Raw genomic sequence first — 57671 nt, forward strand, 5'->3', positions numbered from 1 at the left:
AAAGAAAGGGGTTCTCTCAATGGCAACTTTACACGAAAATCGTCTACTTTTCAATTCAAATGTTACAGTATCTCACTCTGGTGGAAATTTGTCCTCAGATTCCGGCTTAATATTAGCAAAAGAGTTCATGAACAAATTTGAGTTTAGCCAAATCTTATGTAAAAACATCCAGATTCAAGATGACCGACTGTATCATGTTCATGAAAATGAATCTATTCTGGAACAAATCATCTTGCAGTTGATTGCAGGCTATCCTACAGATTCTTCAGCCAATATATTAGCAACGGATCCTATCTTTCAAGCTGTTTTAAGCAAAAAGCGGTTGGCTTCACAGTCATCCATTTCTCGCTTTTGGGATCGGATGTCAACAGAAAATATCGTCCAACTACAAAAGGTTAACCAGATTTTGATTGATAAAGCACGTACGATTCGAAATACGAACGAAATGATTTTCGATTTAGATTCTACTCACAGTGATACCTTTGGAAACCAAGAAATGACCGATTATAATGCGCATTACCAGACAACCGGTTATCATCCACTCGTTGCCTTAGATGGTCTTACCGGAGACTTTCTTAAAGCAGAACTTCGTTCTGGAAATGTCTACACCTCAAAAGGCGTCGCAGCATTTACTCGTCCATTATTTGAGCATTATCACTCTGTGACACCAGTAAGCACTATTATGGTACGTGCAGATAGTGGATTCGCAATGCCTGATTTGTATGAACTTTGTGAAGAGTACGATAGTTTGTATACTATCCGTTTGAAATCCAATCGTAATCTGTACAGAATCGCTGAGCAATTCGTTACCATTAAGGATCATCACGATTGGAGTAAGAAAGAAGTTCATTACTATAACGCCACTTATCAAGCAAAGTCGTGGGGAAAATCCAGAAGGATCTGCATAAAATCAACCAGAGAAGCTAGTGAATTGCTTTTTAGACATGAATTCATCATTACCAATTTTTCAAAAGACGTCTCTCCAGAAATGGTTTTCCAAACGTATTCAAAAAGAGGAACGATGGAAAATTACATTAAGGAAGCAAAAAACGGCTTTTACTTGGATAAAACAGATAGCCCACGTTTTATAGAAAATCATGCTCGTATGATCGTAAGCCTATTGGCTTACAATATCGTGAACTTCATGCGAACATTGTGTTTTACCAATGAAACGAAAGGGTATCAGGTTTCTACTATTCGCTTATTTCTCTTTAAAATTGCTGGAAAGATAGTTCATTCCGGAAGAAGACAATACTTGAAATTAAGTAGTTACCATGTTTACCAGAAGTTATTTTATCGGATTCTACAAAACATTCAGGTACTGCAGTGTTAGTTGCGTTTATTGCGCCATTCAAAAAAATTCGTTAACCATTCGATAGGATGAGTGCGCCCAAAATGAGGTCTTTCTTGAACTTAATCAGTTAGCAAAAATAAATTAAACCCTTTAGAAAAATATTTTTGAGAAAAAGAACCATTGAGCATAAAACTAAACAGATAATTATAAAATTTGGTAGTTTATAAAAAGTATGAATTATTCAGGAATATTTCTTCAATATTTAATTGTCTTTTTTTCATACTATTTATGTAAAATTCACATTATCTCCATCACTTTTCTTAAAGGAAGAATTATATGAAAGTGTTACTCAAATTTCTTATAATGAAGTTTGGTATTCTACCATATCCTTTGTGAAAATCAGCTAAGCGCTTTACCTAATAGAGCCTACTGAAATTCAGCAGGCTCTATTAACCACTTATTTAATTTAAAATTTCCAACAAATTTTTCTGCAAACCTAAAGTAATTTCTCAATGGTTGAGACAATCTTTTCTGGCGATGTAGCTGAAGCAAAGCGTTTGACGACATTGCCATTACGATCGACCACAAATTTCGTAAAGTTCCATTTAATCGCTTCGCCTAAACCTTTTTGCTGACTTTTTAAAAATTGGTATAATGGCGCCGCATCCTCACCATTCACCTTAATTTTTGCAAAAGTTTTAAACGTTGTGTGATAGCGCAACTGACAAAATGATTGAATTTCTTCATTGCTACCAGGAGCTTGATTGCCAAATTGATTACAGGGAAAATCCAATATTTCCAGTCCTTCTTTTTGAAACTCTTGGTATAAATTTTCTAGTCCTTCATATTGTGGTGTAAATCCGCAACCTGTTGCAGTATTGACAATCAGCAATACTTTTCCTTTATAGTCTTTCATTGAAATTGATTTGCCGCCGACATCTTTCACTGTGTAATCATAAATTGCTTCCATACTCTATCTCTCCTTTATAAGTAGGATATTTCAATTAGTATACGTTAACTTTTTTTCTTTGAATATTTTTTTGTTTAAGACAAATGCAATTTAAATATTTCGTAGTTTTTCTATTTGTATTTTCCCTAAAATTCAATTTAATAGGTGATTGGCTTATCTTTATTCTTCCCACACATAGTAAAAAGTAAAACAGACCTAGCTCTAAAAGAAGTTGTCCCATATGCTGAATAATTCAGCGCAACTCTTTTAGTAAACTAGGTCTTTTTTGCTTAATTTTTATTGCAATCTATTTAAAACGTTACGCTTGCTGCCATTTTTTAATATAAGCAGTCGCCGTGTTCTGCACTTGTTCATAATCATTTTCTGACACGCCTTTAAAAAGATTTCCTCCAACACCAACTAATGCGGCTCCTGCTTCTTTCCAAGTCAATAAATTTTCTAAATTGATGCCCCCTGTAGGCATAATACTAATTTGCGGCAATGGTGCTTTCACACTTTTGATTAGACTCGGTTCAAAATTATTTGCGGGAAATAGTTTCACAATTTCAACCCCACTTATCATCGCCTGTTGCATTTCGGTTATAGTCATACAGCCAGGTAAATAAGGTACTTGATATAAGTTACATACTTGTGCTGTTTCCAAATTAAAACTAGGACTGACAATAAATTCTGCGCCTGACATAATTGCAAACCGTGCTGTGATGGCATCTAAAACGGTTCCTGCTCCTACTACTACCTCACTTGATGAGGAATACATTTTTTTTAATCGGGTAATTACAGAAGCTGCATTGGGAACAGAAAAAGTGATTTCAAGTCCTAAAATACAACCATCTACTACTGCTTGTGCTGCTTTTAAAGCATGTGTTTCTGTTTGTTCACGAACCACGGCAACAATCCCTGCTTTTTCCAACCGTGCTAAAACGTCTCCTTTTTTCATAGCCATCCCCTACTCTACGTTTACATGTTCATGTAACGCATCTTCGTTAGAAGTTTGATCCCGTGCGGCTAATTTCAATGTCAAAGCATCTAAGGTAATATGAACAGTCTGATCAAAAAGACTTGAAAGTAATTGAACGGATTGAATACCGGCACCCGTTTTTGTCGCACCAGGAACAACAATGACTTTATCTGCTAATTGGGCTAATGGGGATTGCGAATCACTTGTTAAAACAACAATATCTAACCCTAATTTTTTTGCTGCTTGTGTGTCCGCTACAATGCCTTTAGTTGTACCTGATCCAGAAATAGCGACCCAAGTATCACCTTTTTGAATAGAAGGAGTAATGGTTTCTCCCATCACGAAATCAGTATAGCCAATATGCATCAACCGCATCGCAAAACCTTTGGCTTGAAAACCACTGCGTCCGGCGCCAATTACAAAAATCCGTTTATCCTTTTTAAATAATGGCAAAGCTTGATCGAGTTGTGTTTCATCGACTAACGCCATCACTTGATTAATTTCGGTCATAATTGTTTCAATTGTTTTCATAATGAATTGCCTCCATAAATTCTTCTACTGCTTTTACTGGATCTTGCGCTTTGCTAATTTTAGAGCCGACGATAATAATTTCCAGTATGCCTTGTGCGGCTAATTTTTTTGCCTGCATTAAATCAATGCCTCCAGCAATTGCCAAACGTTTAATTGTCGGAAACTTTTCATGAAATGCCGCCACGCTTGCTACTGCATCCATTTTATCTTTACGATCAATTGAATGATGTAAAGCATAAATCGCTTCTGGAAAATCTTTTATGATGGCAATTTTTTCATCACTTACTTCCAATAAATCAATCATCATGGTTTTGTTTTCTTTTTGTGCTACCTCATAACAAGCTGATAATGTGTCATAAGATGCCGCACCCATGACGGTAACAATATCGCCGCCATGCAAAAAAGCTTGTGTAAATTCATAAGCGCCTTCATCAATCGTTTTACTATCAACCAATAAAGTCGTATGGTCCAATTTTTCTTTTAATCTTTGTATTGCAGTATTCCCGTAATCCTTTACTAGCGATGTGCCCATTTCTAAAATATCTGTTTTACCGTTTAACTGTTCTGCTAAAGCTTCAGCTTCTGACAAGGGGACACGATCAATTGCCGTTTGTAACTTCATTTATTTCACCTTCTGATTTTGTAAAAATGCCGCTAATTGTTCTGGTGTTGGATAACCATCATTGTCACCAGGGGATTGAACAGCCATAGCTCCAATCGCATTAGCCCGAACCACGGCTTCTTCTAATTCTTTTCCTTCAATTAACGCAGTAATCAAGCCAACCGCAAAACCATCACCGGCACCGACGGTATCAACTACTTCTGCCACTTTAAAGCCAGGAACTGTATAACTTGATCCATCTTTTTGTTTCACAAAAGCGCCTTCTGTTCCTAATTTTACAATAACTGTTTTAGTTGCAGAACCATTATTCAAATAAAAGTCCGCAATAGCCTCAGGATCACGGCTGCCCATCAAAATTTCGCCTTCATTAATTCCTGGTAAAACAATTTCTGCATGAGAAGCTAAATCGTTAATCGTTTCTACCATTTCTTCTGTGCTTGCCCATAATTGGGGACGTAAGTTGGGGTCAAAAGTGGTCCGAATTTGATTTTTTTCCAGCAATTCAATCAAATAGCGAAATGCGCTTTGTGCGGCCGGTGAAATTGCTGGAAAGATTCCGGATAAATGGGCCATTTTAACTTCAGAAAAATCGATCTTATCTAAAATTTCTTTTTCAAAGTGAGCTGCAGCTGATCCTTTACGGAAATAAAAAATACTTGGATCACCATCGCTTACTCTATCTTTTAATTGAAAAGCTGTCCAAAAATCTGCTGTTTCAGAGATATAGTCAGTACCAATTTTATTTTCATGTAGCCGGTCAATAATAAATTCACCGAAAGGATCTTTACCTACTTGGGTAATGTATTCACTACTATGACCCAAACGGGAAACTCCCACGGCCACGTTAACCTCAGCGCCAGCCAAAAATTTTTGAAAATGAAGCGCATCTTTTAAAGATTTATCTACTTCTTCTGATCCAAATAATGCAATTGGTTCACCAATTGTTAAAAATTCACTCATGTTCATTTCCTCTTTTCTTTTAAAGTAAAATATAGGCAGCAATTAAATTCAAAACAGTTGCAGCCCACGCCCATGGCAGACCTGTTAATAAAAATGTTTTCGTATCAAGCCCGGCATATTGTACCGACCATAGATTCCAAGATTGGGTAATACATGCGGATACTCCCATCATAGAAGGCACTACAAGTAATCCATATAAAAAGTATTGATCAAACATTCCTGTTCCCACTAGAATTGCAGCTGTAGCAGCCCCTGCCCCATAAAGCATCAATGGGCCGCGGAAATATGAAAGGGGTGCGATAATCGCTACAATTACAATCAATGCCAGCTTATTATCAGGAATGATTTGTTGAAAGACTGTCGTAAAGCCCGACATCGCGTGCACAGCGGCTGATTGGAACATAGTTAAAACAAACAGCATAATTAATAATCCCGCGATATCGCTGATTGCATGTTTTGCCGTTTCGTTCATCATCATGACAAACTTTGTATATTTCTTCATATTGCCCGTTGCAGCAAATGCAATAATTGTTGAAAGTAATAATGCTGGTACCGCATCCCATTTCGCAAAGATACTTAATGCGACTGGTAATACAGGTAAAATATAGGTCCAAATTGGAACTTCAACAATTTCTTCTTCTGTCTGGCTTTCAACAATTTCAGGTTTTCCATTTCGGATTTTTTTGGCATTAAATAAGATAAATAAAACCAAAATTACCATCTGAATTCCCATTGCTATAAAACCAAACCGTTGGTAGTGTGGTCCCCAAGCAACTTTAGGAAAGAAAACTTGAAATTGAACAAATAAGACATTATTGACATACATAGCAGCACCAATTGCAATCGTAAAGACTGAAACAGCAATATTACGAGGTACGCCAATGGAAAACATAATTGGAAATAGAATAACGCCGACGGCAATCGCAGAACCAACACCATAGGAACTCGTAAAAATTAAAGCGATTACAAAAGCAATTAAAATTGTTGCCAAGACGGGACTTTTTTTCCCAACCTTTTCCGTTTTCCGACTGATACTTCCTGCAATTCCGGTATCTACCAACACACGTCCAAACCAAGAACCAAAAATAATATATGCTGCTGTTTTTCCGTAATTTAAAACAGGTTCAGTAAAAATTTCTTTAATTGCTTGGTTAAAAGGTACCAAGCCAATCATCGTCCATAAAACTGCCATCACGAAGAAACCGACAGTCAAATTACCGCCTTTCATGGCGTAGATGACAAATATGATAAAGGTTAATGCAAGTAAAATTCCAGTTATTGCGCCACCCATTGTTTACGCCTCCTAATATTTGTTTAACTCACTCAAAATACGTTGATAATTAGATACTGGTTTTTTATGATCTTCTACAAAAAAGTCATTTTCTAAATGATTGAATTTTTGAATTAAATAATAAGCTGTTAAGTATGCAGCTAATGCTTCTTTAGCTGCACCTTCCATCCCTTCTGTATCAATTTCTGGCCGATTGATCGTATCCATAAAATGATAAGCAAATTTTTCAGCATCTATTTTTGTTTGTTGGTCACTCATTTTACTTCCTCCTCTAAAAGATTTTTTGCTTCTAGAATTTCTTCGTTCGTCTTTGTAGGGTACTCAATCGCAATCGGAAGATTATCAGGTAAAATGGATAGAACTTTACGCCAATCAATAACGCCGTGGTCTAGCCCGGTCGCTTGTGGCTGATTGGCTTCATAACGAACGTCTTTTACGTGAATGTAGTGAACGTATTCTGCCAATGCTTCAGCAGCGGTTACTTCGTCTTCGCCAACAAAACGCCAGTTGCCTAAATCATAAACATAACCAATTGCTAAGTTTTCTGCTGTAACAGCAGTCATGTATTTTTTGATGGCTGAGATAGTACCAGAAGTTTGAGTTTGATCATTTTCAATGGTTATCGCTACACCAGAATCGATAAGCGCTTTCAATTCTTCTGCATGAAGTTCGCCATTAAAATCTCCTATATTCCACTTAATTTGCTTAACACTCATTTCATTTGCTTCTTGTAAATACCCCACTAAATTGGGATTAATACTACCAGAGACATACACTTCATCGGGTACGCTATAAAATAAATCAAGCCCTAAACGTGCCGCTTCTTTTTTAATAAGTGGGATTTCTTTTTGAATATCTTTGAAGTATTCTCTTCTGATTTCCACTGCCTGAAAACCCAATGCTTTAATATCTGCTAATAATTCATTTTGCTGGCGACCATTGGCAATTTTTTCAGCAAAAACTAAAAAGTTAAGTACGATTTGATTATTCTTCATAAAGCCCATCCTCTCAATTAGTTAACCGGTTTCTATACACAGATAGTAAACCGGTTTCCAAAAAATGTCAACGGTTTCATAATTAAAAAACAACACTTGGAATATTAAAAAAGCAAAGAGCTTTTGGAAACCGGTTTCCAAAAGCTCTTTGCCCTAAACTATTTTTTCTAAAAAAACTTTATTCAGACCGATTTACGCCAACGAATTGTCGAAGGAACGATAAACTCTTCTGGCTGATGAATATTTTCAATTACTATCTTCAACAACTCTTCTGCCGCAATCTCACCAATTTTTTGTGATGGTTGCTCAATACTCGTAATGCCAGGCCCTACCAGAGCTGTCAGACTCCAATCATCAAACCCAGTGATGCCAATTGTTTCGGGTAAAATAATTTTTTTATTAATTAAAACAGCTAAGCTTTCCATCAAAACACGACCATTTGAAGCAAATAGAAGCTTTTTATTTGGTTGGGCTAAAATTGCTTCAATTGCTTCTACAAGTTCTGCTTTGCTGGCAACTTCAATCACCTGACATTTTTTCTTAGCAGCTAAAACAGTTTGAACAACCGTTTGGGAACGCAATTCACGCGTACTAACATTTTTAATAGGTTCGCTTAAAACAAAGAATTCTTCATAGCCCTGTTGCAAAGCTTTTTCCAAAACTTCTTTTGTAGCCGCAATATTATTGGTTAAAACTGACGGCCATTGTTCCGGTTCCGTTTGGCGATCTACTAACAAAAGTGGAATATTATGTTTTTTGATAAATTCATATTGTTGGGATTGCCTTGAAGAAGGCTGTAGAATAATTCCTTCAACACTTTGATCAAGTAACTTTTGCAATAACTCTCTTTCCCGTGTAATGGAATTGCCAGCATCCATAATAATCATTTGATACCCATTTTTTTCCAAGATTGTACCTATTCCTTTTAGTAACAAAGAAGAGTACATATTTGAAATATCAGCCACCACTACACCAATCAAATAACTGTGTTTTGATTTTAATGCCTGAGCTTGTTTACTAGGTCTATAGCCTAAACGTTCAATAACTTCAGCAATTCTCGCTTTTGTTTCTTTGGACATATTGCCATAATTATGATTCAAAAAGCGCGAGATAGTTGTTTTGGAGACTCCGGCTTCTTCAGCAACCTCTTTAATGGTAATTTTTTTCATTTTTATATTCTCCAACTGGGTATTTTTTCTTATTGTAGCGAATTTTTTTTAGAAAGAAAAGAGTTGTTTCTTCTTAGTTATTCACGTTATGTCAAAACAAAGATAACCAAAAAAGCATTGACATAAGCCAATGCAAATACGTTTGTCTAACAGATACTATTTTTTAGGCTTAAGTACATAATAAAAACAGCTGCTATTTTTCATTTTCCTTATCTGTTGGACGGGCAGTTTTTTTACGCTTTTTAACTGCTGTTGTCAATAGGTATTCTATTTGTCCATTCACACTGCGAAATTCATCTTCTGCCCAACTAGCCAATTCTTCATAAAGTTCCGCAGAAAGACGTAACGGCACTTGTTTTTTTGCCTTAGTTTTTTTGTCCACAAGTACCGCTCCTTTTACTTAATCTCTATTCCATCATATTGTATCAAAAATTAATACAATGAGCCGCTATTCACAATTGGCTGGGCATCACGATTACCACATAAAACTACCATCAAGTTACTGACCATCGCCGCTTTTCTTTCTTCATCCAAATCAACGACATCTTTTTCATTTAACTTTTCAATTGCCATTTCTACCATCCCGACTGCACCTTCCACAATCAATTGACGTGCATCTACGATAGCTGCTGCTTGTTGGCGTTGTAACATAGCGGCTGCGATTTCTGGTGCATAAGCTAAATGGGTAATTTTTGCCTCTAAAATTTCAATGCCAGCGACGTTTACTTTACTTTGGATTTCTTCAGCCAGACGCGCGCTAACCTCTAAACTTGATCCTCTTAAACTCTTTTCGTTGGCGTCTTCATCATCTGTTGCATCATAAGGGTATAGACGTACAATATTTCGTAAAGCAGAATCTGATTGAATAGAGAGATAATCAACAAAATTATCCACATCAAACATTGCTTTTGCCGTATCTTGAATTCGCCAAATAACTACAATAGAAATCATAATTGGATTTCCCAATTTATCATTTACTTTTTGCTTATTATTACTTAAAGCCATCGTTTTTAAAGACAATCGTTTTTTTGCTGAATTAGCAGTAGCCTTTTTATTACCCGCAGCCGCGTCCATTTCCAAATCACTGCCTATAAGTTCTTGAGTATTGCTTTTAGCGACTGGCGCAGCAGTCATAAAAGGGTTCACATAATAAAAACCCGCCCCTTTTAATGTGCCAACATATTTACCAAAAAGCGTCATTACCAAGGCTTCATTGGGGTGAATAACTTTTAATCCAGCGATTAATAACCACAAAGGCAGTACCCAATAAAAGATACCTAATCCAAGTAAAATCCCTCCAAAAACACTGTGACTCTCTTTGTTTAAAATAAAAATCCCCCAAATAAAAGCGATGATTGATAAAACTATTCCCAACAACATCAGTAAAAAAATTGGCATCCCGTTACGTGCCTTTAAAATAATTTCTTGGGTAGGTGTTTTTAATGCCACTTCTTCATTTTCCATTTGCTTCCTCCTTTGATATCATTTTGATATCACTTTAATTATTATCCAAATAATATCACGCCCTCGTCAAAATAGCAAACAAACCCATAGGGAACATCGAAACTAAAAGATATAACTAATAAAAAAGCTTACCAAATCCGCACAACTCGCTAGCTTATTGTCGCCAAGAGTTCGTTTATATAGCGAAATCCCGAAAATCTCAGTATTTCGGGTTATTCTTTTTGTGAACCAGATAATTTCGTTAGCGATAAAAAAAAGACCTCAATAAGATGAGGTCTTTTTTTACTTTAGGGCTTAATATAAGCATAGCCTGCCGCTTGTAACGCAATTAAATCCAAAACGCCAGCTGGAACAATTTTTACTGATGCAGGTAAGTCTGCTTCATCCATCTGAAAAGCTTTCAGTGCATTGTGACAGGCGTGAAAAGAAATATTAGGATTTTCTCTAATAAATTTTTGCGCATGTTTTAACTGATAACTTTGAATACCACTTCCATTAACCAATAAAACGACTTCTGCTTTTTCTTCTAAGTGCAATAAATTGCGAATATTATTTGTCGCTTCTTGCCATTTTCCCATTTCATCCACGTGAAATACCACTTTCATCTTTGTTCCTCCTTAGTAATGATTCTAATTAGTCATAGATTTTTTTAGTAAAATACTTGAGTAAAAATGGTGAGGAAAGGGTGGTTAGTAGAATAATTAAAACAAATGCGGAATAATAGTTTTCAGCTACCATTTTTGCTTGAAAACCTAGTTGTACAATAATTAATGCCATTTCTCCTCTTGAAACCATGCCTGATCCCACCATAAGACTACTGTTATTGCTAAAGCCTACTAATTTGCCACCAAGGAACCCACCAATCAATTTAGACAAAATAGCAATGGCAGTCAACGCTATAATAAGTAGCAGTTGCGAGCCAATTCCATCAAAGGAAATTTCTAACCCAATGCTGACAAAAAAGACCGGAATAAACACGGCATACCCAATTGCCTCGATGTTGCGGGAAACTTCTTGCCACACTTTTGTTTGACCAATCGCTACCCCTGTGAAAAATGCGCCAATAACCGAACTTAAGCCAATAAAATCAGCCAAATAAGACATACCTAAACATAAAATCAACGAGACAATAATAATGGAGGACTCAGCCATTAATTTCTTACTCAGCTCCATTAAATATGGCGCCCCCCAGCGAATTAAGAAGAAAACCCCAATAAAAAATAGTAATTGTTCAATTAACATAACGCCTAATGAATTATTGCTACTTGACTGCGTACCAATAAAGGACATACTCAGACTTACAATTAAAACGACTAAAATATCATCTACCACAGAAGCACCTAAAATAGTGGAACCTTCTTTAGTATTAATCACATTTAATTCTTTTAATACTTCAACTGAGATGCTCACCGAAGTAGCAGCAAGTATTAATCCTAAGAAAAACGATTGCGTCAATTGAATGTTAAAAAATAATCCCCCCATCATTCCCATGAAAACGGGGAGCAAAATTCCTAAAACAGCTACATACATTCCCGGTCTGAAATATTTTTTTAATAAAGACAAGTCACTTTCAATCCCAGCTAAAAACATCAATAAAATAACACCTATTTCCGAAAAATCTTCTACCAATATATCGGGATGAACAAGTTTTAGCCCTGCATTACCTAATAATATTCCGACTAATAATTGCCCGATTACAGCTGGTATACCAATACGTCGTGAAAAATGACCAGCAATTGTTGTGCTGGCTAAAATCAGACACAAAACCCCAATAAACTCCACTATTTACACCCTCTTTTTTTTATAACCTACCGCTACTTTTAAAAGCATCACAAGGCTCACTAACAGTCTATCGAAAAAGTTACGGAATGAAAAATATTAGCACTTATTCAATAATATTCTATACCACTTAATTGCTCTATTTTTGTACCTACTCTTACTATTTGAAATATTCTCTTACCCCAGTGAGTTCGTTCAGATAGCTAGACACCAACGTTAAGCTACTTATCGATCTTATTCCTTATATAAACCAGATAATCCTTTTACCTAAAAAAGATCAAGAGACTTTCCTCTTGATCTTAAGTGATATTAATTTTTTTAGCGTACCCGTTCTTATCTTCACAAAATTAATGAAAAATCCTATCCACAGGGTACTTTCGCTTTGTTAGCTATTTCGTAACTTTTAAGTACGTTAAACTACTTTGAAAATCTCCTTGACTATGAGGTTGGGCGTAAAAGCCTAGATGCATGAGTTCATTACCGTAGCCTTTGATTTGTTCACCTTCATAATATAAATTAGGGTCCAATCCCACTAATTTTAACGTATGAAAAGGAGTAGAAGCTTGGTTTAAAGTACGACTATAAAAAACAAGTGCTTCTGCTTTATTTTCTGAGACAAACATCCAAGCAGCTTCATTTCCCTCAAAAGGATTTAACAAGCGGTAAAAATTACCATACTGAATCAAGCGGCGATGTGTTTTATAAAAAGCAACTTGCGCTTTCATTTCAATTTTTTCATCTTCTGTTAATATGGTTAAATCTAACTCATATCCAAATATTCCAGACATTGCCACATTTCCTCTAGTTTCCAGACTAGTAATGCGGCCAGTTTGGTGATTCGGAACACTTGCCACATGAGCACCCATTGTAGCAGGTGGATAAACTAGACTTGTGCCATATTGAATTCCAATTCGAGAAATAGCATCGGTATTATCACTTGTCCACACTTGTGGCATATAAGCCAGCATTCCTAAATCAAAACGTCCGCCGCCACCTGAGCAACTTTCAAATAAAATATTAGGAAACTCTTGCGTCATTTTTTCTAAAAAGTCGTATAGACCCAAGACATAGCGATGGGATACTTCCCCTTGCTGATTTTTAGCAAGTGCGGTAGAAAAAACTTCAGTCATATTCCGATTCATGTCCCATTTCACATAGTCTACTTTCACAGTAGTTAGAACCATTTTCATCGCTTTATAAATGTAATCTCGGACATCTTGCCGTGAAAAATCTAAAACATATTGTCCGCGGCCAGGTGACAGATCACGACCGGGAACTTGTAAGGCCCAATCCGGATGTTGAGCAAACAATTGACTATCTTGGGAAACCATCTCGGGTTCAAACCATAGACCAAATTGCAAACCTGCTTGATGAATCTTCTCTGAAAGTGCAGCTAGTCCATGCGGGAGCTTACGACGGTCTTCTATCCAGTCTCCTAATGAAGACGTATCATCATCACGATGGCCAAACCAGCCATCATCTAAGACAAATAATTCGACTCCAATTTTTTTAGCTTCTTCTGCTATCTTTAAAATCTTTTCTTCATCAAAATCAAAAAAGGTCGCTTCCCAGTTATTAGCTAAAATGGGTCGATCAAGGTTTTTGTATGGGCTCTGTACCAAACGCTCTTGAATAAGCTGATGAAAAGTTTGTGACATCTGATTGAGCCCCGATTCACTAAAAACGAGTACTGCTTCAGGTGTGGTAAAGCTGGCATCAGGAAGCAATTGCCAATAAAAATTTTTAGGATTGATCCCCAACCACAGACGCGTTTGCTGATAGGGATCTTTTTCCACTAAAAATTCGTGATTCCCACTATATACGAGACTTGTCCCATAGATTTCACCTTTTTGTTCATCGGCGTTGGGATCAACGAGAGCCATAAAAGGGTTATGATGATGGCTACTTGCTCCCCGAGAGCTGCCAATTGCCTTTATTCCAGCAAACACTTTTTCTCTCACAATTTCTCGTTCCCGTGACCAAGAACCACTCAAATGAATCATTTCAAATTCTCGATTGGGAAAATCTATTGTGGCAGAAGCCATTTTAGCAATATAAAGGGGCACATCACTCTCATTACGCAATTGATTGGAACGCGTAATGACCCGACGATTTTGATAAATCGTATAAGATAAATCTAAGTACACAGCTTCTTTTGTATCTTTTAAGTGAATAATTAACGTTTCGCCATCTTCTTCATCATAAAAGGAAGGCAGCTGAGATAATGCAGGTTTTTTTTGTACAATCTGGTAGGAAACGTAACGAAAATCCGAGACATTCGAACCATCGTTATAGTCAATTTCCAATGCTTGTGTCCGATAATCACCCGTATTGACAGGATATTCCAGCATCATCGTGTCATAAGAAAATAAACGTTCCTGACTGTTGGGAGGATTAGGTGAAAAGGAGCGATCGGCAGCCGGGTAGCGATAGCCTCCCGTATAGTGTATCGCTTTTCCAAAATAAAGATGCTCCAATATCCCTTCTCTAACCGCAAAAATATAACTAATCAAACCATTGGTTAAGTGAAATGATTGGTTTGTTTGATCATAAGTAATCATGTTCATCACTCTTCCTCCATAATAGCTGAACAAGTTGGCACATTGAAATAATCAAATGTCCCAACTTGCATCATCTTTCTCATTTTACTGCACCGTTGGTCATTCCGGAAATAATATTCTTTTGGAAAACCAGGTAGACAATTAAAATCACCACAATCCCTACTACATATGATGCAAATGAAGGTCCGAAGTCATTAAAATACTGTCCAGAATAATTATATTGGAACAACGGTAATGTCCAATAGGAAGAATCTTTGTTCAAGATTAACAACGGCAGTAAGAAATCATTCCAGATCCATAAAGCATTGATAATTAAAGCAGTAGCGTGCATTGGCTTCATCAATGGAAACGCAATTTGAAAATACATTCTTACCCGTCCGGCACCATCAATTGCCGCTGCTTCATCGATTTCTTCTGGGACAGAAGTTTTGATGTAACCCACATATAAGAACAACGTCTGCGGTATTGAATAGGCTAAGTATAAAATAATTAAGCCAGGGATATTCGAGAGACCAAATTTTGACATCATGCTTGTGATTGGAATCATGATAACTTGAAACGGTACAAAGTTCCCTAAAATTAAGAAGATATACATAAAAGCAAACGCCTTACGTTTAGACATATTTCGCGCAATTGAAAAAGCTGCCATGGGGACAAAAATCAAAATTAACAAAATCGCTATTACCGAAATGGTAATGGAATTGAAGAAGTATTGACCAATTCCGTCATTCATCAAACGTTGAAAGTTGTCACCAGTAAAAGGATTAGGAAAACTTAAAAAGTTTTTGGTAATCTGTTTTGTTTCTTTGAAGGAGCTGATTACTGTAAAATATAATGGGAAAAAGATCAATAGCAATCCCAAACTCAAAATGCCATATCTTGCACCGTTACCGAGTTTTTTACGAATCATTTTAGTTCACCTCAAACTTTCTTGATACTTTGATTTGAATAAAGGAGATTACCGCAATCACTAGGAATAAAACGGCTGAGATAGCATTCGCGTAGCCAAATTGGTTGCTTTTAAACGCATAGTTATAGACTAAAAGTCCAATTGAAGTTGTCGTACCACTAGGCCCTCCAGCAGTCAAAGAAAAAATCAAGTCAAACGCTGTTAGTCCACTTTTAAGCGCCAAGATGAAAACCATGCTAATAGAGGGCAAAAGATAAGGCAACTCAATACGAGCAAAACTTTGCCATTTCGAAGCACCATCGATAGAAGCCGCTTCTAACACATCATCCGGGATACTTTGTAATCCCGATAAGAAAATAACAATTGGAATTGCAATTCCCTGCCATAAAGCGACAAATAAGACCATATAGACTGCCGTACTGGAATTAGCTAACAAATTAGTAGCTAAAAACTCACTACCAATCATCTCACCAAAACGAGGAATACCATAATTACAAATTTGCTTAAAAATTAAACCCAAGATGACTGTACTCAAAACAGCTGGAAAGAAAAATGCTGTTCTAAAAAAACCAATACCTTTTAGTTTTGAATTAAGTAAACGAGCAATGGCAATTCCAAGTCCCACTTCACCAATAATCAACCCCACAGTAAAAACCAAAGTAAAACCAACCGATGTAACCAACTTGCTGTCAGAAAGCATTCGCGAGAAATTGGCAAGCCCAATGAAGTTTGAATCTGGCGTTAATCCTGTCCAATCTGTCAAACTATAAAAGAACCCTTGAAACGTTGGTATATAAAAGAAGATAATTTGTAACAATAGTGGAATAGCAATAAAGCCATAGGCCCATATCCCTGAATACTTTTTCTTTCTCACAGCAAACGCTCCTTTTTAAATCTAATCTTTCATTGTGTCAAAAAATGCATTTAATGATTTTTCGTATTTGGCACTATCACCATCAATAATATAGTCCAAGTTGGCATACCAGAAATCTTCTTCTGATGTCCAATCTTTGTGTAACCAAATAATTTGTTGGTCTGTTCCAACTAAACTTGAAATTCCTTCTAATTCTGGGGATTTTCCTTTGGTATCAACTGATTTTACAAAAGTAGGTGAACCATCTACATCGAAATAAGGTTGCATTGCTTCTTTTGTTGTTAAGTATTCTACAAATTTTTGAGCTGCTTTTTGATGTTTTGATTTTTCACTAATGGCTACAGATAAATCTGCCGCACCAGCTGTCATAGGCTTAGTTGAATCTGTTCCAGGAAAAGCAAAAGTTCCGATTTCAAAGCTTGGTTCTAACTTTTGAATTGCAGGCAGTGCCCAAGAACCATTGGGAAACATCAACGCTTGTCCATCAGCAAAAGCTGCAATAGAATCATCATAAGTTGCCCCTTGCGCATTTTTTTGCGTATTGCCGTGCAAAAGATCCAAATCCTTGGTAACTGCTTTGAAAGTAGCAGAATCTGCTTTAATTCCGCCTTTAGCACTGTGTAATAAAGCATCTTCAGCTTGATCATAGCCACCTGCTGCTGTAGCCCATGCTAATTGTTCATAACCATTTAAAAATCCAGCTGCTTCGGTTGTCAAAGCTGCAGAAAATGGTGTTTTACCATCATCTTTAATTTTTTGAACTACTTGTTGGAATTCATCGTAAGTAGTTGGCACTTCTAATCCTAATTTTTTGAAAGCATCTTTATTGTAAAAGAAACCATATGCATTATTTGTTAAAGGAATAGCATAAACTTTATCTTTAACGCTGTATTGTTCAGGTACGCCATCTGTAATATTACTCAAGTAACTAGCGTCGCTTAAATCTTTAAAGACACCTGATTCTGCCCATCCTTTAAAATCAGCATTTGCAGGATATACATGAACAACATCTGGTGCGTCGCCGCCTGCCATCCGTGTTTTCAAAACTGTTGCGCCATCTGTCACTTGCGTTAACTTAACAGAAATATCGCTATTTTCTTTTTCAAAATCGTCAATAATCTTTTGCATGGTATCAACCATTTCAGTTTTTTGGAAGAAAAATTCAATTTCCTCTTTATCCCCACTTGCAGCTTTATTGGAATCCCCTGTACCACTCGCATTACCACATGCCCCGAGTAAACCAACCAAACCTAAAGCTGCTGCTCCTAACATCCATTTTGCTTTCTTCATTTCATTTCTCCTTCCGTAAACGGTTAACGCTTACATTTGATGTTTACAAATTACTGTTTACTAAATTATTTGTCAAGAGCAAAAGAAAAAAAGAATCAAAAAATTTTCGATTCTTTTTTTTATCTATTTAATTGCTTGTTCACTACCACGTACAATGACTTTAGCCGGGATTTTGGCTTGCATGGGAATTGTTCGTTCTCCGATAATCTTATCCCGTGCCATTCGAAGAGCAATCCGTCCTAATTCGGTAGCTTCCAAGTCGACTGTTGACAATGGCCGGGTCAAAAAACTAGCGACTTCGATATTATCAAAAGAAACGACAGAAATATCTTCTGGAATCTGTAAGCCGGCTTTTTGAACTGCCCGATAAACCCCCACAGCCATAGGATCACTTCCTGCGATAATAGCAGTTGGCTTGCCTTCTTTAAGCATTTTTTCTGTCAGTCGCATGCCGTCTAAGGCAGCCCACTCACCTAAATAACTACGGGAAGTCAAATTGTGTGCTTTCATCCAAGCACTGTAAGTAAAGGCACGAATGTCATTATCTTGCTCTTGGTATTGGCCAGTTATATCAATTGTCCGGCGATAACCACCAATATAAACCATTTCTCGGTGCCCGTCGCGGTAAAGACGCTCTAAGTGATCGGTCATCGCTTGTTCTAAATCTACGAAGATAGCATCGGTTTCGCGAGGAGAAAAAGGATCATCTGCAATAATAATACTTTCATTTTGTTTTTTTACTTCTTCTAAAATTTCTGTGCCCATATGTCCCACAATAATTACAGCTCCGAGCCCTTTTAGCACACGAAAATCCAGCTGATCATTTACACGATAAATACGATTAGCAGCAATTTTTTGTGTTTTTGCTTCCTGCACAATTCCCAACCGAATGGATCGAAAATATGGATCATCAATTTCTGCTTCTTCAGACATGATCGTCAATATTCCAACAGAAGAATTCTTTTTTTGCCCCACTGTACTTTTTTTCTTGTAATCTAAGTCTGAAACAGCTTGTTCTATCCGTTGTTTGGTTTCTTTAGTAATAGACAGCGCCGGATCTTGATTTAAAAATCGAGAGACTGTTGCAGGTGAAACCTTAGCGCGTCGTGCTACATCGCGAATACTTGCCATAAAAAAACCTCTTTTTCTTTTTTGTTTACTAAAACTATACACTGTTTACTAATCATCTGCAAGGATATCTCATTTAATGAATAGTAGTTAAAACTTATTATTCCAGCTAATTTTTTTGCTAAAGTAAAAAAACGCATGGAATCAACTGACATTGATTCCATACGTTACAAATAAAAATAATAGGATGAAATTATTTACTTTGAGATTCCAACCATGCATGGCAAAGCTCGGGCCATACTTGGACTTCTGGTTGAATTAGCAAAGGTGAAGAACTTCTTTTAGTTTCTGCTGTCCCTAGAGAAAGTCCATGTAAGCCTTCCGTAAACAAATGAAATTCAGTCGGTATACCATAGGCAATCAATTGATTAACTAATAATAGGCTATTTTGCACCGGAACAGTATCATCTTGTTGCGTATGCCACACAAAGGTTGGCGGATATGTTGCATCAACTAACTTTTCTAAAGAAAGACTATCACGCTGCTCATAATTAGAAGCTAGTAATGCGTGAAAACTATCAGTATGAGCAAATTCCCCACTAGTAACAACTGGATAACTTAGTACTATTGCCTGAATCTGTCGTTTTTCTTTTGTACCAATATCTTTTAATAATACTTCTTGTGCATATGAGCTCCCATAAAGTCCAGCTAGATGTCCACCTGCAGAAAAGCCCATTAAAATAATACGATCTGAATCAATAAAGTATTGTTCATGATGCTCTTTTAAATATAGGATTGCTTCTGCCAATTGAAAAATTGCGGTCGGAAATACTTCTGGCGCTACACTATAAGACAAAACAGCAGTTTGATAGCCCATCGCTAAAAACTTTAGAGCTACTGGTTCTGACTCACGAAAAGAAAGATTTTCATAACCCCCACCTGGACAAATCAAGATACAGGGTCTTTTACGCTTGGCATCTATTTCAGATGAATTGGACTGAGAATATATTTGTAAACTACCTGCTTTGGCTAAGTCAATTTTATCAATAACCATACTTACGCCTCCATTGTAATTATACTAGTCTTTTGTTTTGCAAGTTGATACTCTTTTCCAAATACACCAATCGTCATATTTTCTGACGCTGTAATTTCCACAGCTTCCTGAGTTACATTAACAGCGACTTTGGTTCCGTGATATTGAAAACAAAATGCGTACTGTGGCCATTTTTGTGGTATTTTAGGATTTAGTTCGACTTTTTGCGAAGTTAAACGTAATCCTGCAAAACCATAAACTAAGCCTAAATACGTGCCCCCCATGTTAGCAGCATGAATACCATCTTTGGTATTTTTATGAGTATTTTGAATGTCAATTTTAGATGACTCTTCAAAATAGCGATAGCCTTTTTCAACATCTCCCAGTTGTGTCGCTACAATTCCAAAGATACAAGAAGAAAGAGAGGAGTCATGTGTCGTTAAAGGTTCATAATATGCAAAACCTTGCGCCATTTTCTTTGGATCAAACTGTTGCATAAACAAAAAATAAGCTAAAACTAAATCTGCTTGCTTGCAGACTTGGTGTCTATATAAGAAAAGGGGATGATAATGTAATAACAAGGGAAATTTTTCTTCTGGTATTTTGTTTAGTTCGAGTACTGGTTTGGCAAGGAAACTATCATCTTGACCGTGCAATCCCTTGTCTGAAACGGATAGAAACATTTGCGCTGCTGCTTTTGAAAAAGCAGCAATTTCAGTTGCCGTTAAATCAATTTGTTTGATTAATGACGAACCCTGTAATTTTTGATACAGTTCTACTGCCCACAATAAATGATTTTTTGCAGAAAGATTTGTATAGTAATTATTATTAATTAAACAAGTGTACTCATCCGGGCCTGTCACACCGAAAATTTCAAATCCCCGCGCAGTAAAATTACCAATTTGCAGCCATGTTCGTGCGGTTTCAAAAATAATTTCTGCACCCATCTCCTCCATAAGTTGCCAATCGCCTGTCGCCCAATAATATTGCATAATTCCATAAGCAATATCACTATTGATATGATATTGCGCAGTTCCAGAAGGATAATAACCCGAAGATTCGCTTCCTTGAATCGTGCGCCATGGATAAAGAGCGCCTGTTGGGTGACCCAAAATTCGGGCATTTTGACGTGCGCTTTCTAAAATAGAATAGCGATAGGTAATCAATTGTTTGGAGATAGCAGGGTTAGTTAATGTAAAAAAGGGCATCATATATATTTCTGTATCCCAAAAATAATGGCCTTCATAGCCCTCACCGCTTAGTCCTTTTGCAGCAATATTACTTTTGCCATCTTTACCTGCAGCTTGTAACAGTGAAAATAAGCTAAAATTCAAAGAGTCATTCAACTCAGTATCACCTGTAACTGAAACTTGACTATTTTCCCAAAATTTCTGTAAATAGATTTGTTGCTCCTGATACCATTTTGTCAGCGGCTTTTGATTCGCTACCGCTGTCAAGTGAGCTGTTTCCTCTAAATCAAAACGAGCAGAATCATAAAAATAGGCACGTTTTTCCAATTTTAGCTTTTCGCCAGGTCGAATTTTTTGGTTAAAAATTTGTGTAATGCGTTCTTTTTCAACTTTTGTTTTACAAAATGTCATGCCTTGATGGTAAACATAACTGGCCAATTGAAGATTCGAACGTTGCGTCTTTGTCAAAAAATAGCTTTCCCCAGCGCTGGCTTTGTGGGCAATGATACTTAGGTAATCTTCGGCTTCAGCAGCTAAGCGGGGATCGCTTGGGTCAACATAGTTGTGAACAAGCCCAATATGGTCTGATTCAACTACAATCTCCCCTTCATAATCTAACGATTCAATTTCTATCTCAGTAGTAAATAGTGACAAATCAATAAAAGAAGCCATGCGACGAAATGTTAGGCGCAATTTTCCGGCTGCACTCCCCCAAGTGAAGCTGCGTTCACTAACACCTTTTTCCATATTTAAAATACGTTGAAAATCAGTAGCATTTTCAAACATCGTCACGGCAACCCCTGATGCAAAGATACGTGCACTTTGTGTATCTGCTACATTTAGCATCACTTCTTTTTGATTTGCAAATCCATACAATTGCTCTGCCTGCTTCATATCCGCAATATCATAAAAACCATTTACGTATTGTCCCCGCATTGTCTGCATGCCGGCTGGATAGCCTTCTTCAAAATTTCCCCGCACGCCTAAATAACCGTTAGCAGTGTGAAACAATGTTTCTTGTAGCCCAAGCTCAGCTTCTGTTAGTTCAAATGCTTTTTTTTCTAATACTTTCATAATCTTCCTCCACGAAATGAAAATTTGTCTGTCTTTGTAAAAATCCCTGAATTGCTTGCCAATATTGTGCACCAGCTACTATTCCCGCCATTCCATGTTGGGCATTCGCAACTAAAAAACGCTCTTTGGGTCCTCTTTGGGCTTGATAACATTCTGCCAGCATCTCGACTGGTACAAAGGTATCAGCTTGTCCATGAATAAACAAAACCGGAAGTTTATTTTTCGCCAATTGTTTTTTGGCATCCGCCGTTTTTAATCCCCAGCCTTGACGGAATTTATTAATCAAAGAGACAAATGATAGAATGGGAAAACTTGGCAAATGGAATAAAGATTGCATTTGGTAAGTAAGTTCTTTTTCGACTGAACTGTATCCACAATCTTCTATTCCAGCCACGATATAAGCAGGCAAATCTTCTCCTAAAGTCATCATAACAGTAGCTGCTCCCATTGAAATTCCATAAAGTAAAATTTGGGCCTCAGGATCGCGTTTACGAAGATAGTTCGCCCACTTCACAATATCTAAACGATCCGACCAGCCAAAACCAATCCAACGCCCTTCACTTTGTCCATGACTGCGATTATCCGGTAACAATAAATTAAACCCCATATCTGAAAAGTACGGCGCTTTATCAAACATTTCTTGATGATTGCCTCCAAAACCATGGACCAAAATGACCCATTGATGAAGATTGTTTTGCTGATAGATAAAGCCTGTTAATTTTAGTCCATCCACCGTTATGAAAACCTGCTCTTCTTTTTGACCAGCTAACCACATTTCTTTTTTTGCTAAGACTGGAAGTAACTTTTCATCCACAGGCGTGTCAATTTGATTATGATCAGCTTCAAATGCTTTTTGACGATCCCCCGTTCGTGAGAATGCAAGCTGATACATCTTAAAGGCTATGAGAAAAAGCACAATTAATAGTAAGAAAATAAGACTAAGCAACCATTTCATCTTGTTTTCTCCTCTCTACTAGTTCCGCATTTAATGATTCAAATTCTGTTTCAGATAAAAGCTGCTTACTCTTATACAAACGATAGCAAATATAAATACCAATTAACGGTACAGCCGTTATAAAGAGCAACAGCAGCGTGCTTTTTTGATTAGGTGTAGTGAGGATGATTTGCTGAATCGCTTGTGTTTTTTCCGCACCAGAAATCGTCGCTTGTGCGGCCTCATTTTCAATTAAAGAGATTTTATTTGTGGCACTTAAAATGCCAACAAGTAGATATATTGCCATTGTCAATAATTGACCTAATCCCATTCCTAATTGTGTTACAAAAGGACGTACTGAAAAAATGATGCCTTCATTTCGTTTACCAAAAGCCCATTCATTATATTCAACAGCATTAGCAATATTAATCATTACCACGAGATAAAAAACACCATTTCCAATAGAAGGTAAAATATTGAAAGCTGCCATAACGGCCAATTTCACCATTTCTAATGACGAGTTTAAAAATGTTCCTGATAAAAACAATAAAGTATAGCCTGTAATCGACAACAACACAGCTAGTCGAACTAAACGATTGCGCCCTAATTTTCGTGAGAGTAAAGGAAAAATAATAAATACGACCGCACCTGAAACTTGGCCTACGATATTAAATAGCATGAGATAAAGACCATTGTAGCCAAAAGAAAAATATAAATATGTTGCAATCATAGTGGTACTTAATGTGGAAACCATCATATAGATAAATAATATGACACCACTCCATTTAGCTTGTGGATTTTGTAAAATCACACGGGCAGTTTCTTTAATACTAAATTTTGTTTTTTCAGGTTTCGGGATACTTTTACGTTCTTCTTTGACACCCAACAATGTAATCAGTTGCGTACCAAGCATTATGATAGAAAAAACGATACCAATAACCGCATAGCCGGTGACGGCACTTCCACCTATCACACGATCACCTACAGTAAAAACTGGTACTAAAAAGCTACAAAGAAATGCTCCGACACCTGCCATCAATGTCGTCATAGAAGTCAGGCGATTGCGATCATTTTGATTTGTAGTCAAAGAAGGCAGCATGCCCCAGTAGGCAATATCATTAACTGAAAAACAAACGCTAAACAGCAAGTACATGACACCAAAAAAGACGACATATGACCAGCCTTGAAAACGATTAGCAAAAGAAGCAGAAACGATGACAGCGGTTCCAATCGCACCCCAAAAAATAAACGGTTTAAACTTGTTTTTTGAAGTACTTGTATCAATCAAATTTCCTAACAATGGATCAATAACAGCATCAAAAAAACGAGCACCGAACATAATAATCGTAATTACAGTAAATTGAGTAGCCGACAATGTCTTTGTAAACAAAACATACGTCAATAAATAATTCGTGAATAGACCTGCAGCTGCCATATCACGTCCAATCGTTCCGACTGAAAATGACCAGAGATTACGCTTTGATAAAGTTTGCATCTTCATTCTCCTTCATATAGTAAAAGAAACAACGGTTTCAACTATTTTAATGTTTACAATTTACTGTTTACTAATCTATTTGTCAACTAGACACTCACAATATTTCTGTCTTTGGGGACAATCTGAATGAAGGACAATAAAAAATACAAGCCTATCCACAGCAAGACTTGTATTTTTACTTTTTACATTCTTTTATAAAAATAGCAAAGATGGCAATTCTCATAGTCAGAAAATGTATTTCAAATTCAAATAACCAAATTATCTTTCTTTTACTTTTAGCAAAATAGACTTAATGATATACCTCCAAATGTGTGGGTAAAATTCTAATTGTAACCGGTAGAAAATCTCCTTCATCGCCGTCAACATTAGTGGCGAGTTTTTTATTCCTATCTTGCAGAGAAATTACAGCTTGGTTAAAAGTTAAATAGCCAACATTTGCAGTCGCTTCATCCACACCTTTTAATAAATCGGGAACCGCTTTAATTGTCTGGATTAAAGAAGGGTCTTTTAAATAAATTAAATAAAGCTTGCCATCATTAACTTTTGCTTCAGGCAATAAAGATTCAAAACCACCAATTGAATTCGTCGAACCAATCAGTAATGTACTACTTGTGATTTCTTGCTCTTTTCCATCAATTGTCACTAAAAAAGAATAAGTTTCATTATTTGATAATTCTTTGAAACCGGAGATAAAGTAAGCTAATTTTCCAAATTTCGTTTTTTGTTCACTATCGACATTATTAATGGCTTCCGGGATTGCTCCAATGGCAACAACGTTCATAAAATAGGAATTATTGATTTTGCCTATATCTAAAGAGGTCGTCCTCGCAATTGAAAAATTGTCGATAGCTTTTTTAGGATCAAGCGGTATATCCAAAGCACGAGCTAAATCATTCACTGTACCTAAAGGGAAGAAACCAAATTTAGGCCGATAATTTTCTTCGGCTAAACCACTGATGCCTTCATTTACCGTTCCATCGCCCCCCATAACCAAAACACTATCATATTTTTCACTTGCTGCTTCTTTGGCAAATCTCTTGGCATCTCCGCTCTTTTTGGTATGACGAATTTTCAATACATCAAAAGACTGGTTCAATTTTTCTTGAGCCAGTTGCGCATATTCTTTGGCTTTTTCTCCACCAGAACTAGGATTGATAATCAAAAGTGCTTTTTTCATTGCGATACCTCCTTTTTCATTTCTTACCTTTAGAATATCACGGAGGCCACGCTGCAGAAAAGTTTGATGCCCACTGACTTTATTTCAATAGATATTGTACTAGTTGTTAGACGATAATTGGGCTGGAAAATCAAGAAAAATTCTACCGGATTTATTTCTAAACTTAAAAGAGACAGAACGTGACGCTGGTATCCCCTCAAAAAAAGAGACCTCACCAGTTGTGAAGTCTCTTAAAGAGATGAAGATGAGTAACTCAAAATGAAACAGGGGTGAGAAAATTTTTTTTACAGCTACACTTGGTTTACATTTTTTCTTTTAAATACTATTTCCTCGGTCACTTATTTTTTCCGCTACTTTTTTGTTAACTATTAACATAGCGTTTTACTACAGCGGGTAATAAAATCTTATTCCCCCCTACAAATGCAATAAAGAAAATACCACTTATTATTGGAACAGTAACATCCTTTACACCATTGCCATATTGGTTAGCTGAAGTGGATACACGGTAAGGTTTATCTTGCTGGTAATAAATCGTCACCTGCTCCCCATCAGCCAAATTCTGATTATCAGTTGCAACCCCATAATAATTGCCAGTAAAATTTAATGTTTTAACCTGATTTTTGTCTACCTTTACTACCGCTTGGGTTTTAATTTTATGACTATGTAAAAATTCTTGCTGTATTTTCCAATTATAAAAAGCAATATAAAATAGCAAAATCCCGACCAGTAATAAAATAATTGAAAAGATATATTGCATCTTTTTTGAACTAATAACGTTATCCAGTCGTTGACAGAGACTAAGTAATTTTCCCATTTTTTTCTCCTTTTTCAAGCATTTTTTCCTCACATTTTCTATTTTAACTGATCGTAGCACCTGCGAATAGAAAATTAACAATGTTTTATTTATTCACAGACAAATAACCATCAAAACAGATTAACTGCACACAAAAAGCAGAATGAACGTGGTTTACTCTTAAGCAACAAGATGTAATTTTAATGAATTGTTTTTCAAATTTCTGCAAATTTCAGCCTATTGCAGTAGAGAGTCCGTTTATGAAGTCAGATACCAATAAGCTTTATAAATCACCGCTACCTATAAAAAAGCAGACTATCCTTATAGGATAGTCTGTTAAACATTCTTGAAAGATTGTTTTTCTTATTCCGCAGCGTTTGCGTCTTTGAAACCGTATTGAGAGCTGGATTGCTTTCTGGTAGAATCTGATAGGTAGAAAACAGCGTGAATACGGAATTCTTAAGGAATTACAAAATCTAATGAGCCCCGTAAAATTTGATTGAGAAGGTCAAAAGTATGGTCAAAAAAATACTCGCCAGTATATTATTCTTTTCAAAATAATTGAGATGCTTTGCGTGCTTTCATAAGACCTTATTAACCTAACAATTTTTCCAAAATACTTTAATCGCAACGATTTAAAGAGATTTAAACATGAAAAATTTTATTGATTTTCAATTTATTTGAAAGAAATGGTGTCAATTACTTGCGAGCCAAACCGATACTATTGAATACATACACATAAAGCATTGAATGGGAATAAAGACCCAACATTATATGGATGAAGAATCCCTATAAATCAACATTTTTCAATAGTTAAAATGCTTGATTTTCATTAAAAACAAGATGGTTTCCTACCATTTCCTCTACAAAAAAACTCTTGTCAGATTAACAACTCACAAGGGTTTTTTCTTATATTCACTACTTTTTAAGATTTAGTTAGCCCAACTATATTTCAAATAGGTTCATGATGCTTGCAAAGCAAGTCTTTAACGATATTGAAACATGAAAAATTTTATTGAGTATCAATTTATTTGAAAATGAGAATCTTATGTTTACAGGTTCAACCAATTTATAGCGATAACCTATTTATCAAAAATGAGATATGATTCAAATATTAGGGGATTCTTTTCTTTTAGATAAATATCCAATCCTTTATCCTTTGCAACAATATAACCCTTAGAATCTGAAAGTTCGTATACCCCATTACCAATAAACCTGTATGTTGACTTAAAGACTATTTCTTCCTGAAAAGTTGTTATTTCAATACTTTGATCCTCTTTAGTGAATAGATAATATCCTTTAGGACTGCTACTATCCCACTCTTTTGATTCACGTTTGGGTATATAAGAATGAGCACTCAAGGTTCTTGTATCTAACATTAATTTAGTATCATTCACTTTGACAAAGAAAACAAACATTGCGCCTATTAACAATAGATTGAGTATAAGACTGAATATCATTCCCTTATTTTTCACTATTTTCATCCTTTTTTATGAGCCTCCCCCACATATACTCCAGAAATTGTTGTTGGATTCGCATAAATATAATGTGAAAATTTACCGGATCCATTAGAATAAGCAGAAATTCTTACTCTTTTTGCTACAACCTTTTTAGCATATAATCCAATTGAAACTCTATAGCCTTTAGCTTTAGGCTTTGCAGTATAAGATTCAGAGGTTGACAAACTTACACTCTGAGAGATATTAAAATTATTAGTCCCATTACTTAAGCTTATACTAATACTATTAGTTTGACTCACTGTTAAACTAATAGTAGGTCGAACTGAATTTGAAGCAGTGCTCCAAACACTTGAGGTTTTTAATGTTTTAAGCAATTTATTTGTATAAGTTTTCGTTGACATCGTAGTGTGATTTTTATAAGTATAGCCAGTAGCACTTCTTACCATAGGTCCCTGTATCAACTCTTCGTGCCCGTCATTTTCAATAACTTCCTCACTTATTTCTGATAGCGGAATTATTTCTTCCCATCCATCTTCATCATTATTTGTAATCCACTCTTCGTTTGAATTGATAAGCACTGGTAAACTATCTGCATAAGAGATAGTTGATTCTAAAAATAAACATACAAAAAAAATTGATACCCCAAATAAGACTTTTTTTATTTTATTCAACCTCTTTCCTTTTTCTAATTACAACAAAATCATTACATGAATGAATATTTTCGCATAGAACCAAATAGTTTACCTATTAGAAACGTATAGTTTACATTGCGAAAACACTTTCTCAATAAATTTTTTCAACCTATTTCTACTATGCACAATGAGAGAAAGTAATTAGTCTCGGTGCAATAAAAATTATCTCTAAATATCAAAATTAATTATATTTGACTAATTTCAATATTTTCACCCATCAAATATAATTTCATTCGCGATGTGAAAAGAAGTTCATGTTGCAAATAGATCTCATCATAAGCGGTAATTTCATCCTCTAAAATAGTCCCATACCCATCATCTACAACATAATCATCCACATTAGCAAACCGATACTTTAAGTAATTGTACTGAAAAGAAAATTTTTTTACACTTCTCCAGACAATAACATAATCAATACTTTCGTATGGATTACATAGATATAGATTAATTTCTATTTCCAAATTTTTTAGCTCTTTTACCTCTATTTTTGCTAATCGATAGTCGTGAAAAGAAATATCTTTTAACAGTTGATATGATGTCCCCAAACGTTTAGATAAACTTTCTAGATTTTTATAATAACTTTCAATGTCCCAGTGTTCATCATTAACAAAATATTTCATTCAACATTCTCCTTAAATATACTTAGAAACACACCTCTCACTTAGTTATTGACATCACCTCTACTTCCTTTCATAATTAATATATTTATTTTATTACCGAATTAGTTTCTAACATAGCAACTATTTGTTGCCAAATCGCATCAAATAGTTGCTGTAAAAAAGCCCCCTCTCCATGTAAGCTAATTACACAGAAAGGGGGTCTTTTAATGAACAAAATACTTTTCGTCGCAATTTTTATTGTTTCTACTTTTATAGGATGCTCTCCAAGTTTTGCAAGTGAAATTAATTCTTCAAAGAATAAAGTAGAAATATCCTATGACTTAATTCAGAACGGAAATCAATATTTTAATATTTCTACCGAAAAAGGAGTAATTGCAATATCTATCGAGGAGATTCCAGATAACTCCAGAACAATTAAATCGGGGACTTACCTAATCAAATATTCTTCTCCCGGCGCTTGGAAAGCCAGTTTTAAAACAAAGATTAGTTCCGGTAAAATGACTTCTGTATTTTCAGGTAATATAAGTCCAACTACTGGTACTATCTCTCAAAAAAATTTACGATTAATTAATTCAAAAGAAAGTCGTTATTCTTTTATTTGGACAAAAGGATATATTAATAATTCAGATGGTATTAAAGCTATCATCTCTGGAAACAGTCTCAAAGTATCTGGGTTCTAATTATTGTTCAACTCAATATATGGTTATTTACCTAGAAAATTGAAATCAGGATTGGCGGATGGATTATATGCATTGGTATACAAATAATAAGAAAATCACTATACCCCTGATTATTTTAATCATTCTGTTTCTTTTACTCTACATGTCACTTTCTCAAATAAAAAAACAGCATGAACTTAATTCAAATACTGAATATGGCACTCAACAGCCCATGCAAAACACTGAAAACCTTCAGCGTACGACTAGAAAAAAAATAAGCACAGAAAAAGGTATCACCATAGTAACAGACAATATCTCCGTAATTGCTATAGATGATGCAACTATCTATAGTGTTTACACCTATGAACAGCAAGATACCTTTACTAATTATCTGGTTGTAGCTGATTTCTTGTCTAAGGATGGAGCTTTTGTGATTAAAAATTATAACAATCTAGACATAGATTACAAAGAATTCCCATTTTCTAGTGAATTGAAGGAATTGTTAAAAAAGCAAGCAGATATAACTATTCAGAATAATATTGAGACTATTCTAAACGTAAAATGAGCGTTAACATGCAGTTTCTTTACTTTGCTAGCAAATAGTGCAGTCTATTCTCCGATTTTTAAACTATTCAATAAGTTCAACAGAACTATCCCCATAGTGAAAAATCCAGGAATTTGCCAATAAAAAACTATTATATATGCTTAAAAGGCAACAACAGATACAAACAAATTTCAGTAACTTATGAAATCTATCTGTTGTTGTTATTTTTTTATACAATATCAAAGGAATAATAATTCCTAAAGGTGGTATGGCACAAGAAACTATTGCCAATATCATAAGCAATAGACTATCATCCCTTTTCATTTCTTTATGTGGTTCTGTTCCAGACTCTATCTTATTATCCTCAATACAGATAGGAGCATTACTATTATCTACGATGCGATTTCTGTTTCGTTCATCTTCCTTAAGCAACTCATCAATCGAAACATTATAGATTTCACTCAATAGCACTAAATTATCTAAGTCTGGATACCCTTTACCAGTTTCCCATTTTGAAATAGACTGACGGGTAATATTGAGTTGAGTTGCAACTTCCCCTTGAGATAATCCTATCCGTTTACGGTTCGATCTCAATTGATCCCCTAGTGACATATCATCAACCCCCTAACTAAAAATTAATTTTACTTTTCAAACCAATCCTCAATCTGATCAGCACTAATTCTATTGGACAGATTAATTAATGCTGGTCTTAACGTCTGAATCGTTTCTACTAACTCTTCCCCACCAAATTTTACGTAAAAAGATTTATTCGTCAGTTCTTCGGACAATTGATTGATTAATTCTCCAGTTTTTTGTTGATCTGCCAAGATATTTATTAGTTTTCCCACTAAATACCGGTCTTCAAAATTACTGTCCGCAAAAAAATCGTACTTATCGATTTCCCGCTTAACGATTTCAATCATATCATCTTTTTTTTCATAATTAAATTTGCCTGCGACATCCATATATTCGATGATACCGCTCGTAATAACGGTGACTGCCTCATCTTTCTTCTGTTTAGATAATTCATCGACAATCGGTAAATTTTTTATTTGATCACGTACCATTTTTTGAATTTCTTCTTTAATGACTTCTTGTTGCAGTTCATAAAAATAATCATCCATAAACTCCTCACATGGATAACCAACTTCATTTTCCCATGCAGGATTTTTAAACTCATCAGTATAAAATTCTTCTTTGATAGCTTTCACAATTTCTGGATGTTCTTCTACAATTCTGTTCTGCCCTTTTAACTGCAAGTAATCCGCAATATATTCTTCAATGTCTCCAAAGTAAAACCAGCCTACCGGTTTTCCACTAATACTAGACAACTGGTTAATGACACTTTCAGGGGCCAATGCATAACCTTGAACATAGGAACTGATTGTTGGTTTCTTTATCCCCAAGCGATTGCCTAACTCTGTAAAGGACAGATTCATACTCTCTTTGATTTCTTTGATTCGTTGTCCTACCTTCACTCTATCAGGTTGTAATAAACCAAACATCGTTTACTTCCTCCTCATCATTTTTATTTATTATATCACTCGTATAAAATTTCGTATATATTTTTTTAAGCCAATCGTATAAATTATCGTATACAAGAAGAAGGAGAGCTATTATGCCAATTAAAATCAATGATTTCACCTTACCAAAAGAAAAACTCGAAAAAGAATACCAAGTCGTCAATGTTACTCGGTGGCAAAAAGATGGAGAAATTCTAGGTTGGAGCTATGAATGTATCCTACCAAAACTGCGCTATGAGGAAATCAGTGTCAAAATCAAATCCGAACATCCTGTGATTACTATTGAAGAACTTAACCAACAAGGCTTAGCTATGGTTACATTTACCAATTTGGTGATTGCACCTTGGGGACGATCAAACGGTTAATTCGTCAGTTACGGCTTATCGGCAACGGCAGATGCGGCAACTTTGATTCCGAAAAAACAAAGCTCCATTGCACAAAACTAATTTTCCTATGGGTTTGTTGGGTGGTTAGGACGAAACGGCGGGGCAGCGCCATAGAGCCGCTTCTGTCCGTTAAGACCGCCCAATAAACACATAGGCTGGAAGGACTGCTTTGCAGGACTTCCCCTTAACTTGATTTATAGAACAACATCAGGCGACAACTGATGGTTCTTTGACAAATGAATACGTATCAAGGAGTGATGGTTTTGAAAGCTTATAATCAGAAAATCATTGAAACTCCCACGTACCTTGAAATTTATGATTATGAAGCAATCATTACTCCTAAACAAAAAGCAGACAAAAATGAAACCAACCCAAAACGAAAAAAAGAATTAGCCTGGCTTTATGAAGAAGAAAGTACGACTACTGATAAAAGAAAAAGCTATGATGACCTATCTGCTCAAGGGCAATACGACAGCTTAAAACGAAAACAAAAATACTATCAAAATATGCGCTTTGAAATTGCCCGACTCGTGGATATGAACTTTGACAATCAGACAAAATTTTTAACCCTCACTTTCAGAGAAAACGTTCAAGATATTGCCTATGCGAATAATGAATTTAAAAAATTTATCAAACGACTAAACTACGAACTATATCACACAAAAAAAGCAAACCTAAAATACCTTGCCACTTGGGAAAAACAAGAACGAGGTGCCATCCATTACCACATCATCCTATTTGATTTTCCTTTTCTCTCTGTCAATCGCCTTACTACCATCTGGGGACATGGATTTGTCAAAATCAACAAGATTGATGTGGATAGCATCGAAAATCGTGGGCGCTATATCAGTAAATACTTCGATAAGGACTTGGATTTGAAAGAGCATAAGAAAAAAGCGTTCTTCAAGTCGCGCAACCTCAAAGTACCTAGCGTCACAAAACAACTCGTGGATCGTCCTTTTGACCCCACAAACCAAGATGTACTTTATACCAATGAGTATCTTGTAAGGCGTCCGATATTTTACAGTGCGATAAATGAAGGTGGAAATTCTGAACAAGTGATGGATTTTCAAGAAAGCATTGTTCGCTATACAAAAATCAAAAAATGAATTTCGAAAGTAGGTAAAAATATGACTGTTAATGTACCGATTGAATTCAATCAAGAAATAATTGAAGAGCTTGTTCAATTAACGAAGCAAAGAATTGAGGAAGAAGAATCAAAACAATCAAAAGCAAAGGAGTTACCTCCCTACCCAACACGAAAACAATTAAAGCAACAACTAAAGATTGGTGATACTCGCCTCAATAATTGGATTGATCATGGGTTAAAAGTCATTCCTTTTGGTAAAGAAACTCGCTTTGATCGTGAAGATGTAAAACAATTTTTAGACAGTCTAAAAATCTAACCTTGACTTACTTGTTTTCGCTGACTATGATACCGATAAGAAAGGAGAACCCCTTCTCTTTGATATACTGGCGAGTGAATCAAGGGAGAAACTTATGATAAATAAATATAAAAAGAAAAATGGCACAATCGCCTATATGTTTAAAGCATATCTCGGTATTGATCCGGTTACAGGAAAAAAGAAATACACCACCAAGCGTGGTTTTAAATCACCACAAGAAGCCAAGAAAGCTTATAATCGCTTGATGGTACAAGTAGAAGAAAATGATGTGGTGACAAATTCACAACGCCTTTTTTCAGAATTGGCAGATGAGTGGTTTGAGCAATATAAAAATACGATTCGTGAAAGTACCTATGTCGCTCAAAAATTGGCTTACAAAAAGCATATCTTACCTCTTTTTGGCAATTTGAAAATCTCAAGAATTTCAATTCCTTATTGTCAAAAACAGGTAAATCACTGGTATAGCTATTACAAAAAATATTCCAACTTAATTGGTCTGACTTCATCTGTTTTCAAGTATGCTTTGAGTTTACGGCTCATCCGAAGTAATCCCATGGATGCTGTGATTCGTCCAAAGCGTAAGAAACGAATTGACGAGGAACGCTATTCTGCACCTTACTATGAAAAGGAAGAGCTATTGGAATTCCTTGAAATTGCCAAAAAATATCCAGATCCGATTTATCCAATTTTCCGGATTTTAGCTTTTACAGGATTACGTAAGGGTGAATTATTAGCCTTACGTTGGAAAGACATTGATTTCGAGAAAAGCACACTTTCTGTTAAACAAACGTTAGCCACATGTGATAAATGGGAAATCAAATTCCAAGTTCCCAAAACAGAAAAGAGCCTTCGAACAATCTCGATAGACTCTGAAACCTTACAAGTAATAAAACGATGGCAATTAAAGCAAAAAGAATATTTTTTTAAAATGGGAATTAAACCGGCAAAGAATGGTGAACAGCTCCTATTTGTATCAGAAGAAAATAAACCACTTTATTTAGACTATGTAAATCACAACTTGAAAATCATCATAAATGAGAATAACTTAAAACGTATCACACCTCATGGTTTTCGTCATACCCATTGCAGTCTGCTATTTGAATCCGGAGCTTCTCTTAAAGAAGTTCAATTTCGGTTAGGACATACAGATATTAAAACGACTACGGATATCTACACCCATGTCACAAAAAAACAGACGGAAGAAACGGCAAATCGTTTTGCGGATTTCATGAGTTTCACAGAGGAACAACAAGGAAGTTTGCAGAAGGTCAAAAGTATGGTCAAAAGCGAAAAAAGCAGACTATCCCTATCAGATAGTCTGCTAAACGTTGGTATATCAGCGTTTTTCTTATTCTGCAGCGTTTGCGTCTTTGAGACCGTATTTTTTGTTGAAACGGTCCACACGTCCGTCGGCTTGCGTGAATTTTTGACGACCAGTGTAAAATGGATGTGAGTCAGAGGTAACTTCGACCCGGATTAATGGGTATGTGTTGCCATCTTCCCATTCAACTGTTTCTTGTGAAGTTTTAGTAGAACCTGACAAGAATTTGAAACCTGTAGTTGAGTCCATGAATACAACTGGATGGTAATCTGGATGGATTTCTGTTTTCATTTACTTTCGCTCCTTTGCCCTGGTTCATTTGCTGCGCCAGAGTTATTTGTCTAATTTACAACAAGAATATACTATCATGTTTTATCTAGAGATGCAATTATCTTTTTATATTTCTTCGTGGTGTCTTTTTACCAAAAGAAACTTCTTTAAAAGCGCCAAAAAGCGCGGTATTATTTTTGGTTTTCTTTAAAAACTGCACAAACTGGTCGGTATACTCTAAAGAGTCGCCTAACATATTGTTCCGTAATTTCCATGTTTCTTCTAATTGTTCAGGTTTCATTAATAATTCTTCTTTACGTGTACCTGATTTTTTAATATCAATAGCTGGGAAAATACGACGCTCTGCTAGTTCTCGTGAAAGGTGCAATTCCATGTTCCCGGTTCCTTTGAACTCTTCGTAAATGACATCGTCCATTCTACTGCCTGTATCAACTAAAGCAGTAGCTAAAATAGTTAAGCTGCCGCCTTCTTCGATATTACGAGCCGCACCAAAAAATTTCTTTGGTTTATACAAAGCAGCAGGATCAATCCCCCCACTTAATGTCCGTCCGCTTGGCGGTACTACTAAGTTATAGGCTCGTGCTAAACGGGTAATGGAGTCCATCAAAATAACGACATCTCGTTTGTCTTCTACTAAACGCATGGCACGCTCTAAGACAAGTTCAGAAACGCGGGTGTGATTTTGCGGTTGCAAATCAAAAGTCGAAGACACCACATCTCCTTTAACACTACGTTCTAAATCCGTTACTTCTTCTGGGCGTTCATCAATTAGTAAAACAATTAATTCAACATCTGGATAATTATCGGTGATTCCATTTGCGATTTCTTTTAAAATGCTCGTTTTACCCGCTTTTGGTGGAGCGACAATCAATCCCCGTTGGCCAAAACCAACTGGGGCAAAAATATCAATCATCCGTGTTGCCAAACGGCCAGATTTGGTTTCCAATCGAATTTGACGATCAGGATAAAGTGGGGTTAAGGCAGGAAAATGCGGACGTTCTTTCGCTTCTTCAGGATCTTTTCCATTTACACTTTCAACATGCATCAAACCATAATAACGTTCGGATTCCTTAGGTGGTCTGGCCTTACCCGCAACTTTGTCACCGTTGCGTAGACCAAATCGGCGAATTTGCGATGAAGAAATGTAGATATCTTCGGCACTGGGACCATAATTAATGGGACGTAAAAAACCGTAACCGTCTTGACCGACAATATCCAAAACGCCTTCCATATAAAAGAAACCTTGCTTTTCAGCTTGAGCCCGAATGACCGCCAATGATAACTCTTTTTTGTTCATTTGGCTGTAATAAGGAATTTTGAATTGTTTGGCGTACTGATAAATGTCTTTTAGCGTGCTGTTTTCCAGCTCCGCCATTGTTAAATAATCTTTTTTCATGCTTGATCCTCGCGATCTGTTTCTATCATTTTAACATCCGCACCTAGAGCTGTTAGTTTTTCAACGATATGGTCATAACCGCGTAAAATATATTCAACATTCATAATGGTGGTCGTGCCTTCTGCCATTAAACCGGCAATTACAAGACAGGCTCCCGCTCGTAAATCAGAAGCGATAACTTCAGCTCCATGTAATTGTTTTGGCCCATTTAAAATCATCATATTGCCTTCTATTTGAGCATCTGCGCCCATGCGCACAAGTTCTGGAATATGATTGATTCGCTTGGAATAAATCGTATCGATAATTTCAGAAGTTCCGTTAGCTTTAATAAGTAGTGGTGTAATGGGTTGTTGCAAATCTGTTGCAAAACCAGGATAAGGGTAAGTTTTGATGTGGACAGGATTTAATTTTTCAACTGGAAAGACTTCAATGGTGTCTTCACTAATTTCCATTGGAACACCTAATTCTTCTAATTTGGCAATGTAACTTTCTAAATGTTCATAGATTACATTATGAACTTTAATTCCATCGCCACAAGCTGCTGCTAGAGCTAAATAAGTCCCCGCTTCAATTCGGTCTGGGATAATCGCATGACGACACCCATGCAATTCATCGACACCCTCAATTCTAATTTCATTAGTGCCCGCTCCCCGAATTTTTGCCCCCATATTATTTAGCAAGGTGGCGACATCAATTATTTCGGGCTCTCGTGCCGCATTTTCAATAATCGTGCGTCCTTTGGCTTTCACTGCAGCTAACATGACATTAATGGTTGCACCAATAGAAACCACATCCATAAAGATGCGCTCGCCTTTTAACTCTTTATTTTCTGTCCGCAAATACATCGCACCGTGCTCATTGTTGACAGATGCCCCTAAAGCTTCAAAGCCTTTAACGTGCAAGTCAATGGGACGCGGACCCAAATAACAGCCTCCTGGTAATCCTACGACTGCTTCACCAAATTTTCCTAGCAAAGCGCCCATAAAATAATAAGACGCGCGTAAGCTATTGATTTTGCCACTTGGCATTGGAATAGAGACAATTTCAGTTGGATCAATCGTCATTGTATTATTTTCAAATTGGACCTTCACGCCCATGATTTCTAAAATTTCCATTAACGAATGCACATCGTTAATATCAGGAACACCTTCTAAAACGACAGGTGAGTCTGCTAAAATTGCAGCCGGAATGAGTGCGACTGCGCTATTTTTGGCGCCACTAATTGTTACTTCACCTTGAAGTTTACGGCCACCATTAATGATGATTTTTTTCATAAAAGCCACCTATTCTTATTTTATTCACACTCGCTAATTTTAACACAGACGCTCTCTTTGCAAAAGAGCGGAGCTATTTAGCTTAAAAAGATTTATAAGAAAAAAGACACGCGAGTTTTTCATATCTTTTCCAAAATAGATCTTGGCTATCGATACAAAAAAACGAACGTGTCTTTTACTTTCTTACAATTTATTTACTTTCAATTGTGCCAATAACAGCATTTGCATTAACCTTTTGCAATGCTATATCAAGCTGAGCTAACTCATTGCTATTGGTACAAACTACCATAATATCGCTATCTTTACCACTAGCTTTTACTTTAGCTAAATCCATTTTAGCTAACATTTGGCCACGACCTACTTTTTGCCCTTCTGTTACAAAAACAGTGAATGGTTCACCCTTTAGACTGACAGTATCAATTCCCATGTGTACTAGGATTTCCAAGCCATTATCTGCTTTAATTCCAATTGCATGTTTAGTTGGGAAAACGCTAGTAATCGTACCAGATACTGGTGTAAAAACAGCATCATCACTTGGGGTTACTGCAAATCCTTCACCCATCATTTTTTGTGAGAAGACATCATCACTTACTGTTGTAATGTCTTTTACTATACCATTACTAATCGCAAAAACATCTTGTTTTTTGGTCATAGCTTTTGCGACTGGTACTTCTTTTTTCGCAGTTGTATTAGAAACACCACCTTGATGTAAACGGGTCATTTCATCTGCGACAAATTGTACTTCTGTCCCAACGATAACTTGAATATTTTTATCATCGATTACTTTGACCCCAGGCATACCAGTACGCTTAATTTTTCCTTGATCCACTGTACCAGTATCTTTTACCTGTAAACGCAAACGCGTCGTACAATTATCAATCGAAGTAACATTCGCTGCACCGCCCAAAGCATTGTATATTTGGTTTGCAATTGCGGCAAACTTATCGTCTCCAGCAGCAACAAATTGATCAATATCTTCTGTCGCTTCTTCTTCATCTTCTTCACGACCAGGTGTCATCAAGTTAAATTTCTTAATCACAAACATAAATGTTACATAATATACAACTGCCATAATTAAACCTAAGACAATTAACATATACGGTTTATTAGCAATTGGAACGCGTAAACTCAAGAAAAAGTCAATGAACCCTGCACTAAAATTAAAGCCTGCTGTCCAATGAAAAGTTGCTGCGATAAACATTGAGATACCAGTTAAAGCCGCATGAACCACATATAAAGGCCATGCCACAAACATAAATGAAAATTCTAGGGGTTCTGTCACACCTGTAAAAAATGATGCAAAAGCGGCAGCAACCATTAATGATGCAGTGACTTTTTTCTTTTCAGGTTTGGCACATTGATAAATTGCCAATGCACCAGCAGGTAAACCAAACATCATAACTGGGAAGAATCCAGCTTGATACATCCCCGTAATACCTTTTGTTCCTTCACTTGCCCAGAATTTACCAATATCATCAATTCCCGCCAAGTTAAACCAAAATACGTTGTTTAACGCATGGTGTAACCCAGTTGGAATTAATAAACGGTTAAAGAACCCATAAAGACCTGCCCCAACTGGTCCCATGCTTGAAATCATTTCGCCAAAAGCTACTAATGCGTTATAAACAGGTGGCCAAATAAAAATTAATAATGCCGAAATAATTGCCATTAAACCGGCAGTCACAATTGGAACTGCTCGTTTACCACTGAAAAAAGATAACGCCATTGGCAATTTCACGCCACTAAAACGGTTATACATCGCTGCAGCTACTAAACCAGCTAAAATCCCGATAAATACATTTTTATTATTAATTGCACCAAAAGCTACGTTGACTTTTTCAATGTCTACTTTGGTAAATAGCGCAACTGCTTGACTATTTACCAATGTCATCGGTGTTAAAAAGGCTACCAAACCAGCTAATGCCGCAGCGCCATCTTTATCTTTTGACATACCATAAGCTAAGCCAACGGCAAATAAAATACCTAGATTATCTAGAATTGTGCCCCCTGCTTTAATTAAAAAGGCAGCCAAAATATTATTTCCACCCCAACCGCTCGGATCAATCCAATAACCAATTCCCATAAAAAGTGCTGCTACTGGTAAGGTTGCGACCGGCAACATTAAAGAGCGACCAATTCGTTGTAAATATGCTTTCATTTCTAATTCCCCTCTTCTTTTTGGGCTACGCGCTTCAATCTTTCAATATGAATTGCAATATAGCCTAATTCTTCACTGGAAGTCGCCAATTGATACTGTTTAATCAGCATGACTCGAACTTTTTTGGCAATTTCATAACTTTCCGGGTACTTTTCTCGTACCATTTCGACAATTTCATCGTCTAAAACCGCATATTGCTGTTTTTGATAACGTTGCAATAACAAACGCAAATGATTAGCCAAACGTGAGTAGTTCAGTGCCATAGCTTCTGCATATAAATCAATTTGCAACTCTTTGGCAATTAAATTCATAATTTCTGAAACAATTGTGACTTCTCGAATGCTACGATGGTTATTCCGCTCGCCATTACGCGCACTGTGTAAATGGATAGCAATATACCCTGCCTCATCATAACTATAAGGAATTTTAAGCTCACTATTTAAATAATCTACTGCCCATTGTGCAATCCCAAATTCTTCTTTGTGGAGTACTTCAATTTCTTTTAGCAATTTATTGCGTACAATAATGCCGTTACTTATATTTTCTGCACTAAATGCCAAATGATCTGTTAAAGCAATTAAAACGTGTTCATTTAATTTTTCCATTAAAACCATTTCTGCATGATTGACGATGTGCTCTGCAGCAAATAAAAATTTCTCGTCAATTTGATTTAGCAGATTTTGCAATTTCATCTGGGAGTCTGGCTCCATGACAAACATCCGCTCGACTTCTTTTGCAAAAATGAGATCATTCCTTTTTTTGTTAAAGCCAATTCCTTTACCAATTGCAACTTTTTCCTGACCGTCGTCATCGATTAAGACTGCATTTTGATTCAATAATTTTTTAACTTTCATGGTTCACCTCTGCAGATTTTAGAAAGTATTTTGCAACCAAAGAAATAAAATAGACGTGAAAAAACCAACTTCAACCAATCGCTTGAAGTGAGTCTTTCCACGCCTAGTATTATCTAGTCACATGAAATAATATTATTTACATTCGTCATTATAAAGAAAACGTTCGCAAAGGTCAATACCAATTTTTAAAAAAATTCGCAATTCTTAAAAAAATAAATGAAGCAGCTGATAAAAACAACTATTACAATTCCATAAATGTTATTATTTTCTTGTATTTTTTTAAACACTCTAAGGATAATAGAGCAGTTAAATAAACTGTTTTTGCGTCACTTGGCGATGAATTTGATAGACAGCACCAATCATACCGGCATCATTTTGTAATTTAGCCGGACGTACAGCTGCGATTGTTTGATCTTTTAAATAATGAATTGACTCATGTCGGTTCATTACTTCACTTAGTCTCGTTTGGAAGCGTTCATTAAACTCCTTATTGGAGCTGATGCCACCGCCAAATAAAATCACTTCCGGATCAAAGCAGCTGATTAAATTTAGCATCCCGACTGCTAAATCAGTTAAAAACTGATCGACAATTTTTAGTGCCAGTGTTTCGCCTGCCGCTTCTTTGGCAAAGATTTTTCGTGCATCCCAGATATCTATAGCATTCTTATCGGCTGCTTTTTGCGCTAAATTATATTGATAACAAAGCCCACCAACTGTTGCTGCACGCTTATTCCATGACACCTCTTCAATATCGCCGCTCTTTGGTAGTGTATCTATAATACTCCAGCCAAATTCACCAGCCATGCCATGGGCTCCGCGGTATACTTCTCCATTAATAACAATACCGCCACCAATACCTGTACCCAATACAATACACAAATAATTATCCAAACCAATAGCATTGCCGATCCAACGTTCTGCGATTGCTGCAGCATTCGCATCATTTTCAATTGAAACCGCAAGACCGGTACGTCGTTCTAACTCAACTTTGATATTGGCACCATAAAAAGGTTTTATCGCACCGGCAGTCTGCATATAGCCATCTTTTTGAATAATACCTGGTGCACTAATTCCAATGCCATCAATTTTTTTATAGTGTTCTTGCGCGTTTTCCACAATTGCTACTAATTCATCTAAGAACTCGGCTAAATCATAATTTGTCGGAATTGCAGCTTTTTCTAGAATATTTCCTGTTTCATCTAACACACCGTATTTCACGGTTGTTCCACCAATATCAAACCCTACGTACATATTCTCAACTTCCCTCTTTCATATTCTCGTATTGACTAAAAACTTTTAGGAGTAATTTTGCATTAATAAAAAATACTGACCCAAATCCAATAAAGAGCCAAGCAAATAGTAACTTGGGTAAATATACCGGCAATAAAAACAGCCCGCCCACCGTTACAAAAAATAAAATAATACTGATTGGTAAATGTTTTAACGATAAAATCATAGCGTTTGTAATAGTTGCGGCCAATGTATTTTCAAAACGGGCAATTAGTGGAAAAAGATACAAACTCAGCAAAATAATAAATGTAAGCCCCACCATGACCATATAATAAGCAACTTTATTTCCCACAATGAGATAACGGAAATACGGTAAAGCAAAAAGCATACCACCAACTATCGCGATTATCAGTAGCCACATTTTGGTAGCTGGAGGAAAATTTTGTTTGAATTGGTGCCAGTACGTTTTATATAAAACACCTTCTTTATGTTCGGTTAATTTATAAGCAGTCCCATATGCTGCGCTGATTGCAGCACCGATAGTAAAAAGCGGCAAACAGGAAATAATAAAAATAACATTCAATAACAATACTTGATAGAGCCGCTCCATCCCGCCATAGATTAGGCCATCGGTACTAAATATTTTTTGCATGATACTTCCTCCTTGTTTTTGTCACAGATTACTTGGTTACTTGTTCTATGTATAGAAGAAGCAAAACTGCTTCTCCTAGAAAAATTACATGTCTAATTTTTTCTTATTTTCTTCAATTTTATCGTTACGAACTTTATTTACATCATTAATCTTATTATCTTTTTGGAAATCTTCGTATTTATTTAACAAACCGTCTAGTTCTTTGTCATCTTTTGCCCGCAACATACCTACAAGAGTTGTGCTCCAATTTGTTTGGATTGCACTTAAAGCTCGCGCTTCTTGACTACCCGCATCAGGGCCAATATTTTCTGTTAAAAATTGTGAAGTTAATTTCCCTTCACCCCATTGTTGCATTTGTTTCACTGCATCGACGTATGAATCATCATTCATTGCTTTAAAGCGGTCATGACCAAATTGAATGAACTCACCCATGCGGTACTCCAATTGCCATTTTTCAGGATCATCTTGTTGAATTTTACGTGCTTCATCGGTCCATTTTACTTTATCGCCTTCTTTAGTATAGGTTTGTCCTTCAATACCAAAGTTTGTTAACATTTCACCTTCATCACTTAAAAGATAAGTGAACACTTGCATTGCTTTAGCAGGATCTTTGCAGTTTTTACCAATGTAGTTAATCATCCAACCAGAAATACCAGCTTGTGTTAATGTTGCTTTATTACCTTGGGTACTTTGAATGCCGTCAATTGCAATATATTCGCTGTCTGGATTTGCAGCTTTAAAGGTTTGTAATGGAATCCCTTGGTTTACAAATGAGCCAATCATAACAGCACCATATTTACCAGTTTGTAATTTTTCTTTGAATTTATCGCCATCATCTGTGAAAGTATCATCAGAAATATTGCCGTCTTGGTGAACTTGACGGAAAGCCTTCACCCATTTAATATAATCAGAATCTAAATTACGGTCATAGTATTTGCCATCTTTTGTATAAGGGACACCTAGCATATCTTGTACAACGCTATCCATAGAGCCATTTGAAGAACCATCTTTAGCAAAATCATTAAACCCAAATGGAATTAAATCTGGAAATTGTGCTTTAATCTTCTTCATACCGGCCACAAAGCCTTCTGGTGTTGTGAAGTCGGGTTTTCCAATTGCTTCATAGACATCTTTTCTAATAATAAATGCATCTCGGGCAAAAATATCCCCACTATCAAAGTCTTGTTGCGTATTGGAATAATCTGGATAGCCATAAGATTTTCCATCGGACAATTTATACCAATTTAATGTTTCTTGACGGGCTACTTTATTAAAATATGGATCATATTTTTTCGCTAAATCTTGTAATGGTAATGCCCAAGAATTTGCTTTACGTGCTACTTGTGAGTTGGAGTCAAAGATAGTCACAATGTCTGGCATATCTCCGCCAGCAAAATACGTATTTAATTTGGTGTCATCACCAGTAATGAATTTGATATCGACATTTAAATCTTCTTTGACTTTTTTAGTTACCATATCTTTACCAAATTCTGTATTCCACCAATCAGCGTTTACGTACCAAGTTAATTTGGTCGCTTCTTTTTTGGTATCTAATTTCCAGGCTGGTGTATTTTCATCTGGTTTATATCGGTCTTCAATGGAGGGGAGATCCACCTTTTTTTCTGCTGTTGATTCATCTTTTTTACTACCACAGGCTCCTAATGCTAAGACTGCGCTTGCCAGTGCCAAAGTCCCTACGATTTTTTTGCTTGAAAACTTAAACATTTATTACTCCTCCTATTCTTTTACTGCCCCAAGCATCATGCCTGAGATAAAATGTTTTTGTAGCAATGGATAAATAATTAAAATCGGAACGGTCGTGACTACGATAGTTGCCAATTGTACCCCCTTAGATGTTGTGCTAATTTCGACCGCCGCATTTAAGCCTTGTTGGGATGCTGCTTGTGATTGCGTAATAATTTCGTATAATTTCATTTGCAAAGGATATAATGCTTTATCCGTTACGTATAATTTAGCTGTCATAAAGTCATTCCACTGCCAAACCCCGTGAAAAAGGGCAATTGTTGCTAATGCAGGTTTAGATAAAGGCACAAAGATTTTCAAAAATACGCCCCAATCACTTGCTCCATCAATCTTAGCTGACTCTTCCAAAGATGTTGGTACATCTCTAAAAAAGTTCATCAAGATAATAACATCGTAATAAGAAAGTAGGGCTGGGATAATGTAGACCCAAAAAGTATTTAATAGCCCTAAAGATTTAATCAATAAGTATGTTGGAATCATCCCACCAGAAAAGAACATGGTGATAATTCCCATCGTGGAATACAATCCCCGACCTTTTAAATTTCTTTTTGATAAAGCATAAGCCATAATGGCACAAAATGCGGTATGCGCTAAAACACCAATTACTGTCTTTCCCACTGAAATAATTAATGCTTGCCAAATGGAAGCATCGCCTAAAACCTTGCGATAATTATCAAATGAGATTTCTGAAGGCCAGAAAACGAAATCCCCCTTTGCCAATGCATCACTTGAGGCAAAAGATGACGCTACGATATTCCAAACCGGCACGATAATAATGATTGTAAAAACGAGTAGGAGTAAAACATTAACAAAGTTGAAGATTTTACTGTCTTTATCTTGTACAACGTTACTTTTGGGTTTAGCGAGTGACAAACTTCTTTTTTCCATTACGTTTCCTCCTTTTACAAGACCGATTGATTATCGTTTAATTTTTTCGTAACAATATTGGTTGCAGCTAACAAAATAACTGAAATAATTGAGATTCCAAGCCCCACGGCTGTTGCATAAGAAAAGTCTCCTTGCATTAAACCAACACGATAAACGTAAGAATTAATGACTTCTGCTTTAGGCTGATTTTGAGAATTCATCAAAACTAAAGTTTGATCTAAATTCGAATTGAATAAACCGCTTACACTTAAGATTAAATTTAACGAAATGATATTGCGAATCATGGGAATCGTAATACTCCAAATTTGACGTAGTCGTGAAGCACCATCCATTTTGGCAGCCTCATAATACGTTGGATCAATACGCGCCATCGTGGCCAAATATAAAATTGTTCCCCATCCAGCTTCTTTCCAAACATCTGATAAAGAAGCAATCCACCAATATTTACCAACGTCTAGCATGTGATTTTGCTTCGTCTGGATACCGATGAAGTTTAACAACTCATTAATCATCCCGTTTGAAGAAAACCAGGTAATAATCATCCCACCTAAAATAATCCATGATAAAAAGTGTGGTAGATAAGAAATTGTTTGAATCACCCGCTTAAAGACACTGTCTCGTAATTCGTAAATCATCACGGCGATAATAATCGGTAAGACAAATCCAAAGGCTAGTTTCAATGCGCTAATGCCCAATGTATTCACAACCGATTGCCAAAAGTACTTATCTTCCATAATGATTTTGAAGTTTTCAAATCCCACCCACTGCGCACTGTCAATGGTGTCAATTACGGTGTAATTTTTAAAGGCAATCACTAAGCCGTAAATAGGAATAAAACTAAAAATAATCATATAAACAATCCCAGGAATTGCCATCGACTGTAATTGCCATTGGTGTCCAAAATCTCGCCACCATTTTTTAAAACGTGCCCCTAGGGTTGGTTTGGCTTTTGCTTCCAACATATTTTCCTCCTAATTTCTAATCTTATTTTTGCAACTCGACTGCTGTTGTCGTTTCACCACGGATTAAACGACAATCTAAAATTTTATTCTCGCCAGCTTTATCACCGGCAATTAAAGCCAAAAGCTCTATCACTGCTTCTTTTCCTTGTGTTCTAATCGGGTTTTGAACAGTAGTTACTCGCGGCTTGAAATAGCGTAATAACTCGATATCATCAAAACCAATTACACTAAAATCAGTAGGAACTTGCAGATTGTTTGCTTCCACAGCTTTAATGACACCAATTGCACTTAAATCATTACCGGCAATCCATGCTGTCGGCCAGTCCTTTTTGTCGGTTGTCTTTAAATAGTGATCGATATTTTCAAAACTCGCTTTTTCTTCAAATAATCCAGGGATAATCCAAGTATCATTTACAGTTAGCTCGGCGGCGCGCATCGCTTGAACATAACCTAAGTAACGCTCATCACTGTCATAAACGCCAGGATGTCCCGGCAAAAAACCGATTTTTTGATGTCCTTTTGCAATCAACTCTTTTGTAGCGAGTCTTCCTGCTTTACGAGAAGCAAAAACAATACTGCTGATACTACGATCATTGATTTGTCGATCCATAAATACAGCATTAATTCTTTCTGATTGAATTGTACTGAGCGCCTCATCATCAATTAAATCTTCAAAACCGATAAAACCATCCACCATATTCCCTAATAGATGTGAAGTTAAAACTTGTTTATCAGAAGAGATAATGACATTCACCCCGTAGTGATGTTTTTCTGCTTCTTTTACAATTGCTTCTATTAAAGTGCTAAAGTAAGGACCAATAATGGTATGCGTATAAAAACCAATCATTTTTGTGCGCTTTGCTTTCAAATTTTTCCCCATCAAATTGGGGGTATAATGAAGTTTTTTTGCTGCTGCAATAACTTTTTCTTTTGTCTTTGGTTTCACCACGTCAACGTCGTTTAACGCTTTTGAAACAGTTGCAATAGAAACGTTAGCTTCTTTTGCGACTTCCCGAATTGTGACCCTCTCTTTCATAACTCCTCCCAAATAAAAACGTTTTTATTTTATTTAAATAAAAAAGAATGTGTTACTTTTTACATTCATATCATAAATAAAAACGTTTTCAAAAACAATAGTTTACAGTCGAGTTGGTTTTCGTTTCAACTTTTGGAAAAAAATGTCAAAATGGTACCTGTTGTACCACTGATAGGTTTAAAGTTATGAAATAAATCTTAGACAAAGCGTTACTTTTAAAACAGATTTAAAGCAGTTGCAACTGTACCTTGTCCACAATTTCAGTTGCACTAGTGGCTAAAAACAGCTGAATTTCACCTGGATCTGAATATCTTTTTAAGTTTTCATGAACGTAAGCAAAATCTTTAGGTGAAAGAACAAATGAAATTGTTTTTGACTCTCCTGCTTCAAGATAGACTTGTTTCCACTTTAATAATTCGATTTTAGGACGAATCATTTCAGTCACTTCATCTTGAAAATAAACTTGTGGCAAGGCAAAACCAGGAATTTGCGAGTCATTGCCAACGGTAAAACGAAGTGTTGCTTTTTCTCCTTTTGCAAGACTACTTTGTGATAAAGAAAAATCGCTAAAGGTAAAACGACTATAAGATAAACCATGACCAAAAGCATATAACGGTCCATTTTCCTCATCCAAGTAGCGCGAAATATATTTCTCTTGACCATTGTCTTTAGTTTTGGGACGTCCTGTCGACATCTCCTGATAAGAATATGGTAGTTGACCGACACTGCGGGGAAAACTCATTGGTAAATGCCCACTGAAGTTTTCCTCTCCGCTTAATAGCGCAGCTAATGCAGAACCCATCTCACTGCCTAAAAACCAGCCTGAAATAATTGCTGCTGTTTTTGCTGCTTCTTGTGTTAAAACAAGTGGTCGTCCACTAAATGTAATTAAAATCGTAGCCGGATTATTTTGGGCGGCCACAGCCACTAATTTTTGTTCAACCCCAGACAATTCCAAATTTGCACGACTAGCCGCTTCTCCAGCCTCATCACTGGTTTCACCAACAGCTAAAAGTACTTTATCAGCTTCTTTTACAGCCGTTATAACTGTTTGCCAATCTTTTTGATTATCGTCAATTTCCATCACTACAATTTGAGGAAATTTAGCTGTCAGTCCGTCTGCAAGACTGACAGCTTTTTGTCTATCCCCAATCCATGACCAAGCTCCCAAAACATCTTGGGTCGTTCCCTTGGTCCCAATTAATAAAATTTTCTCTGATTTTTTAAGAGGTAAGGCTCCTTCATTTTTTAAAAGAACTGCCGAACGAAGAGCTGCTTTATAGGCTAATTTTCTTAATTTGGTTTTATCAACCTGCGTTTTTAAACCACGATACGGATTTTCAAACAAGCCTAAATCATTTTTTAAATTTAATACCCGTAATACAGCTTCATCTAGTTGTTCTGTAAGATTTTCAGCGAGAATGATTTCAGCTAGCTCTTGCAAGTAGCAATCGGTCATCATATCAATATCAATCCCCGCTGTGAAAGCTTTGTAACTTGCTTGATGGGGGTTTTCAGCTACACGATGCTGCATTAATTCCCCAATTGCTGCCCAGTCTGAAATAAGAACCCCTTTAAAACCTAATTCATGCCGCAAAACATTTTGAATGAGCTTTTTATTGGCAGTAACAGGAATGCCTTTGAAACTATTAAAAGACGTCATCACCATTTTGACGCCACTAGCTATCGCACCTTCAAAAGCAGGTAAATAATTTTGATACATTTCAACATCCGAGATATCCACAGTATTGTAATCGCGACCGCCTTCAGCGGATCCATAACCAATAAAATGTTTCACACAAGCGGCAATATGATTTTCTTCAGTAGCAAGATTATCCCCTTGATAGCCCCGAACATAACTTTCTGTTAGCACTTTAGAAAGTCTAGGGTCTTCTCCATTACTTTCTAAAACTCGGCCCCAACGCGGATCTTTAACATAATCTGCCATAGGTGAAAAAGTTACGTGAACCCCTTCTGTCGCTGCTTCAGCACCTGTAGCAGCAGCTACTTTTTCAATCATAGCCGCATCAAAACTAGCTGCTAAAGCCAGTGGAATCGGAAAGATTGTTTCATAGCCATGAATAACATCTGCCATAAAAATTAACGGAATCTTATGACGACTATTTGCCAAATAATCTCTTTGAATTTTTTTGACCTCATCGCTACGGTGGGTCCCTAAAACAGAGCCAATCTGATAAAGCTGCTCGTTATTCATTGACCACTGTGACATTGGACCCGTGATTTCTCCTGGATTACCAAAAAAATCAGGTGTGACTTGAACCAACTGTCCCACTTTTTCTGCCAAAGTTAAATCAGCTAAAATTGCTTTAAGCTTTGTTTTTTCCATACTTGCTCCTCTTAAACTAGTTTTCTTGAATCAGCTTTTGATACCAAGCAAAAGAATCTTTTTTCAAACGCTTCAAAGTCCCATTTCCTACATTGTCTTTGTCAACATAAATAAAACCATAACGTTTTTCCATTTCACCTGAACCAAAGCTGACTAAATCAATTACCCCCCAAGGCGTATACCCCATTAAATCTACTCCATCCACATTTACTGCCAATTCCATTTGATCGATGTGTTTTTGTAAATAATCAATGCGATAAGGATCATGAATCTTCCCATCTTCTAATTTATCGTACGCACCAAAGCCATTTTCCACAATAAAAAGTGGCAGATTATACCGTTCATAAACGATATTTAATGTGTAGCGTAAACCGACAGGATCAATTTGCCAACCCCAATCACTTGCTGAAACATATGGATTTAAAACCACTTTAGCTTCTGGAAATTCTGTAATTTCATCGCCTGCTACGTCTGGTAGCGTGGTAACTGCACCTGACATATAATAGCTAAAGCCAATATAGTCAACGGTCCCTTCTTTTAACGCTTGCCGTTCTTCTTGTGTGATTTCAATCTCATACCCCTTTTGTTCCCAATATTTTTGGGCATAAGCTGGAATAATCCCCCGAGCATGAATATCCGAATAAAAGAAACGACGATCCATCACTTTCACTGAAGCCATTAAATCACTTGGATTACATGAGTAAGGATAAATGGGTACATAAGCCATCATGCAGCCAATTTGAAAATCAGGATTAATTTCATGGCCCAACTTGACAACTTTAGCGCTGGCAATTAGTTCATTTAAGCCAGCTTGAAATGTTAAGGCTTCTTTATTGTCCCCTTCTTCGAATAATAAAGCTGAATTAGTCCATGTATGTAGCGTATGTTGGCCATCTGCTTGATTGTTGATTTCATTAAAGGTCATCCAATACTTCACTTTGTCTTTGTAACGTGTCATGACGGTTTTAGCATAGTGAACAAAAAAATCAATGAGCTTTTTATTCGTAAAACCACCGTATTTTTCGTATAAGTGATACGGAATTTCAAAATGCGATAGTGTGATTACCGGTTCAATATTATTTTTTAACAGTTCATCAAATAAATCATCGTAAAATTGTAGCCCTGCTTCATTTGGTTTTTCTTCATCCCCATTTGGAAAAATCCGCGTCCAGTTAATGGATGTACGAAACGCCTTTAAACCTAACTCTTTGAATAGCGCAATATCTTCTTTATAGTGATGATAAAAATCAATCGCTTCATGGTTAGGATAATTTTTTCCTTCAATAATTCCTTTTGTAATTTCTCGCGCTACGCCGTTTGCACCAGCTGTCATAACATCAGCAGTACTAACACCTTTTTTATCAACATTCCAAGCACCTTCAACTTGATGGGCAGCGACTGCTCCACCCCATAAAAAATCTTTTGGAAATTTATTTGCCATTTTTTGTCACCTCATTTTCTTAATTACGTTTAGTATAATTGGCAGCGTTTTATTCCTCAATAAACTTTAGGAACTCTGGCATCAGAATCAGTAAAAAGAAAAAAACACCATCCTGGTACCGCTTGTACCACATGGTGTTTTTGGTAACTTATTTTTGATGTAATTCATCCTCTTGCCTTTGTAAACGTTCTGCCAACTGCTCAATCAAGAAGATACAAGGGATCTGGCTCGTTAAATCTTCATGTTTTTTTACTCGCCTTACATCGACATGATAATCCAAAACATAATCTGACATCCGCCCCAGAGTAGAGTTGATATCCGAAGTAATAGCAATTGTTAAAAAATCATCTTTATTGCGAAAACCATTGGCCACTTCTACGACTTCATTTGTCATTCCTGAAACAGATAGTGTTACTAAAATATTATCACTGGTATTTTGTAATTTGGACATAATAGGATAAGTAGGGTCAATTAAAGGATAGCTATTATATCCAATGGATGCAAAGCGTCGTGCAGCATATTCACAAATTGATCCAGAAGCACCAATTCCAAAAAAGATAATATTTTCACAGTATTGGATTTTCTCTACGATTTGATTTAACTTACTTTGGATATCTCGTGGAAAACGTTCACGACTTAAAATAGTCAATGCCTCTTCAAAGCCTTCACTTTTAGCTGCTTGCACACTAAATTGGCTACGAAATTCGGTAAAACTCTCATAGCCTAGTTTTCGAATTAACCGCATAACAGAAGACGCTGAAGTATGGGATTCCTGTGCAATATCTCGGACTCGCATATAAGGAATTTTATCAGCATTGCTACTCATATAATGGTAAATTGCCTGATCTGTATCAGATAGTACGTTAAAATCAATGTTGCCAAAAAAACTCATCTTTTATCCTCCTAGAGCGGCCGACTTTTTGAGCACGCTTTCTTGACTATTCTACCTAAAAAAAGAAAAATCACCAATAGAAAAAAGATTACCGCTAAAATTACTCAGCTTATTTCTCAGAAAAGCTAGTGGATAAATCACTGGCTTATAAAGAAGTTGTAAGTATAAATTACATTATTTTGGTTAAAATAAAATTTTCTACTCCACCAAAGAGCACAACAGCCTTAGCAGATTGTGCTCTTTAGGAGTAATTATAATTAACTTGCAAACTGACTATTATAAAGATTGACGTAAAAATCGCCTTTTTTCATTAGACTAGCGTGACTACCTTGCTCGATAATAGCACCATCTTTCATCACCAAAATCAAATCTGCATTTTTGATAGTTGATAGGCGGTGGGCAATCACAAAACTCGTACGCTCAGCCGTTAAACGGTCCATTGCCTGTTGAATCATTTCTTCGGTACGGGTATCGACGCTTGAAGTTGCCTCGTCCAAAATCAACAGTTGCGGATTGGCAAGAATTGCGCGCGCAATCGTCAAAAGCTGTTGTTGTCCTTGAGAGATTTGACTGCCATCGGTTGAAATTATCGTGTCATAGCCTTTTGGCAATGTCAAAATAAAGTGGTGACATTGCGCTGCTTTTGCCGCAGCAATAATTTCAGTGCGACTGGCATTTGGTTGTCCATAAGCAATATTAGCTGCCACCGTTCCTTCAAAGAGCCATGTGTCTTGTAAGACCATACCAAATTTTTGACGAATCTCCCCCCTTGCAAAATGACGAATATTTTTACCGTCAACTTCAATTTGTCCTTTACTTAATTCGTAAAAACGCATCAATAAATTAATCATGGTCGTTTTACCCGCACCAGTTGGTCCTACAATAGCTACCATTTGCTTTGGTTTTACAGTGAAATTGACATCTTTCATTAACAATTGGTCTTTTTCATAACCAAAAGAAACGTGTTTGAAACTTACTTTTCCACGTATTTGGGATGGTAAGGTAGCATTTAGTTCATTTTCCTTTTCGCAAGGTAAATCAAGAATTTCAAAGATTCGCTCCAAAGCGGCAAAGGCACTTTGCAAACTGTTGATTACATAGGATACTTGTGTAATCGGTTCTGATACTTGATTTACATATTGTAAATAAGCTTGAACTAAACCGATTGATAACTGACCGTTAATAACCATTAGCCCACCGACAACTGCACTAATCACAAAGCCAAGCTGGTTAATTAGTCGAATCAAGGGATTAATAGCAAAACTGACAAATTGAGCTTTTTTAAAAGCCTGAAATTGGGCTTCATTCAATTTGTCTAAGTCTGATTCTATTTGCTGCTGGCGGTTATATGCTTTAATAACCAAATTCCCTGAATATGTTTCCTCGGCCTTTGTTCCAACGTAACCTAAAGCTGCCTGATTTTCCGAAAAATAATCTTGATTTTTCTGAGCTAAGAAATTCGTTAGCGCTAAACTCAGCAACAAAATGATCACGATACCAAAGGTCAGTAACGGACTAAGATAAATCATTAACCCCACCCCGATGATAATAGATAAGATTGCTGAAATCATCTGCATCAGTCCTACTTGTAAAACTTCAGATACTTTATCCAAATCAAGAGTTGTCCGTGTCAATATGTCACCTGTTTTATACTGGTCAAAAAATTTGATCGGTAAATGATTCATCTTTTGTGTCAATTGTTTTCGTAAGCGTAATGTTAATGTTTCTGCTACGCTTGCCATGGTGTATTCTTGCAAAAGCGAGAATAGCGCAATACCCCCCCATGCCAAAAATAATAATAAGACTGGCTGCCACAATACCCGTCTTAAGTTGGCTGTTGTTATTTCACCCGCACGTAATAAAGCAACAATGGTATCTAGCCCCCAGCCTAAAATTAAAGGTGTAATTGCCATTAATGTTGCAAAGAAAATGGCAGAAATAACAATCACTACAAAACGGCGCTTTTGCTCTAATAATAAACGAAATAGCCGCTGACCCGTTTTTTTGAAATCTTGTGGCATTTCGCGATTCTTTAACTCAACCTGCTTTGTGCTCATGTTTTTCCTCCATTCCTTGGGACTTGGCAAATTCTTGATAAACGCTGCAAGTTGTAATTAACGTCTCATGAGTACCTTGACCCACAATTTTTCCTTCATCTAATACGATAATTTGGTCCGCATCCTTAATAGTCGAAAGGCGTTGTGCTACGATCACAATTGCTGCATCTTTTAAATACGTTTTTAAAGCTTGACGTAATTTAGCATCGGTTTGATAATCCAGCGCTGAAAAACTGTCATCAAAGAAATATACTGCTGCTGGTTTAATCAATGCCCGTGCAATACTTAGGCGTTGTTTTTGTCCACCAGAAAAATTGTTTCCTTTTTGAGCAATTGGGGCCTCATACTTTTGTGGTAAAGAAGTGATAAAGTCAGCGGCTTGGGCAACTTCAGCGGCTTTAGCCACTTGCTCTTTTGTTGCCGCAGGATTTCCAAAAAGGAAATTATCGAAAATCGTACCACTAAATAGGAAAGCTTTTTGTGGCACATAACTGATTTTTTGTCGCAATGCTTCTTGCGTGACGTTTTTAATCGGCACCCCACCAAAGAGGATTTCACCTTCAGCCGTATCTTTAAAGCGCAATAGTGCTTTTGCAATTGTACTTTTACCAGAGCCTGTTCCACCAACAATTGCCGTCACACCTTTAAAAATATCAAAGGTAATATCAGATAAGACCGGCTCTTGTGCACCACTATATGTGAAATCAACCTGTTTAAAAGAAACAATCGGTTTATTATCTGCCAGCACAAATTCGGCTATATCACCATCCACAATTTCTTCATTTGCCGCTAAAACTGCACCAATCCGCTCTAACGAAGCGAGTGCTTTTGGTATCATCACAATTACCATTGCAGCCATAGTCAAAAACCATAAACTTAAAACAGTATATTCACTAATTGCAGTTAAACTGCCGATTGGCACCATACCTTGCATCACAAAAACACCACCAAAGGCTAAAACAGCTGTCATACCTAAACCCATCACTAAATTTACCGTTGGATTTAACACTGCAAAAAGTTTATTGACCGCAATCATAACTTCTGCATAACTGCTAAAAGTTTGATCCGTTCTTTTTTTCTCATCATTTGTTTTGTCAAACGCACGAATCACCCGAACACCGGTATAAAATTCCCGCAAAATCTGCATCATTTTATCCATTCGTTGCTGCATCACATCTGCTAAAGGAATAGCTTTTTTAATAACCAGCAGTGCTACAAGTGAAAATAAAGTGATCGAAGCAATGGGAATCCAAATAAACTGCCATGAAATCATCCCTGTCAAAACAATTGACGCCAAACAAATAAGGGGTGCTGGCACAATCATTTGAAAAACCATCATCAAAATTTGTTGAATATTGGTAATATCACTTGTGGTTCTGGCCAAAAGTGTTGGCGTCCCAAATGCATCCAAATCTGCTAAGGATAATTTCTGGGTTTTAGCTACTAATTTTTTTCTCAAAAAATAACCAAATCGACCAGCTAAAATAGCAGAGTAATAACTCGCGGCAATCGCAACTACGCCTGTGATAAGGGCAATCGCTAACATCAACAGCCCGTTTTTCCAAATTGCTCCTTGGTTTTGTGTCAAAATACCTTCATCAATAATTTCAGCGACATAATAAGGAATCAACAATGTTCCAACTGCTTGTGCTACCATTAAAATGAAGGTGACAAAGAACATCTTGTGATACTCTTTAAAAAAGATTTTAAATAATTTCATCTTTTTTCCCTCCTTCTCCTATGGTAGGATAAACTGTAACGTAACGTTACAGTCAAGACGGAAAGGAAACTTTTTGATGAAAAAATATTTAACCGTAAGTGAAATGGCAAATTATGCCGGCATCAGCCGCCGAACGTTAATTTATTATGATCAAATAAATCTCTTCAAGCCTGCAAAAATTGGCGCAAACGGCTATCGCTATTACGGCATTGAACAGTATTTTGAACTGGACGTTATCTTACTTTTGAAAAATCTTGACGTTTCACTTGATGAAATTGATACTTTTTTGAAAAATAGAAACGTTACTGCTGTTTTAGCTGGTTTCAAACGCCAAAAAGAAAAAGTCGACGAAGAGATAAATAAACTTAAACGCATTCGTAATTCCCTTGATAGTTATATTACACGCTACACTACCTTAGAAAATTTCGATTTAAAATCAATCACATATACCTACAGAGAAGCTGAGTATTTTGTAATCTCAGATATTATCGAAAACTTTGATGACATTGATGCTCTGCAAGTCTATGGGCGTTTTTATAATTCTGTTGACAGCAGCGATCTTTTTAGTGGCTATCCGATTGGTTTTTTAGTAGACGGTGCGGCGTTTTATGAAGAAAATTTTCATGCTGCGCCTTATCGTGCCTTAGTTAAAATTCCACCTGAACGCTTAGCCCATTACGAGAAACAACGTATCATACAACGACCAGCCGGTTATTATGTTTCTGGTTTTATGAAAGATGAAATTCATTATATTAATATTTTTAACAATCGCTTTCGTAATTACTTAAAAGATAATCATTTGGTTTTAAATGGCGATATTTGGGAATTGCTTTGGCAAGATGAAGCGGCCTCAGAAAATCCTGAAGATCAGATTTTTGAAGTCTTAATTCCCGTTAAACCAGCTAATTAAGCATATCCAAGCAAATAAACCGATATTCACTGCCAAAATAAAACCTCGTTAAAATCAGCTGATTCTAACGAGGTTTTTGGTCATTTAAAAAGAAAAAACTTCAGACCAAATTGATCTGAAGTTTAAAAGTTTAATGTAATTAAGCTTTGTTTGCTGAACCGAACCAGTCAATGTGTTCTTCAGCATCTTTAACGATAGCAGCTTTACCTGGTGCTAATAATTTACGAGGGTCAAAGCCTTTACCTTCTTGATCTTTGCCAGCTTCGATGTATTCACGAGTTGCTTTAGCAAATGATAATTGGAATTCAGTATTAACGTTAACTTTAGAAACACCCATTGAGATAGCTTTTTGGATTTGTTCTTTTGGAATACCTGAACCGCCGTGTAATACCAATGGTACATCATGACCAACAGCATCTGCGATTTCTTGTAAGTGGTCAAATGCAAGACCTTGCCAGTTTTCTGGGTAAACACCGTGGATGTTACCAATACCACATGCTAAGTAGTCGATACCTGTAGCAACCATTTGTTTACATTCTTCAATGTCAGCTAATTCGCCAGCACCGATGATACCGTCTTCTTCCCCACCAATTGAACCAACTTCACATTCAACTGAGATACCTTTAGCGTGTGCTTTTGCAACAACGTCTTTAGCTAATTTCAAGTTTTCTTCAAATGGTAAATGAGAACCATCGAACATAACTGAAGTGTAGCCAGCTTCGATACATGCTAAAGCTGCTTCGTAGTCACCATGGT

The 57671-nt window shown here is 36.4% G+C and carries 53 protein-coding genes and 1 pseudogene (1 of these 54 running past the window's edge); 8 read left to right on the forward strand and 46 right to left on the reverse strand.

Annotation, left to right across the window (positions count from 1 at the left end):
* Positions 1–19 precede the first annotated feature (19 nt).
* On the forward strand, positions 20–1333 hold the full coding sequence (locus RK01_RS07210) for an IS1380 family transposase (protein ID WP_016172625.1): 1314 nt from the start codon (positions 20–22) through the stop codon (positions 1331–1333).
* A 457-nt stretch (positions 1334–1790) separates the two neighbouring features.
* On the opposite strand, the gene RK01_RS07215 is transcribed toward RK01_RS07210, so the two are convergent.
* From RK01_RS07215 to RK01_RS07345, 27 genes are all read right to left on the reverse strand, one after another.
* Complete coding sequence (locus tag RK01_RS07215; protein ID WP_016172635.1) at positions 1791–2264, reverse strand: glutathione peroxidase; 474 nt, start codon at positions 2262–2264, stop codon at positions 1791–1793.
* A gap of 298 nt (positions 2265–2562) precedes the next feature.
* On the reverse strand, positions 2563–3201 hold the full coding sequence (locus tag RK01_RS07220) for a bifunctional 2-keto-4-hydroxyglutarate aldolase/2-keto-3-deoxy-6-phosphogluconate aldolase (RefSeq protein WP_016172636.1): 639 nt from the start codon (positions 3199–3201) through the stop codon (positions 2563–2565).
* Positions 3202–3210: 9 nt separating this feature from the next.
* Positions 3211–3753, reverse strand: coding sequence for a 6-phospho-3-hexuloisomerase (gene hxlB, locus RK01_RS07225; protein WP_016172637.1), 543 nt, complete (start codon positions 3751–3753; stop codon positions 3211–3213).
* The gene (locus RK01_RS07230; RefSeq protein WP_016172638.1) at positions 3740–4375 is read right to left on the reverse strand and encodes an orotidine 5'-phosphate decarboxylase / HUMPS family protein; all 636 of its coding nucleotides are present in this window, start codon (positions 4373–4375) and stop codon (positions 3740–3742) included. The genes hxlB and RK01_RS07230 overlap by 14 nt, the downstream gene beginning before the upstream one ends.
* Positions 4376–5335 (reverse strand): sugar kinase, encoded by a 960-nt coding sequence (locus RK01_RS07235; protein WP_016172639.1) that lies wholly within the window; start codon positions 5333–5335, stop codon positions 4376–4378.
* A gap of 19 nt (positions 5336–5354) precedes the next feature.
* Positions 5355–6626, reverse strand: a complete 1272-nt coding sequence (locus tag RK01_RS07240) for a hypothetical protein (protein ID WP_016172640.1) — start codon at positions 6624–6626, stop codon at positions 5355–5357.
* 12 nt (positions 6627–6638) lie between these two features.
* On the reverse strand, positions 6639–6884 hold the full coding sequence (locus RK01_RS07245; protein ID WP_016172641.1) for a hypothetical protein: 246 nt from the start codon (positions 6882–6884) through the stop codon (positions 6639–6641).
* Positions 6881–7621, reverse strand: coding sequence for a sugar phosphate isomerase/epimerase family protein (locus tag RK01_RS07250; RefSeq protein ID WP_016172642.1), 741 nt, complete (start codon positions 7619–7621; stop codon positions 6881–6883). The genes RK01_RS07245 and RK01_RS07250 overlap by 4 nt, the downstream gene beginning before the upstream one ends.
* A gap of 182 nt (positions 7622–7803) precedes the next feature.
* A complete protein-coding gene (locus tag RK01_RS07255) occupies positions 7804–8790 on the reverse strand; it encodes a LacI family DNA-binding transcriptional regulator (RefSeq protein WP_016172643.1) in 987 nt (328 codons plus the stop codon).
* Positions 8791–8983: 193 nt separating this feature from the next.
* Complete coding sequence (locus RK01_RS07260) at positions 8984–9172, reverse strand: type II toxin-antitoxin system antitoxin (RefSeq protein ID WP_016172644.1); 189 nt, start codon at positions 9170–9172, stop codon at positions 8984–8986.
* A gap of 50 nt (positions 9173–9222) precedes the next feature.
* Positions 9223–10254, reverse strand: a complete 1032-nt coding sequence (locus RK01_RS07265) for an SPFH domain-containing protein (RefSeq protein WP_016172645.1) — start codon at positions 10252–10254, stop codon at positions 9223–9225.
* Between the two features lie 287 nt (positions 10255–10541).
* Positions 10542–10859 (reverse strand): DsrE family protein, encoded by a 318-nt coding sequence (locus tag RK01_RS07270; protein WP_016172646.1) that lies wholly within the window; start codon positions 10857–10859, stop codon positions 10542–10544.
* 28 nt (positions 10860–10887) lie between these two features.
* Positions 10888–12036 (reverse strand): cation:proton antiporter, encoded by a 1149-nt coding sequence (locus RK01_RS07275; protein ID WP_016172647.1) that lies wholly within the window; start codon positions 12034–12036, stop codon positions 10888–10890.
* A 386-nt stretch (positions 12037–12422) separates the two neighbouring features.
* Entirely contained in the window at positions 12423–14594 is a 2172-nt protein-coding gene (locus tag RK01_RS07280; protein WP_034864866.1) for an alpha-galactosidase, read from the reverse strand.
* A 79-nt stretch (positions 14595–14673) separates the two neighbouring features.
* Positions 14674–15504: a carbohydrate ABC transporter permease gene (locus tag RK01_RS07285; protein WP_016172649.1), complete on the reverse strand. Its 831-nt coding sequence runs from the start codon at positions 15502–15504 to the stop codon at positions 14674–14676.
* A gap of 1 nt (position 15505) precedes the next feature.
* Positions 15506–16378, reverse strand: coding sequence for a carbohydrate ABC transporter permease (locus RK01_RS07290; protein WP_016172650.1), 873 nt, complete (start codon positions 16376–16378; stop codon positions 15506–15508).
* A 21-nt stretch (positions 16379–16399) separates the two neighbouring features.
* Positions 16400–17668 carry an ABC transporter substrate-binding protein gene (locus RK01_RS07295; protein ID WP_016172651.1) on the reverse strand — a complete coding sequence of 423 codons (1269 nt, stop codon included), beginning with the start codon at positions 17666–17668 and terminating at the stop codon, positions 16400–16402.
* 123 nt (positions 17669–17791) lie between these two features.
* Positions 17792–18799, reverse strand: a complete 1008-nt coding sequence (locus tag RK01_RS07300; RefSeq protein ID WP_016172652.1) for a LacI family DNA-binding transcriptional regulator — start codon at positions 18797–18799, stop codon at positions 17792–17794.
* 190 nt (positions 18800–18989) lie between these two features.
* The gene (locus RK01_RS07305; RefSeq protein ID WP_016172653.1) at positions 18990–19790 is read right to left on the reverse strand and encodes an alpha/beta hydrolase; all 801 of its coding nucleotides are present in this window, start codon (positions 19788–19790) and stop codon (positions 18990–18992) included.
* Between the two features lie 2 nt (positions 19791–19792).
* Entirely contained in the window at positions 19793–22033 is a 2241-nt protein-coding gene (locus tag RK01_RS07310; protein ID WP_016172654.1) for a glycoside hydrolase family 65 protein, read from the reverse strand.
* On the reverse strand, positions 22005–22988 hold the full coding sequence (locus RK01_RS07315; protein ID WP_016172655.1) for an alpha/beta hydrolase: 984 nt from the start codon (positions 22986–22988) through the stop codon (positions 22005–22007). The genes RK01_RS07310 and RK01_RS07315 overlap by 29 nt, the downstream gene beginning before the upstream one ends.
* On the reverse strand, positions 22972–24462 hold the full coding sequence (locus RK01_RS07320; protein WP_016172656.1) for an MFS transporter: 1491 nt from the start codon (positions 24460–24462) through the stop codon (positions 22972–22974). Before RK01_RS07320 ends, RK01_RS07315 begins: the two co-directional genes overlap by 17 nt.
* A 289-nt stretch (positions 24463–24751) precedes the next feature.
* A complete protein-coding gene (locus tag RK01_RS07325) occupies positions 24752–25639 on the reverse strand; it encodes a diacylglycerol/lipid kinase family protein (RefSeq protein ID WP_016172657.1) in 888 nt (295 codons plus the stop codon).
* A gap of 361 nt (positions 25640–26000) precedes the next feature.
* Positions 26001–26453, reverse strand: a complete 453-nt coding sequence (locus RK01_RS07330) for a hypothetical protein (protein ID WP_016172658.1) — start codon at positions 26451–26453, stop codon at positions 26001–26003.
* A 1061-nt stretch (positions 26454–27514) separates the two neighbouring features.
* Positions 27515–27916: a hypothetical protein gene (locus RK01_RS07335; RefSeq protein ID WP_016172659.1), complete on the reverse strand. Its 402-nt coding sequence runs from the start codon at positions 27914–27916 to the stop codon at positions 27515–27517.
* Complete coding sequence (locus tag RK01_RS07340; protein WP_016172660.1) at positions 27913–28563, reverse strand: hypothetical protein; 651 nt, start codon at positions 28561–28563, stop codon at positions 27913–27915. The genes RK01_RS07335 and RK01_RS07340 overlap by 4 nt, the downstream gene beginning before the upstream one ends.
* Before the next feature lie 206 nt (positions 28564–28769).
* A complete protein-coding gene (locus tag RK01_RS07345) occupies positions 28770–29204 on the reverse strand; it encodes a hypothetical protein (RefSeq protein WP_016172661.1) in 435 nt (144 codons plus the stop codon).
* Positions 29205–29410: 206 nt separating this feature from the next.
* Here RK01_RS07345 and RK01_RS07350 point away from each other — a divergent pair, with 206 nt between their 5' ends.
* Entirely contained in the window at positions 29411–29884 is a 474-nt protein-coding gene (locus RK01_RS07350; protein WP_016172662.1) for a DUF5626 family protein, read from the forward strand.
* A 58-nt stretch (positions 29885–29942) separates the two neighbouring features.
* Positions 29943–30428: a hypothetical protein gene (locus tag RK01_RS07355; RefSeq protein WP_016172663.1), complete on the forward strand. Its 486-nt coding sequence runs from the start codon at positions 29943–29945 to the stop codon at positions 30426–30428.
* Between the two features lie 63 nt (positions 30429–30491).
* On the opposite strand, the gene RK01_RS07360 is transcribed toward RK01_RS07355, so the two are convergent.
* Positions 30492–31019: a helix-turn-helix domain-containing protein gene (locus tag RK01_RS07360; protein ID WP_016172664.1), complete on the reverse strand. Its 528-nt coding sequence runs from the start codon at positions 31017–31019 to the stop codon at positions 30492–30494.
* 29 nt (positions 31020–31048) lie between these two features.
* Positions 31049–31912 carry a helix-turn-helix domain-containing protein gene (locus tag RK01_RS07365; RefSeq protein WP_016172665.1) on the reverse strand — a complete coding sequence of 288 codons (864 nt, stop codon included), beginning with the start codon at positions 31910–31912 and terminating at the stop codon, positions 31049–31051.
* A 113-nt stretch (positions 31913–32025) separates the two neighbouring features.
* On the opposite strand from RK01_RS07365, the pseudogene RK01_RS07370 reads away from it, so the two are divergent.
* From RK01_RS07370 to RK01_RS07385, 4 genes and pseudogenes are all read left to right on the forward strand, one after another.
* A pseudogene (locus tag RK01_RS07370) lies at positions 32026–32376 on the forward strand (hypothetical protein).
* 203 nt (positions 32377–32579) lie between these two features.
* Positions 32580–33425: a rolling circle replication-associated protein gene (locus RK01_RS07375; RefSeq protein ID WP_016172667.1), complete on the forward strand. Its 846-nt coding sequence runs from the start codon at positions 32580–32582 to the stop codon at positions 33423–33425.
* A 21-nt stretch (positions 33426–33446) separates the two neighbouring features.
* Positions 33447–33722, forward strand: a complete 276-nt coding sequence (locus RK01_RS07380; protein ID WP_016172668.1) for a hypothetical protein — start codon at positions 33447–33449, stop codon at positions 33720–33722.
* A gap of 94 nt (positions 33723–33816) precedes the next feature.
* Complete coding sequence (locus RK01_RS07385; protein ID WP_016172669.1) at positions 33817–35175, forward strand: site-specific integrase; 1359 nt, start codon at positions 33817–33819, stop codon at positions 35173–35175.
* Here RK01_RS07385 and RK01_RS13520 read toward each other — a convergent pair.
* From RK01_RS13520 to RK01_RS07460, 16 genes are all read right to left on the reverse strand, one after another.
* Positions 35071–35334 (reverse strand): type B 50S ribosomal protein L31, encoded by a 264-nt coding sequence (locus RK01_RS13520; protein WP_016172670.1) that lies wholly within the window; start codon positions 35332–35334, stop codon positions 35071–35073. The two genes, RK01_RS07385 and RK01_RS13520, sit on opposite strands and share 105 nt — an antisense overlap.
* Positions 35335–35431: 97 nt before the next feature.
* Entirely contained in the window at positions 35432–36730 is a 1299-nt protein-coding gene (rho, locus tag RK01_RS07390; RefSeq protein WP_016172671.1) for a transcription termination factor Rho, read from the reverse strand.
* The gene (locus RK01_RS07395; protein WP_016172672.1) at positions 36727–38004 is read right to left on the reverse strand and encodes a UDP-N-acetylglucosamine 1-carboxyvinyltransferase; all 1278 of its coding nucleotides are present in this window, start codon (positions 38002–38004) and stop codon (positions 36727–36729) included. The genes rho and RK01_RS07395 overlap by 4 nt, the downstream gene beginning before the upstream one ends.
* Positions 38005–38194: 190 nt before the next feature.
* A complete protein-coding gene (gene nagE, locus RK01_RS07400; RefSeq protein WP_016172673.1) occupies positions 38195–40162 on the reverse strand; it encodes an N-acetylglucosamine-specific PTS transporter subunit IIBC in 1968 nt (655 codons plus the stop codon).
* Between the two features lie 2 nt (positions 40163–40164).
* A complete protein-coding gene (locus RK01_RS07405) occupies positions 40165–41016 on the reverse strand; it encodes a PRD domain-containing protein (RefSeq protein ID WP_016172674.1) in 852 nt (283 codons plus the stop codon).
* Between the two features lie 306 nt (positions 41017–41322).
* Positions 41323–42267 carry an ROK family protein gene (locus RK01_RS07410; protein WP_016172675.1) on the reverse strand — a complete coding sequence of 315 codons (945 nt, stop codon included), beginning with the start codon at positions 42265–42267 and terminating at the stop codon, positions 41323–41325.
* A 4-nt stretch (positions 42268–42271) separates the two neighbouring features.
* Positions 42272–42898 (reverse strand): YesL family protein, encoded by a 627-nt coding sequence (locus tag RK01_RS07415; protein ID WP_016172676.1) that lies wholly within the window; start codon positions 42896–42898, stop codon positions 42272–42274.
* Positions 42899–42982: 84 nt separating this feature from the next.
* On the reverse strand, positions 42983–44623 hold the full coding sequence (locus tag RK01_RS07420; RefSeq protein WP_016172677.1) for a type 2 periplasmic-binding domain-containing protein: 1641 nt from the start codon (positions 44621–44623) through the stop codon (positions 42983–42985).
* Between the two features lie 12 nt (positions 44624–44635).
* Positions 44636–45550 (reverse strand): carbohydrate ABC transporter permease, encoded by a 915-nt coding sequence (locus tag RK01_RS07425; RefSeq protein ID WP_016172678.1) that lies wholly within the window; start codon positions 45548–45550, stop codon positions 44636–44638.
* 14 nt (positions 45551–45564) lie between these two features.
* Positions 45565–46512, reverse strand: coding sequence for an ABC transporter permease (locus RK01_RS07430; protein ID WP_016172679.1), 948 nt, complete (start codon positions 46510–46512; stop codon positions 45565–45567).
* 22 nt (positions 46513–46534) lie between these two features.
* Entirely contained in the window at positions 46535–47548 is a 1014-nt protein-coding gene (locus RK01_RS07435) for a LacI family DNA-binding transcriptional regulator (protein ID WP_016172680.1), read from the reverse strand.
* A gap of 226 nt (positions 47549–47774) precedes the next feature.
* Positions 47775–49895, reverse strand: a complete 2121-nt coding sequence (locus tag RK01_RS07440; protein ID WP_016172681.1) for a glycoside hydrolase family 3 N-terminal domain-containing protein — start codon at positions 49893–49895, stop codon at positions 47775–47777.
* Between the two features lie 16 nt (positions 49896–49911).
* Positions 49912–51336, reverse strand: coding sequence for a 6-phospho-beta-glucosidase (locus RK01_RS07445; RefSeq protein WP_016172682.1), 1425 nt, complete (start codon positions 51334–51336; stop codon positions 49912–49914).
* Between the two features lie 148 nt (positions 51337–51484).
* Positions 51485–52228, reverse strand: coding sequence for a MurR/RpiR family transcriptional regulator (locus RK01_RS07450; RefSeq protein WP_016172683.1), 744 nt, complete (start codon positions 52226–52228; stop codon positions 51485–51487).
* Positions 52229–52485: 257 nt separating this feature from the next.
* Entirely contained in the window at positions 52486–54285 is a 1800-nt protein-coding gene (locus tag RK01_RS07455; protein WP_016172684.1) for an ABC transporter ATP-binding protein, read from the reverse strand.
* On the reverse strand, positions 54266–56005 hold the full coding sequence (locus RK01_RS07460) for an ABC transporter ATP-binding protein (protein ID WP_016172685.1): 1740 nt from the start codon (positions 56003–56005) through the stop codon (positions 54266–54268). The genes RK01_RS07455 and RK01_RS07460 overlap by 20 nt, the downstream gene beginning before the upstream one ends.
* Positions 56006–56081: 76 nt before the next feature.
* Between RK01_RS07460 and RK01_RS07465 the strand changes: the two genes are divergently transcribed.
* Entirely contained in the window at positions 56082–56915 is an 834-nt protein-coding gene (locus RK01_RS07465; RefSeq protein ID WP_016172686.1) for a MerR family DNA-binding transcriptional regulator, read from the forward strand.
* Between the two features lie 139 nt (positions 56916–57054).
* Here RK01_RS07465 and RK01_RS07470 read toward each other — a convergent pair whose 3' ends face one another.
* Positions 57055–57671 carry the 3' portion of a class II fructose-bisphosphate aldolase gene (locus RK01_RS07470; RefSeq protein ID WP_016172687.1) on the reverse strand. The gene runs 253 nt beyond the window's last position, so 617 of the gene's 870 nt are visible here — the last part of the coding sequence; its start codon lies off the right edge, out of view — the gene reads right to left on this strand; it ends in the stop codon at positions 57055–57057.

The sequence above is a fragment of the Enterococcus dispar ATCC 51266 genome (assembly GCF_000406945.1).
Lineage (GTDB): Bacteria > Bacillota > Bacilli > Lactobacillales > Enterococcaceae > Enterococcus_C > Enterococcus_C dispar.

Coding starts and splice junctions, on each gene's coding strand:
- RK01_RS07210 (WP_016172625.1), top strand. CDS start 20: ATGGCAACTTTACACGAAAATCGTCTACTTTTCAATTCAAATGTTACA.
- RK01_RS07215 (WP_016172635.1), bottom strand. CDS start 2,264: ATGGAAGCAATTTATGATTACACAGTGAAAGATGTCGGCGGCAAATCA.
- RK01_RS07220 (WP_016172636.1), bottom strand. CDS start 3,201: ATGAAAAAAGGAGACGTTTTAGCACGGTTGGAAAAAGCAGGGATTGTT.
- hxlB (WP_016172637.1), bottom strand. CDS start 3,753: ATGAAAACAATTGAAACAATTATGACCGAAATTAATCAAGTGATGGCG.
- RK01_RS07230 (WP_016172638.1), bottom strand. CDS start 4,375: ATGAAGTTACAAACGGCAATTGATCGTGTCCCCTTGTCAGAAGCTGAA.
- RK01_RS07235 (WP_016172639.1), bottom strand. CDS start 5,335: ATGAGTGAATTTTTAACAATTGGTGAACCAATTGCATTATTTGGATCA.
- RK01_RS07240 (WP_016172640.1), bottom strand. CDS start 6,626: ATGGGTGGCGCAATAACTGGAATTTTACTTGCATTAACCTTTATCATA.
- RK01_RS07245 (WP_016172641.1), bottom strand. CDS start 6,884: ATGAGTGACCAACAAACAAAAATAGATGCTGAAAAATTTGCTTATCAT.
- RK01_RS07250 (WP_016172642.1), bottom strand. CDS start 7,621: ATGAAGAATAATCAAATCGTACTTAACTTTTTAGTTTTTGCTGAAAAA.
- RK01_RS07255 (WP_016172643.1), bottom strand. CDS start 8,790: ATGAAAAAAATTACCATTAAAGAGGTTGCTGAAGAAGCCGGAGTCTCC.
- RK01_RS07265 (WP_016172645.1), bottom strand. CDS start 10,254: ATGGAAAATGAAGAAGTGGCATTAAAAACACCTACCCAAGAAATTATT.
- RK01_RS07270 (WP_016172646.1), bottom strand. CDS start 10,859: ATGAAAGTGGTATTTCACGTGGATGAAATGGGAAAATGGCAAGAAGCG.
- RK01_RS07280 (WP_034864866.1), bottom strand. CDS start 14,594: ATGATTACTTATGATCAAACAAACCAATCATTTCACTTAACCAATGGT.
- RK01_RS07285 (WP_016172649.1), bottom strand. CDS start 15,504: ATGATTCGTAAAAAACTCGGTAACGGTGCAAGATATGGCATTTTGAGT.
- RK01_RS07295 (WP_016172651.1), bottom strand. CDS start 17,668: ATGAAGAAAGCAAAATGGATGTTAGGAGCAGCAGCTTTAGGTTTGGTT.
- RK01_RS07300 (WP_016172652.1), bottom strand. CDS start 18,799: ATGGCAAGTATTCGCGATGTAGCACGACGCGCTAAGGTTTCACCTGCA.
- RK01_RS07305 (WP_016172653.1), bottom strand. CDS start 19,790: ATGGTTATTGATAAAATTGACTTAGCCAAAGCAGGTAGTTTACAAATA.
- RK01_RS07310 (WP_016172654.1), bottom strand. CDS start 22,033: ATGAAAGTATTAGAAAAAAAAGCATTTGAACTAACAGAAGCTGAGCTT.
- RK01_RS07315 (WP_016172655.1), bottom strand. CDS start 22,988: ATGAAATGGTTGCTTAGTCTTATTTTCTTACTATTAATTGTGCTTTTT.
- RK01_RS07320 (WP_016172656.1), bottom strand. CDS start 24,462: ATGCAAACTTTATCAAAGCGTAATCTCTGGTCATTTTCAGTCGGAACG.
- RK01_RS07325 (WP_016172657.1), bottom strand. CDS start 25,639: ATGAAAAAAGCACTTTTGATTATCAATCCTAGTTCTGGTGGAGAAAAA.
- RK01_RS07330 (WP_016172658.1), bottom strand. CDS start 26,453: ATGGGAAAATTACTTAGTCTCTGTCAACGACTGGATAACGTTATTAGT.
- RK01_RS07335 (WP_016172659.1), bottom strand. CDS start 27,916: ATGAAAATAGTGAAAAATAAGGGAATGATATTCAGTCTTATACTCAAT.
- RK01_RS07345 (WP_016172661.1), bottom strand. CDS start 29,204: ATGAAATATTTTGTTAATGATGAACACTGGGACATTGAAAGTTATTAT.
- RK01_RS07350 (WP_016172662.1), top strand. CDS start 29,411: ATGAACAAAATACTTTTCGTCGCAATTTTTATTGTTTCTACTTTTATA.
- RK01_RS07355 (WP_016172663.1), top strand. CDS start 29,943: ATGGATTATATGCATTGGTATACAAATAATAAGAAAATCACTATACCC.
- RK01_RS07360 (WP_016172664.1), bottom strand. CDS start 31,019: ATGTCACTAGGGGATCAATTGAGATCGAACCGTAAACGGATAGGATTA.
- RK01_RS07365 (WP_016172665.1), bottom strand. CDS start 31,912: ATGTTTGGTTTATTACAACCTGATAGAGTGAAGGTAGGACAACGAATC.
- RK01_RS07380 (WP_016172668.1), top strand. CDS start 33,447: ATGACTGTTAATGTACCGATTGAATTCAATCAAGAAATAATTGAAGAG.
- RK01_RS07385 (WP_016172669.1), top strand. CDS start 33,817: ATGATAAATAAATATAAAAAGAAAAATGGCACAATCGCCTATATGTTT.
- RK01_RS13520 (WP_016172670.1), bottom strand. CDS start 35,334: ATGAAAACAGAAATCCATCCAGATTACCATCCAGTTGTATTCATGGAC.
- rho (WP_016172671.1), bottom strand. CDS start 36,730: ATGAAAAAAGATTATTTAACAATGGCGGAGCTGGAAAACAGCACGCTA.
- RK01_RS07395 (WP_016172672.1), bottom strand. CDS start 38,004: ATGAAAAAAATCATCATTAATGGTGGCCGTAAACTTCAAGGTGAAGTA.
- nagE (WP_016172673.1), bottom strand. CDS start 40,162: ATGAAAGCATATTTACAACGAATTGGTCGCTCTTTAATGTTGCCGGTC.
- RK01_RS07405 (WP_016172674.1), bottom strand. CDS start 41,016: ATGAAAGTTAAAAAATTATTGAATCAAAATGCAGTCTTAATCGATGAC.
- RK01_RS07410 (WP_016172675.1), bottom strand. CDS start 42,267: ATGTACGTAGGGTTTGATATTGGTGGAACAACCGTGAAATACGGTGTG.
- RK01_RS07415 (WP_016172676.1), bottom strand. CDS start 42,898: ATGCAAAAAATATTTAGTACCGATGGCCTAATCTATGGCGGGATGGAG.
- RK01_RS07420 (WP_016172677.1), bottom strand. CDS start 44,623: ATGTTTAAGTTTTCAAGCAAAAAAATCGTAGGGACTTTGGCACTGGCA.
- RK01_RS07425 (WP_016172678.1), bottom strand. CDS start 45,550: ATGGAAAAAAGAAGTTTGTCACTCGCTAAACCCAAAAGTAACGTTGTA.
- RK01_RS07430 (WP_016172679.1), bottom strand. CDS start 46,512: ATGTTGGAAGCAAAAGCCAAACCAACCCTAGGGGCACGTTTTAAAAAA.
- RK01_RS07435 (WP_016172680.1), bottom strand. CDS start 47,548: ATGAAAGAGAGGGTCACAATTCGGGAAGTCGCAAAAGAAGCTAACGTT.
- RK01_RS07440 (WP_016172681.1), bottom strand. CDS start 49,895: ATGGAAAAAACAAAGCTTAAAGCAATTTTAGCTGATTTAACTTTGGCA.
- RK01_RS07445 (WP_016172682.1), bottom strand. CDS start 51,336: ATGGCAAATAAATTTCCAAAAGATTTTTTATGGGGTGGAGCAGTCGCT.
- RK01_RS07450 (WP_016172683.1), bottom strand. CDS start 52,228: ATGAGTTTTTTTGGCAACATTGATTTTAACGTACTATCTGATACAGAT.
- RK01_RS07455 (WP_016172684.1), bottom strand. CDS start 54,285: ATGAGCACAAAGCAGGTTGAGTTAAAGAATCGCGAAATGCCACAAGAT.
- RK01_RS07460 (WP_016172685.1), bottom strand. CDS start 56,005: ATGAAATTATTTAAAATCTTTTTTAAAGAGTATCACAAGATGTTCTTT.
- RK01_RS07465 (WP_016172686.1), top strand. CDS start 56,082: ATGAAAAAATATTTAACCGTAAGTGAAATGGCAAATTATGCCGGCATC.